The sequence below is a fragment of the Corallococcus sp. NCSPR001 genome, assembly GCF_017309135.1.
In the GTDB taxonomy this organism is placed as follows: Bacteria; Myxococcota; Myxococcia; order Myxococcales; family Myxococcaceae; genus Corallococcus.
On sequence record NZ_JAFIMS010000002.1, the window covers coordinates 2,555,937 to 2,611,583 of the forward strand.

The 55,647-nt window shown below is 70.9% G+C and carries 53 protein-coding genes (2 of these 53 running past the window's edge); 29 read left to right on the top strand and 24 right to left on the bottom strand.

Features of this window, described 5'->3' with window-relative positions; translation table 11 throughout:
- The 4 genes from JYJ93_RS12540 to JYJ93_RS12555 form a co-directional block, all read right to left on the bottom strand.
- Positions 1–834: the 5' portion of a DUF4401 domain-containing protein gene (locus JYJ93_RS12540; RefSeq protein ID WP_206790200.1), read on the bottom strand. Its footprint begins 276 nt before the window's first position; the window shows 834 of its 1,110 coding nt (coding positions 1–834); it begins with the start codon at positions 832–834; the stop codon falls past the left edge of the window.
- Positions 835–836: 2 nt separating this feature from the next.
- Entirely contained in the window at positions 837–1,847 is a 1,011-nt protein-coding gene (locus tag JYJ93_RS12545) for a DUF2157 domain-containing protein (protein WP_206790202.1), read from the bottom strand.
- A 72-nt stretch (positions 1,848–1,919) separates the two neighbouring features.
- Complete coding sequence (locus JYJ93_RS12550) at positions 1,920–3,092, bottom strand: hypothetical protein (RefSeq protein ID WP_206790211.1); 1,173 nt, start codon at positions 3,090–3,092, stop codon at positions 1,920–1,922.
- Between the two features lie 102 nt (positions 3,093–3,194).
- Positions 3,195–4,163, bottom strand: a complete 969-nt coding sequence (locus JYJ93_RS12555; RefSeq protein WP_242543779.1) for an alpha/beta fold hydrolase — start codon at positions 4,161–4,163, stop codon at positions 3,195–3,197.
- 115 nt (positions 4,164–4,278) lie between these two features.
- On the opposite strand from JYJ93_RS12555, the gene JYJ93_RS12560 reads away from it, so the two are divergent.
- The 9 genes from JYJ93_RS12560 (at position 4,279) to JYJ93_RS12600 (ending at position 13,354) form a co-directional block, all read left to right on the top strand.
- Positions 4,279–5,268 carry a MoxR family ATPase gene (locus JYJ93_RS12560; protein ID WP_242543780.1) on the top strand — a complete coding sequence of 330 codons (990 nt, stop codon included), beginning with the start codon at positions 4,279–4,281 and terminating at the stop codon, positions 5,266–5,268.
- A gap of 24 nt (positions 5,269–5,292) precedes the next feature.
- Positions 5,293–6,174 carry a DUF58 domain-containing protein gene (locus JYJ93_RS12565; RefSeq protein WP_206790213.1) on the top strand — a complete coding sequence of 294 codons (882 nt, stop codon included), beginning with the start codon at positions 5,293–5,295 and terminating at the stop codon, positions 6,172–6,174.
- Positions 6,171–7,160, top strand: coding sequence for a hypothetical protein (locus JYJ93_RS12570; protein WP_206790214.1), 990 nt, complete (start codon positions 6,171–6,173; stop codon positions 7,158–7,160). The genes JYJ93_RS12565 and JYJ93_RS12570 overlap by 4 nt, the downstream gene beginning before the upstream one ends.
- Entirely contained in the window at positions 7,135–8,145 is a 1,011-nt protein-coding gene (locus tag JYJ93_RS12575) for a VWA domain-containing protein (RefSeq protein ID WP_206800269.1), read from the top strand. The genes JYJ93_RS12570 and JYJ93_RS12575 overlap by 26 nt, the downstream gene beginning before the upstream one ends.
- A complete protein-coding gene (locus JYJ93_RS12580) occupies positions 8,145–9,200 on the top strand; it encodes a VWA domain-containing protein (RefSeq protein WP_206800270.1) in 1,056 nt (351 codons plus the stop codon). Before JYJ93_RS12575 ends, JYJ93_RS12580 begins: the two co-directional genes overlap by 1 nt.
- Positions 9,197–10,237 (top strand): tetratricopeptide repeat protein, encoded by a 1,041-nt coding sequence (locus JYJ93_RS12585; RefSeq protein ID WP_206790216.1) that lies wholly within the window; start codon positions 9,197–9,199, stop codon positions 10,235–10,237. Before JYJ93_RS12580 ends, JYJ93_RS12585 begins: the two co-directional genes overlap by 4 nt.
- Positions 10,221–12,098 (top strand): BatD family protein, encoded by a 1,878-nt coding sequence (locus JYJ93_RS12590; protein WP_206790219.1) that lies wholly within the window; start codon positions 10,221–10,223, stop codon positions 12,096–12,098. The genes JYJ93_RS12585 and JYJ93_RS12590 overlap by 17 nt, the downstream gene beginning before the upstream one ends.
- Positions 12,098–12,823, top strand: coding sequence for an SH3 domain-containing protein (locus tag JYJ93_RS12595; RefSeq protein ID WP_206790221.1), 726 nt, complete (start codon positions 12,098–12,100; stop codon positions 12,821–12,823). Before JYJ93_RS12590 ends, JYJ93_RS12595 begins: the two co-directional genes overlap by 1 nt.
- A gap of 129 nt (positions 12,824–12,952) precedes the next feature.
- On the top strand, positions 12,953–13,354 hold the full coding sequence (locus JYJ93_RS12600; protein WP_206790229.1) for a response regulator: 402 nt from the start codon (positions 12,953–12,955) through the stop codon (positions 13,352–13,354).
- Positions 13,355–13,372: 18 nt separating this feature from the next.
- Here the strand turns inward: JYJ93_RS12600 and JYJ93_RS12605 are convergent, their stop codons facing one another.
- Entirely contained in the window at positions 13,373–13,705 is a 333-nt protein-coding gene (locus JYJ93_RS12605) for a PilZ domain-containing protein (protein WP_014398934.1), read from the bottom strand.
- A gap of 216 nt (positions 13,706–13,921) precedes the next feature.
- On the opposite strand from JYJ93_RS12605, the gene JYJ93_RS12610 reads away from it, so the two are divergent.
- The 11 genes from JYJ93_RS12610 (at position 13,922) to JYJ93_RS12660 (ending at position 22,914) form a co-directional block, all read left to right on the top strand.
- On the top strand, positions 13,922–14,419 hold the full coding sequence (locus JYJ93_RS12610) for a hypothetical protein (RefSeq protein ID WP_206790232.1): 498 nt from the start codon (positions 13,922–13,924) through the stop codon (positions 14,417–14,419).
- 13 nt (positions 14,420–14,432) lie between these two features.
- Positions 14,433–14,921, top strand: coding sequence for an ATP-dependent helicase HrpB (locus JYJ93_RS12615; RefSeq protein WP_206790234.1), 489 nt, complete (start codon positions 14,433–14,435; stop codon positions 14,919–14,921).
- 15 nt (positions 14,922–14,936) lie between these two features.
- Positions 14,937–15,752, top strand: a complete 816-nt coding sequence (locus JYJ93_RS12620) for a flagellar M-ring protein FliF (RefSeq protein ID WP_206790236.1) — start codon at positions 14,937–14,939, stop codon at positions 15,750–15,752.
- Positions 15,753–15,759: 7 nt separating this feature from the next.
- Positions 15,760–16,239: a hypothetical protein gene (locus tag JYJ93_RS12625; protein WP_206790239.1), complete on the top strand. Its 480-nt coding sequence runs from the start codon at positions 15,760–15,762 to the stop codon at positions 16,237–16,239.
- 133 nt (positions 16,240–16,372) lie between these two features.
- Complete coding sequence (locus JYJ93_RS12630; protein WP_242543782.1) at positions 16,373–17,524, top strand: FliM/FliN family flagellar motor switch protein; 1,152 nt, start codon at positions 16,373–16,375, stop codon at positions 17,522–17,524.
- Entirely contained in the window at positions 17,521–18,009 is a 489-nt protein-coding gene (locus tag JYJ93_RS12635; protein ID WP_269012794.1) for a flagellar biosynthetic protein FliO, read from the top strand. Before JYJ93_RS12630 ends, JYJ93_RS12635 begins: the two co-directional genes overlap by 4 nt.
- Entirely contained in the window at positions 18,006–18,731 is a 726-nt protein-coding gene (gene sctR / locus JYJ93_RS12640) for a type III secretion system export apparatus subunit SctR (protein ID WP_206790263.1), read from the top strand. The genes JYJ93_RS12635 and sctR overlap by 4 nt, the downstream gene beginning before the upstream one ends.
- Positions 18,732–18,735: 4 nt before the next feature.
- Entirely contained in the window at positions 18,736–19,005 is a 270-nt protein-coding gene (locus tag JYJ93_RS12645) for a flagellar biosynthetic protein FliQ (RefSeq protein ID WP_014398926.1), read from the top strand.
- Positions 19,002–19,796 (top strand): flagellar biosynthetic protein FliR, encoded by a 795-nt coding sequence (locus tag JYJ93_RS12650; RefSeq protein WP_206790265.1) that lies wholly within the window; start codon positions 19,002–19,004, stop codon positions 19,794–19,796. Before JYJ93_RS12645 ends, JYJ93_RS12650 begins: the two co-directional genes overlap by 4 nt.
- Complete coding sequence (locus JYJ93_RS12655; RefSeq protein ID WP_206790267.1) at positions 19,793–20,839, top strand: EscU/YscU/HrcU family type III secretion system export apparatus switch protein; 1,047 nt, start codon at positions 19,793–19,795, stop codon at positions 20,837–20,839. The genes JYJ93_RS12650 and JYJ93_RS12655 overlap by 4 nt, the downstream gene beginning before the upstream one ends.
- Complete coding sequence (locus JYJ93_RS12660; RefSeq protein ID WP_206790269.1) at positions 20,839–22,914, top strand: flagellar biosynthesis protein FlhA; 2,076 nt, start codon at positions 20,839–20,841, stop codon at positions 22,912–22,914. The genes JYJ93_RS12655 and JYJ93_RS12660 overlap by 1 nt, the downstream gene beginning before the upstream one ends.
- A gap of 3 nt (positions 22,915–22,917) precedes the next feature.
- Here the strand turns inward: JYJ93_RS12660 and JYJ93_RS12665 are convergent, their stop codons facing one another.
- From JYJ93_RS12665 to ligA, 6 genes are all read right to left on the bottom strand, one after another.
- Positions 22,918–23,268, bottom strand: a complete 351-nt coding sequence (locus JYJ93_RS12665) for an HU family DNA-binding protein (protein ID WP_206790271.1) — start codon at positions 23,266–23,268, stop codon at positions 22,918–22,920.
- 125 nt (positions 23,269–23,393) lie between these two features.
- Positions 23,394–24,782: a YhjD/YihY/BrkB family envelope integrity protein gene (locus JYJ93_RS12670; protein ID WP_206800272.1), complete on the bottom strand. Its 1,389-nt coding sequence runs from the start codon at positions 24,780–24,782 to the stop codon at positions 23,394–23,396.
- Between the two features lie 366 nt (positions 24,783–25,148).
- Positions 25,149–27,845, bottom strand: coding sequence for an Rne/Rng family ribonuclease (locus tag JYJ93_RS12675; RefSeq protein WP_206790272.1), 2,697 nt, complete (start codon positions 27,843–27,845; stop codon positions 25,149–25,151).
- A 574-nt stretch (positions 27,846–28,419) separates the two neighbouring features.
- Complete coding sequence (locus JYJ93_RS12680) at positions 28,420–28,863, bottom strand: DUF3052 family protein (RefSeq protein WP_014398919.1); 444 nt, start codon at positions 28,861–28,863, stop codon at positions 28,420–28,422.
- A complete protein-coding gene (locus tag JYJ93_RS12685; RefSeq protein WP_206790274.1) occupies positions 28,860–29,147 on the bottom strand; it encodes an acylphosphatase in 288 nt (95 codons plus the stop codon). Before JYJ93_RS12685 ends, JYJ93_RS12680 begins: the two co-directional genes overlap by 4 nt.
- A 10-nt stretch (positions 29,148–29,157) precedes the next feature.
- Complete coding sequence (ligA, locus tag JYJ93_RS12690; RefSeq protein WP_206790276.1) at positions 29,158–31,182, bottom strand: NAD-dependent DNA ligase LigA; 2,025 nt, start codon at positions 31,180–31,182, stop codon at positions 29,158–29,160.
- Positions 31,183–31,677: 495 nt separating this feature from the next.
- Between ligA and rho the strand changes: the two genes are divergently transcribed.
- The gene (rho, locus tag JYJ93_RS12695; protein WP_128798748.1) at positions 31,678–33,291 is read left to right on the top strand and encodes a transcription termination factor Rho; all 1,614 of its coding nucleotides are present in this window, start codon (positions 31,678–31,680) and stop codon (positions 33,289–33,291) included.
- 25 nt (positions 33,292–33,316) lie between these two features.
- Positions 33,317–33,637, top strand: a complete 321-nt coding sequence (locus JYJ93_RS12700; RefSeq protein ID WP_206790278.1) for a hypothetical protein — start codon at positions 33,317–33,319, stop codon at positions 33,635–33,637.
- A gap of 10 nt (positions 33,638–33,647) precedes the next feature.
- Here the strand turns inward: JYJ93_RS12700 and JYJ93_RS12705 are convergent, their stop codons facing one another.
- From JYJ93_RS12705 to JYJ93_RS12725, 5 genes are all read right to left on the bottom strand, one after another.
- Entirely contained in the window at positions 33,648–36,215 is a 2,568-nt protein-coding gene (locus JYJ93_RS12705) for an ATP-binding protein (RefSeq protein WP_206790280.1), read from the bottom strand.
- Between the two features lie 140 nt (positions 36,216–36,355).
- Complete coding sequence (locus JYJ93_RS12710) at positions 36,356–37,573, bottom strand: AI-2E family transporter (RefSeq protein WP_206790282.1); 1,218 nt, start codon at positions 37,571–37,573, stop codon at positions 36,356–36,358.
- Positions 37,574–37,702: 129 nt separating this feature from the next.
- On the bottom strand, positions 37,703–38,164 hold the full coding sequence (locus tag JYJ93_RS12715; protein WP_206790284.1) for a hypothetical protein: 462 nt from the start codon (positions 38,162–38,164) through the stop codon (positions 37,703–37,705).
- Positions 38,165–38,167: 3 nt separating this feature from the next.
- Positions 38,168–39,004 carry an alpha/beta fold hydrolase gene (locus tag JYJ93_RS12720; RefSeq protein WP_206790286.1) on the bottom strand — a complete coding sequence of 279 codons (837 nt, stop codon included), beginning with the start codon at positions 39,002–39,004 and terminating at the stop codon, positions 38,168–38,170.
- A 78-nt stretch (positions 39,005–39,082) separates the two neighbouring features.
- Positions 39,083–39,841: a glutamine amidotransferase gene (locus JYJ93_RS12725; protein WP_206790292.1), complete on the bottom strand. Its 759-nt coding sequence runs from the start codon at positions 39,839–39,841 to the stop codon at positions 39,083–39,085.
- A gap of 88 nt (positions 39,842–39,929) precedes the next feature.
- Between JYJ93_RS12725 and JYJ93_RS12730 the strand changes: the two genes are divergently transcribed.
- The 4 genes from JYJ93_RS12730 (at position 39,930) to JYJ93_RS12745 (ending at position 44,710) form a co-directional block, all read left to right on the top strand.
- Complete coding sequence (locus JYJ93_RS12730) at positions 39,930–41,417, top strand: aldehyde dehydrogenase family protein (protein WP_206790293.1); 1,488 nt, start codon at positions 39,930–39,932, stop codon at positions 41,415–41,417.
- A 66-nt stretch (positions 41,418–41,483) separates the two neighbouring features.
- Positions 41,484–42,947, top strand: coding sequence for a glutamine synthetase family protein (locus tag JYJ93_RS12735; protein WP_206790294.1), 1,464 nt, complete (start codon positions 41,484–41,486; stop codon positions 42,945–42,947).
- Positions 42,948–42,965: 18 nt separating this feature from the next.
- Complete coding sequence (locus JYJ93_RS12740) at positions 42,966–44,150, top strand: iron-containing alcohol dehydrogenase (RefSeq protein ID WP_206790295.1); 1,185 nt, start codon at positions 42,966–42,968, stop codon at positions 44,148–44,150.
- A 158-nt stretch (positions 44,151–44,308) separates the two neighbouring features.
- Entirely contained in the window at positions 44,309–44,710 is a 402-nt protein-coding gene (locus JYJ93_RS12745) for an ATP-dependent DNA helicase (RefSeq protein WP_206790296.1), read from the top strand.
- Positions 44,711–44,789: 79 nt separating this feature from the next.
- Here JYJ93_RS12745 and JYJ93_RS12750 read toward each other — a convergent pair whose 3' ends face one another.
- Entirely contained in the window at positions 44,790–45,296 is a 507-nt protein-coding gene (locus JYJ93_RS12750) for a hypothetical protein (protein WP_206790297.1), read from the bottom strand.
- A 195-nt stretch (positions 45,297–45,491) separates the two neighbouring features.
- On the opposite strand from JYJ93_RS12750, the gene JYJ93_RS12755 reads away from it, so the two are divergent.
- Positions 45,492–45,857, top strand: coding sequence for an ATP-dependent DNA helicase (locus JYJ93_RS12755; protein ID WP_206790298.1), 366 nt, complete (start codon positions 45,492–45,494; stop codon positions 45,855–45,857).
- A gap of 80 nt (positions 45,858–45,937) precedes the next feature.
- On the opposite strand, the gene JYJ93_RS12760 is transcribed toward JYJ93_RS12755, so the two are convergent.
- The 7 genes from JYJ93_RS12760 to JYJ93_RS12790 all read right to left on the bottom strand — a co-directional run bounded on the left by JYJ93_RS12760 (position 45,938) and on the right by JYJ93_RS12790 (position 53,610).
- On the bottom strand, positions 45,938–46,504 hold the full coding sequence (locus JYJ93_RS12760) for a hypothetical protein (protein ID WP_206790300.1): 567 nt from the start codon (positions 46,502–46,504) through the stop codon (positions 45,938–45,940).
- Between the two features lie 148 nt (positions 46,505–46,652).
- Positions 46,653–48,503, bottom strand: coding sequence for a glycosyltransferase family 39 protein (locus JYJ93_RS12765; RefSeq protein ID WP_242543783.1), 1,851 nt, complete (start codon positions 48,501–48,503; stop codon positions 46,653–46,655).
- Positions 48,500–49,450, bottom strand: coding sequence for a hypothetical protein (locus JYJ93_RS12770; RefSeq protein ID WP_206790302.1), 951 nt, complete (start codon positions 49,448–49,450; stop codon positions 48,500–48,502). Before JYJ93_RS12770 ends, JYJ93_RS12765 begins: the two co-directional genes overlap by 4 nt.
- On the bottom strand, positions 49,437–49,949 hold the full coding sequence (locus tag JYJ93_RS12775; protein WP_121752279.1) for a hypothetical protein: 513 nt from the start codon (positions 49,947–49,949) through the stop codon (positions 49,437–49,439). The genes JYJ93_RS12770 and JYJ93_RS12775 overlap by 14 nt, the downstream gene beginning before the upstream one ends.
- Positions 49,950–50,036: 87 nt before the next feature.
- Positions 50,037–50,996, bottom strand: coding sequence for a CarD family transcriptional regulator (locus tag JYJ93_RS12780; RefSeq protein WP_206790304.1), 960 nt, complete (start codon positions 50,994–50,996; stop codon positions 50,037–50,039).
- Positions 50,997–51,074: 78 nt separating this feature from the next.
- Entirely contained in the window at positions 51,075–51,290 is a 216-nt protein-coding gene (locus JYJ93_RS12785; protein ID WP_206790306.1) for a hypothetical protein, read from the bottom strand.
- A gap of 97 nt (positions 51,291–51,387) precedes the next feature.
- Entirely contained in the window at positions 51,388–53,610 is a 2,223-nt protein-coding gene (locus JYJ93_RS12790) for a serine/threonine-protein kinase (protein ID WP_206790308.1), read from the bottom strand.
- Between the two features lie 223 nt (positions 53,611–53,833).
- On the opposite strand from JYJ93_RS12790, the gene JYJ93_RS12795 reads away from it, so the two are divergent.
- On the top strand, positions 53,834–54,556 hold the full coding sequence (locus tag JYJ93_RS12795) for a hypothetical protein (RefSeq protein WP_330166749.1): 723 nt from the start codon (positions 53,834–53,836) through the stop codon (positions 54,554–54,556).
- A 181-nt stretch (positions 54,557–54,737) separates the two neighbouring features.
- Positions 54,738–55,647: the 5' portion of an acyl-CoA dehydrogenase family protein gene (locus JYJ93_RS12800; protein WP_206790326.1), read on the top strand. The gene runs 899 nt beyond the window's last position; the window shows 910 of its 1,809 coding nt (coding positions 1–910); its start codon is at positions 54,738–54,740; its stop codon lies beyond the right edge, outside the window.

Genomic DNA, 55,647 nt, shown 5'->3' on the forward strand with positions numbered 1-55,647 from the left:
CGCGGGAATCCAGACGCGCTGCTCATGCGCCAGCCCCAGCTCGCGCAGCACCTGCCATCCCGTCCACACCACGAGGAGCGCCAGCGCGATGGCCATGTACGCGCTGGGGACGAACGCGCTCTCGAAGCGGAAGACGTAGTGGAAGCCCTCCTGCGAGTTCTCGTAGCTGCGGAACAAGAGCCAGCCGGGCGCGGCGCACGCGAGCGCGAAGGCGATGGGCCCCACGCGGGCGCCCAGTTGTCCGCGCCGCAGCCGGGGCTCGTACAGCAGCAGGCCGCAGAGCGCCGCCGTGCCCACGAGCATCCACACGTCCGCGCCCGCGCCCCCAAAGGCCTCGACGGCCAGCACGCCCACGGACACGCAGACCCCCACGGTCGCCAGGAAGTACAGGATGAGGTCCGGGAACACGGCCAGCAGCGCGAGCGACACCACCGCCCCCGCGAACGCGATGGTGACGGTGTTCTGGTCCAGCTGCGCCAGCCCCACGAGGAACGAACCCACGCCCGCCATGCACAGGGCCAGGGCGAGCTGCTCCATGAAGGGCCCCTGGGTGGCCCGACGCAGGAACACCGACGCCACCGTCAGCGCGAGCCCCAGGCCGGTAAGCGCTGCCTCCTCCTTCCAGAGGCCCACGCAGGCGAAGAAGCTGAGCAGGAAGGCGGCGGACAGCCACGCGCCTCCGCCGGCCAGCGCCTTCACGAACCAGGGCGAGGCCCCCAGCTTCTTGTGCCGGACCTCCAGCGCGGTGCGGGCGCGCGCGTCCACCTCCGCGTCCACGTGGCCCTCGGCCTTGAGCCCCGCCAGCACGTCTTGAATGGTCGGTCGCAGGGCCATGATCAGGTCTCCTCCGAAACGCCCGTGGCCTGCGACTCGTGGCGCAGCCAGTACACCGCCAGGCCCACCTCGCCCATGAGCACCAGGGGCAGGATGAAGAGGGTCAGCTCCTCCGCGTGCGTGACCTCCATGAGGAGCCAGCCCACCGCCGTGGTGACGAGCGTGATGGCGCTCAGCGCGCCCACCGTGAGCAGGAACAGCTCACCGTGCAGATGCCGGTGCAGGGCGTAGATGGCGGCCAGCGCCCCCAGCACCAGCGGCAGGGACAGTCCGGTCTCCAGCGAGCGGTCATGCCTGCTCACGATGAACAGGATGCCCAGCGTCACCAGCGGCGCCAGCGTCATGAGGGACAACACGCGGGGCATCCACCGCCCCTGGAGCCAGGAGACCTTCTGGTTGGCGAAGTGCTCGTATGTCGCCCAGGCGAACCCGTTGAGCAGCCCCAGCACCAGCGCGAGCCTCGCTTCGTAGAACTCGACGCGCGTCATGCGCTGGCCCCAGAAGAGGATGACGCCCGTGTTGACGAGCACGAGCTGGAGCATCCACAGCGGCGTGAAGCGCGCCAGCGCCACCCACGGCAGGATGAGCACGCCCCATCCGATGAACAGCTCATACGGATCCGCGCCCGTCTGGTACGCCTGTCCGTACACGGCGAGCAGCGGGCCCACCAGCACCGCGGCGGCGAGCAGCGCGAACTGGCCCGCGGGCCGGTCGCCCAGCCGCCACGCGCCCACCGCCGCGCCGGCCATGCCCAGGCAGATGAGGCCCAGCTTCGAGAAGCGCCCCAGCGCCGCCCAGTTGAAGGCGAAGAAGTACACCACGCCCGCCAGCACCAGCAGCGAGCCCAGGGCCATCAACGTCGTGGACAGGAACGCGCGCCACGCGGGCCGGGCCGGCGAGGCGACCGCCAGATGCAGCGCGCGCCCGTACGCGTCCGGTCTCAGGATTCCGGCGTCCGCCAGCGCGTGCAGCCGCTCCGGCGTCGCCTCCAAGTCGAGGAAGTCTTTCGGCACGGCCGGCGACTGTATCCTGTTTGCCGGAGGGGCTGGGACACTGCCATCCAGCCCCTCCAGACACAGTCGGTGCTACGGCGTGGCCTCGGTGACGTCGGTGATTTCGAAGCGGTGGCTCTGGGTTGCGATCCAGATGGTGCCGTCGCTGAAGCTGCGCTCGAGCGCGAGGAAATACCGGCCGCTCGTGGGGGCCGTGAACCGGGCCCCATCCCCGTAAGTGGCAAGCTTCGGGCCCTGCTGCGCGCCCTGGGCATCCGTCACCGTGGTGCCGCAATAGGGGGTGGCGGTGCCGCCCTTGGGAGTGGTGGCGGTGGCGTCCTTCAGGAGATACACGTGACCTTCGATCAGGTCCGTGGCCAGCACGTCGACGTCATTCCTGGAGCCGAAGACGACGTCCACCTGCGCGGGCACCGTCACAAGGGTGGCCTGCGCCGCGACGTCCCCATGGTCATCCAGGCCTGCATCGCTGACCCTGCACTCGTACCGGTGGGAGAAGGTCGAGGGCTGCCGCTGATAGGACTGGACGCGCAGGAGGATGTCTCCTCCTCCCACGTTCTTGACGGCGATGTAGGGGAGGGGCTCGCCGAAGGTGTAGTCGCCGTAGTTGTAGGTGCCGAGGGACGTCCCATCCGGGCGGAGGAGCTCGATGTCCGGGTTGCTGCCGGCCTCCGTCGTCCGGCAGACGGCGCGCAAGATGTGGTCCGTGGGCACGGAGAGCCGCCAGGCATCCACGTCGCCGGAGGTCTCCAGGGAGCCCTCGAACGTTGTCTCCGTCTGCGTGACCGGCTGGTTGACAGCCTCGTCCGTGGAGCCGCCCGCATCATCCGCGGCCTCCGTGAACTGGTAGCTGAACTGTCCTGCGAATCCTTCTTCCGTGAGGATGTTCGGCTGGAGCTCCATCAAGACAGGCCCGGTCGCGGACGCCGTCCAGAAGAGGCTGATCTCCCACTTGTTCTGCTGGATGTTGGTGGCCCGGGCCTCTCCCAGGGGCTCCAGCGACGTCGCGTCTCGCAATTGAAGCCGGCACCCCGTCAGGGTGGCGGGGCTGCAGACGAAGCGGTAGAGCTGGCCGGCTTTGACGGCGAGTTTCAGGCGGAGGGGCTCGGTGGGCATCGTGAAGTCCATCTCCCCCTGCGCCCCCGGCTGCAGGCCCGGGTCCTGGACCTCGTCCTTGCCGCAGGCACCCAGTGCCAACACCACGCCCAGCAGCGCCACGCGCTGGAAAGACTTCCATTCCCGATTCATGCGGATGCCCCTCTTCCCCCAAAGCGCTCGCGCGGCCCGAGCACCTTGCCCTCAATCAATAGCGCATGACCGGGTTCCACAGGAAGAGCTGACGGGTGATTGTCATTGCTCGCCGAGAAAGGCTTTCAGCTCCGGGAGCACGCGCTCGGGGTGCTCCAACTGGGGACTGTGTCCGCACTCCACGCGCAGCACCCGGGCCCGCGGCAGGTGGCGCGCGGCCTCGTCCGCCAGTGAGACGGGAAGGGTCTCATCGCGCTCACCCCAGACGAGCAGCACGGGGACCTTCACTTCGCCCAGCCGTTCACGGCGGTGGAACAGCGGCCCCGTCAGCGGCACCAGCGCGTTGAAGGCGTGCGCGGCTTCGGGCCTGCCGCCGGGCACGCTCAACAGCTCGTAACCCAGCTGGCCCAGCTTCTCTCCCAACGGCGTGGGAGGCGGCGGCAGCATCCGCGCCATCGCCCAGGGGCCCAGGTTGCGCGCCAGCCGCTCCGGCCCCGCGCGGAAGAACAGGCGTGAGGCGCGCGGCATCTCCGGACCCAGCCCCATCGCGTCCACCAGCACCAGCCGCTCCACCGGCACCGCGCCGCGCAGCGCCAACTCCAGCGCCACCAGCCCGCCCAGCGAGTGGCCGACCACCGACACCGGCCCCTGCGTGAGCATCCCCAGCGCCTCCTCCACCGGCGCCGTGAAAAAGCGCACCGCGTCCTCCGCGGACCCCACGTGCACGTCGGCCGGGGTGGACTGACCGAAACCGGGCAGGTCCAGGGCCAGCACCCGGTGATGCCGGGCCAGCGCCGTCAGGTACGGGAACCAGTGGGTCGCCGCGCTCCCACGCCCGTGGAGGAAGACGACCGTGGAATGGGCGCCTTCGGGCGGACCCCCTTCGAGGATCCGCACCGCGCCGCCCCCGGGCAGCCAGTGCACCTGGGGCACCACGGCCGGGGCCAACTGGGCCAACAGCCCCGTCTCCACCGGGCCCACGGGGGGCGTGGCGCCCGGGGCTCCGGGGCGGCCGGCGGCGTCCCAGCGAGGGGGGAGGGGAGAGCGGCGGGGCGGGGGTGGGCGGGACATGGGAGATGACCCTTTACGGCACGGGGCGGCTTGACGGAATGTCTGGCCCACAGCGGTGTTGAGCCGGACGCCCGGGAACCCTAGGCTGCCCGCCGCCCAGGCCGACAGAGGGGACATGAACACCGACATTCGCGCGCTCACCGAACGCGTGCAGCAGGAAAGCAGCTTCGTCGAGGTCCTCAACCAGGAGACCGGCAAGGTCATCGTCGGGCAGCGGTACATGCTCGAACGCATCCTGATTGGCCTCTTGTGCAACGGCCACGTCCTCCTGGAGGGCGTGCCCGGACTCGCCAAGACGCTGACCGTGCGCACCGTGGCGGACTCGCTCAGCGCCACCTTCATGCGCGTGCAGTTCACGCCCGACCTGCTGCCGGCGGACCTCGTCGGCACCATGATCTACAACCAGCAGACGGCCGCCTTCACCGTCCGCAAGGGGCCCATCTTCGCGAACATCGTCCTCGCGGACGAAATCAACCGCGCCCCCGCCAAGGTCCAGTCCGCCCTCCTGGAGGCCATGGCCGAGCGCCAGGTCACCATCGGCGACCAGACCTTCGGCCTGCCCTCGCCGTTCCTCGTGCTGGCCACGATGAACCCCATCGAGCAGGAGGGCACGTACCCCCTCCCCGAAGCGCAGGTGGACCGCTTCATGCTCAAGGTGAAGGTGGGCTACCCGACCCGTGATGAGGAGAAGGTCATCATGGACCGGATGTCCGGCGGCTCGTCGCCGAAGGTCCAGCGGGTCATCACGCTGGAGCACCTGGTGCGCGCGCGCGAGCTCGTCCACGCCATCTACATGGACGAGAAGGTGAAGGAGTACATCCTCAACGTGGTGTTCGCCACGCGCGAGCCCGCGCGCTACGGCCTCAAGGATCTGGCGGACTACATCCAGTTCGGGGCCTCGCCGCGCGCCACCATCGCGCTCGCCCAGGCGGCCCGCGCGCACGCGTTCCTGCGCCACCGCGGCTTCGTCACCCCGGAGGACGTGAAGGCCATCGCCTTCGACGTGCTCCGCCACCGCATCGCGATGACCTACGAGGCGGAGGCCGAGGAGCTCACCCAGGAGAAGATCATCCAGCGCGTCTTCGACCGCGTGGAAGTCCCCTGAGAAGGCCCCGGTAAGAGCGCGCCCGTGCTGCCCAAGGACCTCATCCGCCGCATCCGCAAGTTGGAGATCCGCACCCGCAAGGTGGTCTCCGACATGCTGGCCGGCCAGTACCACTCGGTGTTCAAGGGCCGCGGCATGGCCTTCTCCGAGGTGCGCCAGTACCAGCCCGGCGATGAGATCCGCTTCATCGACTGGAACGTCACCGCACGCATGAACGAGGCGTACATCAAGGTCTTCACCGAGGAGCGCGAGCTCACGGTGATGCTCCTGGTGGACGTGTCCGCTTCCAACGAGTTCGGCTCCAAGGACCGCACCAAGGCGGAGGTCGCCGCCGAAGTCGCCGCGCAGATCGCCTTCAGCGCCATCGCGAACAACGACCGCGTGGGGCTCATCCTCTTCTCGGACCGGGTGGAGAAGGTCGTCCCGCCGCGCAAGGGGCGCATGCACGTGCTGCGGCTGGTGAGCGACATCCTCACCTTCAAGCCCAAGGGCCACGGCACGGACCTGTCCGCGGGGCTCACGTACCTGACGCAGGTGGCCAAGCGGAAGGCCGTGACGTTCCTCGTGTCGGACTTCATGGCCACGGGCTACGAGAAGCCGCTGCGCCTCGTCGGCCGCCGCCATGACCTGGTGCCGGTGGTCATCGAGGATCCGCTGGAGCAGCGCTTCCCCGCCCACGGCCTGGTGGAGATGGAGGACCCGGAGACGGGCGAGCGCTTCGTCGTGGACACCAGCTCCACCGCCGTGCGCGGGAAGTTCATGCGCGCCATGCAGGCCCAGCGCGACGAGCGCCGCAAGCTGTTCAAGAAGCTGGAGCTGGACCACGTGGAGCTGCGCGCCGGGGATGATCACGGCAAGGCGCTGGCGAACTTCTTCCGCGCGCGGGCCCGGAGGATGGCGGCATGAGACACGCGCTCGTCCTCGCGGCCGTCCTCCTCGTCAGCGCTCCGGCCGCATGGGCCCAGGCTCCCGCCCCCAAGGCCCCCGTCGCCCTGGAGACGGTGGCGCCCACGGGCGCGTCCGCGCGGGTGGAGCCGGAGACGGTCCACATCGGCGAGCCCTTCACCTACCAGGTGACGCTCACGCACCCGAAGGACCAGCGCTACGAGCTGGTGGCGCCCACGGGTGAGAGCGCGGTGGAGCTGCTCCAGCAGACGCGCCAGCGCCAGGACAACGCGAACGACGCGACCACCACGTTCGGCCTGCGCTTCTCCGCGTTCGACCTGGGCGACGTGCGGCTGCCGGACCTCGCCTTCGACGTGGCGACGCCGGAGGGGCCGCGCCGCTTCGTGCTCAAGGGCAAGACGGTGGAGGTGACCTCCACGCTGCCGCCGGACGCGCAGGGGCAGGGCGCGGAGCTGTTCGACTACCAGCCCCCGCAGGAAGTGCCCATCCGCTCCTGGACGCTGCTCTACGCGCTGGCGGTGGCGCTGGCGGTGGCCGTGGCGGTCTGGGCGCTGGTGCGCTGGTGGCAGCGCCGGCCAAAGCGCGAGAAGGTCGTTCCCCTGCTGCCGCTGGACGTGCGAGTGCGCCAGTCCCTGGATGCGCTCAAGCGCGAGGACCTGCCCGGCCGCGGCCACGTGAAGGACTTCTACTTCCGCCTCTCCGAAATCGTGCGCGGCTACCTGGGCGAGCGCTACGGCTTCGAGGCCCTGGAGTGCACGTCGTCCGAATTGATGGCGTCCCTGCGCAGGCTGCCCACGCCGGGCCTGCCGGAGGACGCGCTGATGCGCTTCGTCTCCGAGTCGGACATGGTGAAGTACGCCCGCGCCGACGCCTCCCCCGAGTCCTGCAATCAGGCGCTGGCCTTCGGCTACGACCTGCTCGCCAGGACGTACGTTCCTCCCGCTCCCCCCAAGCCCGATGCTGCCCCCGGACCTCGCGTTCAATAACCCGGAGGCGCTCTGGGCCCTGCTGTTGGCGCCGCTACTGCTGGCGCTCGCGTTCTGGGAGCGCAAGCGCCGCGCCACGCTGCGCTTCTCCGCCGCGCACGTCTTCGCCAAGGGCGGCCGGGGCTTCCGCACGTACCTCCTGCCGCTGCTGCCCATCCTGCGCGTCGCGGCGGTGGTGGCGGCGGTGGTGGCCATCGCGCGGCCGCAGTCGCGCGACTCTCGCGTGCGCGACCTGTCGGTGGAGGGCATCGACATCGTGGTGGCGCTGGACCTGTCCACGTCCATGGAGGCCGGTGACTTCCGTCCGCAGAACCGCCTCAACGTGGCGAAGGAGGTGCTGACCGAGTTCATCTCCGGCCGCGTGAACGACCGCCTGGGCCTGGTGGTGTTCTCCGGCGCCGCGTACACGCAGTCCCCGCTGACGCTGGACTACGGCGTGCTGAAGGAGGTCCTCAAGCAGCTGCGCACCCGCGTGCTGGAGGACGGCACGGCCATTGGTGACGCCATCGCCACGTCGCTCAACCGCCTGCGCGACTCCGACGCGAAGAGCCGCGTGGTGGTCCTCATCACCGACGGTGACAACAACGCCGGCAAGATTTCCCCGCTGGACGCGGCGAACATGGCCGCGTCGCTCCACATCCCCATCTACACCATCCTGGTGGGCAAGGGCGGCAAGGTGCCCTTCCCGCAGGGCACGGACCTGTTCGGCAACACCGTGTGGCGCGAGACGGAGATCCCCATCAACCCGGAGCTGATGCAGGACATCGCGGACCGCACCGGCGGCGAGTACTACCGCGCCACCGACCCGGAGGGCCTCAAGCGGGGACTTCAAAAGGTGCTGGACGCGCTGGAGCGCTCGAAGCTGATGGAGGGCGGCGCCAGCGCCACGTACAAGGAGAACTTCCACCCGTTCCTGCTGGTGGCCTTCGGGCTCGCCGCGCTGGAGCTCTTGCTGCGCGCCACCGTCCTGCGGGTGTTCCCATGATGCCCACGTTGGACGCCTGGCGCTTCACGCTCCTGGGCTACCAGGTGGGCCTGGCGCAGCCGCTGTTCCTGGGGCTGTTCCTCGTGGGCCTGCTGCTGGGGCTGCTCGCGCTGCTCAAGGCGCTGGGCCGCAGGACGCGGCTGTCGGCGCTCATCGCGGAGCGCCACGTGGCCACGCTCGCGCCCGGCGTGTCCGTGTGGCGGCCGGCGGTGCAGGGCGGCCTGTACGGGCTGGGGCTGATGCTGTTCGGGCTCGCGCTCGCGCAGCCCCAGTGCGGCACGAAGAGCGAACTGACGAAGCGCCGGGGCATCGACGTGGTGGTGGCGCTGGATGCGTCCAAGTCCATGCTCGCCCGGGATGTGCAGCCCAGCCGGTTGGATCGCGCGCGGTTGGAGCTCAACACGCTGCTGGATGAATTGAAGGGCGACCGCGCGGGCCTGGTGGTGTTCGCGGGGGATGCGTTCGTGCAGTCGCCGCTCACGTCGGACTACTCGGCGGTGAAGCTGTTCCTGCGCGCGGTGGATCCGGACGCGATGCCCCAGGGCGGCACGAACGTGGGCGCGGCGCTGCGGCTGGCCAAGCAGGTGCTGGACAACGCGGACCGGGGCTCCAAGGAGCGCGTGGTGGTGCTGCTGTCGGACGGCGAGGACCTCACCGGCGACGTGAGCGAGGCCACGGAGGCGCTCAAGGACGCGCGCGTCCAGGTGCTCGCGGTGGGCGTGGGCTCGGACTCCGGTGAGCCCATCCCCGTCTATGACCGGCGCGGCGAGTTCGTGGACTACAAGAAGGACTCCAACGGCGACACGGTCATCACGCGCCTGGACCGCGCGGGGCTCACGGCCATCGCGGACGCGACGGGCGGCGCCTTCTTCTACCAGCCCAACGGCGTGGCGATGGGGCAGGTGGTGGAGCGCATCGACCAGTTGCAGAAGAGCGAGCTGGAGAGCCGCGTGACGGTCCGCTACGACGAGCGCTTCCAGTGGTTCGCCGTCCCCGGCCTGGTGTTGCTGGTGCTGGGCATGGCGCTCATCCCCTCGCGCCGGAGGGCCGCATGAGCACGCAACCGATGCGGCGGCGCGCGGCGCGAGCGATGGCGGTGGGCCTGGCGGGCCTCCTGGCCCTGCCGGGGCCCGCGTGGGCGGTGGGGCCGTTGGAGAAGGACCACCCGCTGGTGCAGCGCGGGCGCGAAGCCTACGCGGCCGGACGCTACGAGGACGCCCTGAAGGACTTCGAGGCCGCGAAGAAGGAGCGGCCCAATGATCCGACGGTGGAGTTCAACCGCGCGGACGCGCTGGCGAAGCTGGGCCGTTCAGCGGAGGCGCGCGAGGCCTTCAAGCAGGTGGCGGAGTCCTCCCGCCAGCCCGACCTGGCGCAGAAGAGCTGGTACAACCTGGGCAACCTCGCGGCCACGGCGGGTGACCGCTCGGAGGCGCTCAAGTCCTACCGCAAGGCGCTCACGCTGGACCCCACGGATCCGCAGGCCCGGCACAACTACGAGGTGGTGCTGCGCGACCTGCCTCCGCCCCAGAACGGCCCGGATGGCGGCACCGACGGAGGCCAGGACGGCGGCAACGACGGTGGGCGTCCGGACGCGGGCGAGGACGGCGGCCAGAAGGGTGACGGCGGCACGCCGCAGGACGGAGGCCAGGACGGCGGTTCGGATGGCGGCGCCGACGGAGGCCAGGATGGTGGCGCAGACGGAGGCCAGGACGGCGGTGGGCAGGATGGCGGTCAGGACGGCGGCGCGGATGGTGGCGGCGGTGACGCCGGGCCCGGTGACGGTGGTTCGGACGGCGGTCAGGACGGCGGCGGCGATGGCGGTCCCACCGACGGCGGCGGCGACGGGGGCCAGGGCGATGGGGGCCAGGACGAGGGCGAGGGCGACTCGCGCGATGGCGGCGCGGACGGCGGCAGCGAGGGCGAGGAGGACACGGAATCCAACCCGCGCGACGGCGGAAGTTCGCCGGGTGACGTCGACCGGCAGGAGGCCGAGCGCCTGCTGGATGCGATGAAGCAGAACGAGAAGAATCTCCAGCTCTGGCGTTTCCAGCAGAAGAAGAAGCAGAGGAAGCCCAATGAGAAGGACTGGTAGCGGGCGCACGGCGCTGCTCGCCGTGCTCGCCCTCCTGGCCACGGCGCCGGCGTGGGCGGCGGACATCGAGTTCTACCAGACGGTGGACCGCACCGAGGTGGGCACCGACGACACCTTCACTCTCACCGTGGTGGTGGTGGACGCGCCATCCAACGCCCAGGTGCGCCTGCCCGAGTCCAACGACTTCGAGGTCCTCTCCTCGTCGCGCGGCAGCCAGCGCTCCATCTCGCTGTCCGGTGGCGGCCCCGCCGTCATCCAGGACATCACCCGCCACGTGCTGCAGATGCGCCCGCTGCGCGCGGGCAGGCTCACCCTCCCGCCCGCCACGCTCACCGCGGGGGGCCGCACGTACCGCACGGACGCCGTGCAGTTGACCGTGCGCGAGGGCCGCGTGGGCAACCCGGGGCAGGCCCAGCAGGGCGGCCGGCCGCCGTTGCCGGATCCGTTCCGCAACTTCCGCAACATGCCGGACCCGTTCGGGGACGACGACTCCGACCTGCGGGACGACGAGCCGGTGATTCCGCGCGGGGACTCGGACCTGTTCCTGCGCGCGAGCCTGGACCGCGACGACCTCTACGTAGGCGAGCAGGCCACGCTGTCGCTCTACATCTACTCGCGCGTGGACCTGTCCAGCGTGGACGCGGTGACGATGCCCAAGCTGGAGGGCTTCTGGACCGAGGAGGTGGAGAGCCCCACGCAGCTCACGGGTGAGCAGAAGGTGGTGGACGGCATCCCGTACCGCGCCTACCTTTTGCGCCGCCGCGCGCTGTTCCCGGTGAAGTCCGGCACGCTGCTGATCACCCCGGCGGAGGCGGACATCACCACGGGCTTCCTCTTCGCGGGCCACCGCGTGCACCGCGTGTCCAACGGCCTGAAGGTGAAGGTGCGGCCGTTGCCGAACGGCGCGCCCCCGAACATGTCCAACGCGAACGTGGGCTCGTGGCGCCTGTCGCTGGACGTGTCGCAGACGCGCGTGGAGCTGGGGCAGCCCATCACGGTGAAGGTCATCCTGGAGGGGCAGGGCAACGTGAAGAACGTCACCCCGCCGAAGCTCACCGGCCCGGCCGCGCTGAAAATCTACGAGCCCACGACGACGGACCGGCTCACGCCCAACCGCAACCGCATCCAGGGCCGCCGCGTGGTGGAGTACCTGGTGATGCCGCAGCGCACGGGCACCTTCACGCTGCCGGAGCTGCGCTTCCCGTACTTCGACCCGTCGCGGCGCCAGTACGAGACGGCGCGCACGGACCCCGTGACCCTCACCGTGGAGGCGGGCGCGGGCGGCGTGTCCTCGCTGCCGTCGACGATGACGCCCGCGCAGGTGGCGGACGCGGCCAACGAGCAGAAGAACGTGCTCGCCACCGGAGGCCTGCGTCCGGTGCGCGCCCGGGCCCACTTCGTGGGGCCGTCGCAGCCCGTGTGGATGCGGCCCTTCTTCGTCGCGGGCGTGCTGGCGCCGCTGGGCCTGCTGGCGGGCGTGGCGCTCGTGGGAGGCATGCGCGGCAAGCTGGCCACGCGCTCGGAGGCGGGCCGGGGCCGTCAGCAGGCGAAGGCCGCGCGCAAGCGGCTGGCGGAGGCGGAGAAGCTCAAGGCGGGCACGGACGCGGGCGCGTTCTACGTGGAGGTGGAGCGGGCGATGGTGGGCTTCCTGGAGGCCCAACTGGGCTTCCCCGTGGGCGGGCTGACGCGCGAGGCGCTCGGGGAGAGGCTGGCGGCGGCGGGCGTGGACGCGGAGCGGCGCGCGCGCGTGCTCTTCGTGCTGGAGGCGTGCGACCTGGGCCGCTACGGCGGTGGGGTGGAGCCGGGTGAGCGGCGCAAGGTGCTGGCGACCGCGGCGGCGGTGATGGAGGGCTGGGCGTGATGAGCGACGCGGCGACGCAGGGCTACTACACCGCCGAGGAAGCGGAGGCCGTCTTCCAGCAGGCCAACGACGCGTATGGCCGCGAGGACTACGCCACCGCCCAGGCCGAGTACGAGAAGCTCATCGCCCACGGCTTCGGCGGACCGGACGTGCTCTACAACCTGGGCACCACGCACCTGGCCCGGGGCGACCTGGGCCGCGCGGTGCTGGCGCTGGAGCAGGCCCGGAAGCAGGGCGGACGCGCCGAGGACCTGGAGGCCAACCTGGCCCTGGCCCGGGCGCGGCAGGTGGACAAGGTCGTGGGCGCCACCGCCGACGAGGCCTTCCTCCCCCGGCTGGCGGCCGCGACGGACGGCGCGGCCGTGGCCTGGGTCTTCTTCGTCGCGTGGCTGGTGGGCTTCGCGCTGCTGCTCGTCCGGCGCGCATTCCCCTCGATGCGGCGCACGACGGTGGCGGTGGTGGCGGGCCTCTGCCTCACGGCGGCGGTGCCGGCGGCGCTGCTGTTGGGGGCGCACATCTGGGTGCACCAGAACGTGCACGAGGCCGTGGTGCTGGCGCCCACGCTGGTGGCGCGGGAGCTGCCTCGCTCGGAGGGGCGCTCGCTCTTCGAGGTGCACGCCGGCCTGAAGGTGCAGCTGCTGGATGAGACGGGGAAGTACGTCCGCATCCGCCTGCCCAACGGCCTGGAGGGCTGGGCCGAACGCGACGGCGTCGCCGAAATCTAGGCGGGGCCGGAGCGACCCCGCCGTCGGGGAAAACCGACAGGGGACCGCTTTCGTACAGAGGGGCTACCGGCAGGCGTCGCTTCGCTGGACGTCGCCAGGGCAATGGCCTACGAGGGGCCCCGAGGAAACATGGCTGGCAACGCGCAAGCGCCCTTCCACATCCTGCTCGTCGAGGACGAGCCCGTCATCCGCGAGCTGGTTCGCTCCATGTTGAGCGACGGCGCGGTGGACGTGGTCTGCGCGGCCAATGGCATCGAGGGCCTGAAGCTGGCCCGCGACCGCGACTTCCACCTCATCCTGATGGACGTGGTGCTGCCGCAACTGGACGGCGTCTCCGTGTGCCGCATCCTGAAGAGCGACCCGGCCACGGCGAAGGTGCCGCTCTACATGCTCACCGCGAAGGCGAAGAAGGCGGACGTGGCGAGCGCGACGCAGGCGGGCGCGGACGGCTACATCCACAAGCCCTTCCGCGGCGCGGAGCTGATGGACCTGGTGGAGCGGCTGCGCGCGGCCCGCTCGGCCGCGGACTGACGCTCCACCGGAAGGCCCTTACGGCAGGTGGGGGTGGAGGAAGCGGGCCAGGGCGATGAGGTCGTCCCAGTCCAGCTCGCCGAACTCCAGCGCCACGCCGTCCACTTCCCGGCGGCGGATGGTGCACATGGTGACGAGCTCCCGGTCGCCCGGCAGCGGCAGGGCGATGGTGAGCGCGCGCTGCGAGTCCGCCGGGTGGGCCTGGAGGAACAGGCCGTTCATGGAGATGTCGCGCGCCTGCGCCGTCACGGTGCGGCCCGACAGGAGCACCTTCACCTGGAGCCGGGCTTCGACGCGCGGGTGGTAGCGCTCGCGCTCGTTCGGACGGGGACCATTGGAGGGGTTCATCATCGGGGGGCTCACCTTCGGGTGCGACAGGACGCGACAACTGTGAAGCAGGTTGGCGCGGGGGCAAGTTTTCGGGTTTTCCTCCGCCGTCCCGCGCCGTGGACGTGGCGCCCGCGCACGGGAGACACCTGACGCGGCGTGCTCCTGTTGTTTCAAGGGGTTGGCCCCTGGCACGGACGGTGGAAGGCAGCCCCGGCGAATCCCTGCCGGAGGCACCCCTTGGAAGACCGTCGCATCCCGTCGTTGAGCATCGCCCCGTCCATCGCGCGTCAGACGCCGAAGACGGAGTTCGGCCCCACGCTGGCGCGAGCGGCGCGCGAGGTGGTGCGCACGGGTGCGGGGCTCGTGGGCGGCATGTTGCCGTCGGGCGCCATCTCCAGCGCTGTGGTGTCTTCCCTGGCCGGGACGGTGTCCGCGGCTGTTCCGACGGAAGCCGTGTCGTCGGTGCCGGCGGCGGGAGGTGCCACCGCGATGTCGGCGCGCGCGAGCACCGCGGGGACGACGGCTTCGACGGGCAGCGCGGCGACGGGGCAGGGGGACGCGTGGGACCTGCTGGAGGCGCAGAAGCTGATGGCCGCGGACGGCCAGAAGTTCAACGTGGCCTACCTGTCGCTCCAGAACGAGATGCAGAAGGAGAGCCGCGAGCACAACGCCATCTCCAACATCATGAAGGTCCGCCACGACTCGGCGAAGGCCGCCATCAACAACATCCGCTGAAGGCGCGCTCACGATGGCCATCGACAAGTTGGGAGCCGTGGGCGGCGCGGGCCCTTCGCCCGCGGTGGAGTCCGGCAGGGAGACGTTCGGCAAGGTGCTGGAGGGCGTGCGTACGCCCCCGTCGCGCCCCGTGCCGGTGACGACGGAGGGGCCGCCGAAGCCGGTGCGCACGCCCACCGAAGCCACCGCCGGCACGTCTCGGGCGGACGGCGTGGAGGGGGCGAAGGCGGGCTGCGCGGAGGTGAAGCCGGGGGCCCGCGTCGATTCGGTCCAGGCGGCGCGCGGTCAGCAGGCGGTGGAGGTGTTGGACCGCGTGGGGCAGGCGCAGCAGCGACTGGACCACATCCTGAAGCTCGCCGAGTCCGGCCGCACGTTCAGTCCCTCGGAGTTGCTCGCGCTCCAGGCCCACGTCTACCGCGCCAGTCAGGAGCTCGATCTCGCCGGCAAGGTCGTCGAGAAGGCCACCGGCGGCGTCAAGCAGGTCCTCCAGACCCAGGTGTGAGGAGTCCTTCGTTCCATGCGTTCCGCTCCCCTTCGTTGTCTCTGTTTCCTCCTGCTCCTGGGCGCTTCGGCGTGCCGGGAGCGCATCCAGCACGGCCTCGATGAACGTCAGGCCAATGAGCTTCAAACGGTGCTCGTCGAGCGGGGGCTCGACGCGCGCAAGGTGCCCGAGCCGGGCAAGAAACCCACGTGGGCCATTGAGGTGACGGACGCGCAGTCCTCGGACGCGGTGCGCATCCTGGCGGAGCTGGGGCTGCCCCGGCTCGCGGCGGAGACGGGCTGCGACGTGTTTGGCGGAAGCGGGCTCGTGCGCTCGCCACTTGAAGAGCAGGTCTGCCGCGTCCGGGGGATGGAGCGGGAGCTGGAGAAGACGCTCCAGACGGTGGACGGCGTGCTGCTGGCGCGAGTGCACCTGGTCGTCCCGCCGCCGCCGAGGCCGGGCCAGGCCCCCGCGCCTTCGAAGGCTTCGGCCATGTTGCGCACGGCACCCGGTGGCGCGACGCGCGTGCGCAAGTCGGCGGACACGCTGCGTGAGCTCATCGCGGGAGGCGTGGAGGGGCTGTCACCGGAGGCTGTCTCGCTGCTGGTGGACGAGGTGACGACGCACGTGGAGGCGCCATCCGCGAAGGGAGGTCCCGTCCCGCTGCGGCTGCGAGTGGTGCTCGCCCTGCTGGGCGTGCTGGTGACGGGCCTATCCGGAGCGCTCGTCTGGACGACGCTGCGCTGGAAGCACTACCGGGCCCTGGCGGAGCAGCCCCCCTCGGCGCCGCCTGCGCCGCCCACGCCCGCGCGGCCGGTGGTGACCCCGGGCTCCACGCGCAAGCTGGCCTGAGCACGCCATGGACGTCACACGCGTGGGTCGGGTGCTGCGCAAGGCCCGGAAGCTCCTGCCCTCGAGGCAGGAAGCGCCGCGGGCCGCGGTGGCGGAGGTCACGCTGCCCGCGTTGTCCCTGCCGTTGGAGCGCATCGCGCTGGTCGTCTGCGTGCTGGCGCGGGAGCGCGCCGCGGAGCTGCTGGGAGGGCTGGTGGATGCCGAAGCGGGCAGGGCGCTGCGCCACCTGGAGCGCTTCGCCGCCATGCCCTCCGCCCAGCGCCAGGCCAAGGTGGCGGTGGAGTTCGGCGAGCGGGCGGACGGAGAGACCCGGTTGGCCCTCTTCCTGGAGACGGCGCCCGAAGCCCTGCGCCAGGAAGCCTTTCGCGGCCTTCCTCGGTACCACCGCAGCCGGTTTCCCCAGTGGGAGGGGACCGAATCGCGAGCGGATGCCGCTCCGGCCCTGACCGCCCTGGCGGAGCGGCGCATCCGCGAAGCCCTGCGCTGAGCGTCCCCGGGTGTGGAGGGGCATCCCGAAGACGGACCTCCGCCTCCAGCCAACACCCTGATTCCACGTGCCGGCCCCCTGGCCATGGCCGTGCACAGGGGACGTGTGTCCCGTCGCCGTCCCGGAGCTCCGGATGCAAACGAATCCAGTCAGGTCTCCCAGCGCCTCGAAGAAGCCCACGCGTCCGTTCCGCCCGGGAGCGCGCCGGCTGACGCGCGCCCACCTGGTGTTGGGACAGCGGCCCCAGGTGGGGCGTTGGGGCGCGGAGCTCCTGCGCGACGTGGGCGCGGCGCTGTCGCGGGACCTGGGCGCGGCGGTCACGGTGGAGGGGCACCTGGTGCCGGCGGCGGTCCAGCCGGAGCGCGAGCTGGCGGTGGGAATGGTGTTCGCGCTGGTGGAGCTGTCGGCGGTGGGGGGCACCGCCATCGTGGAGCTGGAGGTGCCGCTGGTCTTCGCGGCGCTGGCGAGGCTGGCGGGGACGGGGCCGCGGCCCGCTCCCGTGGCGGAGCTGACCCGGCTGGAAGAGTCCACGCTGGTGTACCTGCTGCTGTCCGCCCTGGCCGCGACGCGTGGGCAGGGCGAATGGGTGCGAAGGCTGGGGCCTCGCTTGTCCGCGGTGTCGATGCGGCGCGGCGACGTGCTGACGCGAGTCGATGCGCGGCAGCCCTATGTGGCGGTGCTGCTGACGGCAACGGTGGACGGAGCGACGGTGGGCGGCCGGGTGCTCCTGCCCGCCCGTGCCGTGCAGACCGCGTTTCAAGAGCTGCCCATGGAGTCACCGGGCGCGGTGGCGCCCCAGGTGCTGGCGGCATCGGTTCCCGCGCGCTGCCTCATGGGGCGCAGTCCATTGCAGGCCGCGGCGGTGGATGCGCTGGCCGCGGGAGACGTCGTGCTCTTCGAGGGCGTGCGTCTCCGGGACGGCCGGGTGGAGGGCCAGGGACAGCTGATCACCCGGGGCTTCGCGCTCCGGGGCGAGTTTCTGACGGAAGGCTTTTCGACAGGGAGCGTGCACTCGCGCGCGGCCCGACAGGAGTCGGACATGGTGGCGACGAACAAGCGGAGCGAGGCGATGCCGCCGCTCCCGGTGGATGTGGAGATTGAACTGACGCGGTTGATGTTGCCCCTGGCGGAGCTGGCGGCGCTGAAGCCGGGCACGTTGCTGCCCCTGCACGTGAACGCGAGCAGCCCGGTGCTGCTGCGCGTGGGGGACCGCGTGGTCGCGCGCGCGGAGTTGGTGGAGATTGAAGGCGAAGTGGGCGCCCGCATCCTGGCGTTGCTGCCGTGAGCGCGCCCGTGAACACGCTGCTGTCCTCGTTCTCGCCACGCGGCAGGCTGCTGTTCGCGTTGGCCCTGCTCGTGGGGCTGGCGACGCTCGCGCCCCTAGAGGGACTGTCGCTGGTGGGCACCTCGCGCCTGGTGATTGGCGCGATGGCGCTGGCCGGTCTGGGCTGGGTGATGCTCCGCAAGGGAGGCATGGCCGGGAGTGCCGCCGCCGCTCCGGAGCCCCTGAGCATCGTCTCGCGGACAGGACTTTCCCAGCGTTGTGGTCTCGCGCTCGTGGAGGCGGATGGCCGGCGCTACCTCGTGGCCTACGGCGACACCTTCGCGGAGATTCATGAGACCCGCGCCGTGGCGGTCCTGCCCGGTGCCGCGCCCAGGCCGACGATGAAGTCCCGGTTCGACCTGGAACTGGAGCCGACGGTGCTCTTCCCTCGCGTGCGACAGACGAAGTCGGCTTGCGGCGCGCCGCGGAAGCGGGGTGGGGGATGAAGGCCCTCGGATTGGGATGCGGCGTGCTCCTTCCCGCGAGCGCGTTCGCCGCGGAGCAGTCCCTGTCGCAGGCCTCCTATGCCGGCAGTCCGCTGGCGATGATGGGGATGCTCGCGCTCCTGTCGCTGCTGCCGTTCGCGGTGCTGATGCTGACGAGCTTCTCGAAGATCGCCGTGGTGCTCTCGCTGGCCCGCTCGGCGATGGGCACGCAGCAGGCACCGCCGACGCTGGTGCTCACGGGGCTCGCGGTGGTGCTGACGGGGCACATCATGGCGCCGGTGATGGAGCGCATGTACGACGCGGGACAGGCGGCGTACGACGAGGTCCATTCCGGAGCGCAGGTCCTCTCCGCCGCGAAGCAGGTGACGGAGCCCCTGCGAGCATTCCTCATGAAGCATGGAGGCCCGGAGGAACGGGCCCGCTTCGTGGACCTGGCCCGCGAGCTGCGTCCTCCGGAGGAATCCGAGCAGGTGCAGGAGACGGACTTGTTCGTCGTCATCCCGGCCTTCGTCATCACCGAGCTGAAGGAGGCCTTCCAGATTGGCTTCATCGTCTTCCTGCCCTTCCTGGTGCTCGACATGGTCATCGCCAACGTGTTGCTCGCGTTGGGGATGCAGACGTTGTCACCGGGCCAGGTGAGCCTGCCCTTCAAGATCCTCCTCTTCGTCGCCGTGGATGGTTGGGCCCTGCTCGCGCGGGGACTCATCCTCGGCTACCGGTGACGCGATGACCCAGGACGTCCTGCTCACCCTGGGCCGTGAAGCCCTGCTGTTGATGGTGCTCGCCTCGCTGCCGCCCATTGGCGCGAGCCTGCTGGTGGGCTTCCTGATGAGCCTCTTCCAGGCAACGACCCAGTTGCAGGAGAGCACGCTGTCGGTGGTGCCCAAGCTGTGCGCGGCGGTGCTGTCCCTGGTGCTCGCGGGGCCGTGGATCGCCGGGCAGCTCACGCGCTTCACCCAGCAGCTCCTCATGCTCATCGCGGACGTGGCGCTGTGAACCCAGAGGAGTTGGGTGAACAGTTCCTCGCCCTGGGGCCGCACGTGGTCGCGGTGGCGCTGTGCGCGGCGAGGCTCGTGCCCATCGCGTTCCTCTGTCCATTGCTCGGGGGCCAGGCCGCGCCGACGACGGTCCGTCTGGGACTGGTGCTCGCGCTCTCGCTCTTCCTGCACGTCGAAGCAGGCGTGGAGTTCAACGGCGCGGTGGAGACGCCGGTGGTGATGGCGGCGCTCGTGGTGCGTGAGCTGGCCTACGGTGTCTCCGTGGGACTCGTGGCCGCGCTGCCCTTCGACGCTGCGAGGATGGGCGGCCGGTTCATCGACCTGTTCCGGGGAACCTCCGCGGAGGCGAGCCTCCCGCAGGCCGGGAGCCGCGAGTCGGCCACGGGAGACGCGCTGTACCACCTGCTGGTGGCGAGGGTGGTGTCGGGCGCGCTGTTCCCCGTCGTGCTCTCCGCCCTGCTGCGCGGCTTCGGAGTGGTCCAACTGGGGGCCTTCGTGCCCACGGAGGCTTCGGCCCTGCACGTGGTGGTGATGGTGGGCGGCGCCATGGCCACGGGGCTCGCGGTGGGCGCTCCAGTGGCGGCGGCATCGCTCGCGGTGGACTGCTTCCTGGGCATGGCGTCGAGGGCCGCGGCCCAGGTGAACCTCCAGGAGTTGGGGGCTCCGCTGCGCATCCTCGGGGGCGGAGCGCTGCTGTGGCTGGGCGTGGGCCTGCTGTGTGAGCGGCTGCTCGCGGGCGTGGCCTCGACGGAGGGCGCGCTGGCGCTGCTGGGCGAGGTCTCCCGATGAGTGGCGAGAAGACGGAGCAGCCCACCGCGAAACGGCTGCGGGAGGCCAGGCGCAAGGGCCAGCTTCCTCGCAGCCGGATGCTGACCTCCAGCGCGACGACGCTGGGCGGGCTGCTGGGCTTCATCGCGTTCGCGCCAGAGGGCTTTGACCGGCTGAAGGACTGGACCGCGCGGTTGATGCTGGAACAGACCGCCGCTGGCGCATGGGAAGAAGGGGCCTGGGTCGCCGCGCGGTTGTGCGGCCCTGCCCTGGGCGGAGCGCTCGCGGCCTCGCTGGCGGTCTCCGTGGCCACCGTGGGCTTCGAGCTGGATGCTCGCCACGCCGCGCCGAAGCTCGAGCGCATCAACCCCGCCGCGGGCCTCAAGCGCCTCTTCAGCGTCCGGCCGCTGCTCGAGCTGGGCAAGGCGCTGCTCGTGGCCGCGCTGCTGGGCCTCATCGTCTGGAACGAGGTGGAGTCCGTCGGTGCGGACGCCTTGCAGACCGCGTGGCTCGAGGGAACCCGGGGAATGGAGTTCCTGCTCGGCCGGCTGGCGGCGCTGGTGACGCGACTGGCGTGGGTGGTGCTCGGGTGCGGCGCCGTGGACTACGCGATCGCCCGCCGCAGGCACCGTCACGAGCTGATGATGACCCGCGAAGAGGTCAAACGGGAGCACAAGGAGAGCGAGGGCGACCCACGTCACAAGGGGCAGCGGCGCGCCCTGCATCGCCAGCTGGCGCAGGGCGGTCCGGCACGTGGAGTGCAGAAGGCCACCGCCGTGATCGTCAACCCCACGCACATCGCGGTCGCGCTCCGCTACGACGCGGGCGAATGTGACGCGCCCTACCTCGTGGCCAAGGGCCGCGAACAGGACGCGCTCGCGCTCAAGGAGGAGGCGCGCCAGCAGGGCATCCCCGTGGTCCGGGACGTGCCGCTGGCCCGCAGCCTCATCCACTTCGACGTCGGGGAGTCCATCCCCGAGGAGCTGTACCAGGCGGCGGCCGTCGTGTTGCGGACCGCGATGGAGCTTCGCGAGCCGGACGACCGTCCACGGAGACAGACGTGATGCCCCCATTCCTGAAGGTCTTGCTGAAGGCCCGTCAGTCGTCGGACGTCGTGCTCGCGGTGGCGATGGCGGCGGTGCTGGGGGCGCTCATCATTCCGCTGCCTGCGTGGCTCCTCGACATGGGGCTCGCGGTGAACCTGGCCGCGGCGGTGGCGCTGCTGGTCGCGGCGCTGAACGCGAAGGACGCGCTGCGGGTGACGTCGTTCCCCACGTTGCTGCTCTTCACCACGCTGTTCCGGCTGTCGCTCAACGTGTCGTCCACACGGCTGGCGCTCTCCGAGGGCCACGCGGGCGAGGTCATCCAGGCCTTTGGCGAGTTCGTGGTGCGAGGCGACTACGTGGTGGGCGCGGTGGTGTTCGCCATCCTCACGCTGGTGCAGTTGCTGGTGGTGACCAAGGGCGCCGAGCGGGTCGCGGAGGTGTCCGCCCGCTTCACCCTGGACGCCATGCCCGGCAAGCAGATGTCCATCGACGCGGACCTGCGCGCGGGCGCCATCGACCAGACCCAGGCCCGGCGCAGGCGGCGCGACCTGGAGCGCGAGTCCCAGATGTTCGGCGCCATGGACGGCGCGATGAAGTTCGTGAAGGGGGACGTCGTCGCGGGCCTCGTCATCGTCGCGGTGAACCTGCTGGGCGGCACCCTCATCGGCGTGTTGCAGAACGGCCAGTCCTTCTCCGAGGCCGCCGCCACCTTCGCCCTCATCGCCATTGGTGACGGGCTCGTGTCCCAGGTGCCCTCACTGTGCATCGCTGTGGCCGCGGGCCTCGTCGTCACACGGGTGGCGTCGGAGAAGGAAGAGGACTCGCTCGGGGCGGAGATCGGCTCCCAGTTCTTCGGTGACTTCCGCACGCTGACCACCGTCGCGGGCCTGTGCGTCGCGCTGGCCTTGATGCCGGGCATGCCGCACCTGACCTTCCTCGCGCTGGCCGCGGGCCTCGGCGGGCTCGGGTATGCGCTGCGGCGCAAGGGGCAGGCCCCGGAGAAGTCACCGTCGAAGGATGGAGCCTCCCAGGAAGCCGCGGTGCCCGCTGGAGCCGCGGGCAAGCCGCCGGAGAGCGCGAAGGCACCCGTCGGAGTGACGCCGCTCACGCTGGACCTGTCCGCGCAGCTGACGCCGCTCGCGGAGGCGGACGGCGGCGCCTTCGTGCACACCGTGCTGAACGCCGCGCGCGACGAGCTGTTCTTCGAACTGGGCGTGCGCGTCCCCGGCATCCGGGTGCGGACCCACGCCGCCTACCTGGGGCCGGGCGAGTACCGCATCCTCCTGGATGAAGTCCCCGCGGGTGGCGGCGTGGTGCAGCCCGGCGCCCTGTACGCGCTCGTTCCTCCCGGCGAGCTGGCCTTCCTGGAGGTCCAGGCGGAGGCGTCGGTCGAGCCCGCCAGCGGGCGGCCCATCAGCCGCGTGGCGGAGGGGGCCCGCTCCCGGCTGGAGCTGGCCCAGGTGCCGGTGCGCAAGCCCTCGGAGCTCATCGCGGACCACCTGCGGGCCGTGCTGCGCCTGCGCGCCGCCGCGCTGCTGGGACTCCAGGAGGTGCAGGGGCTGCTGGAGGGGCTGGAGGCCCAGTCGCCCGTGCTGGTGAAGGAGGCGCTGCAGAAGGTGCCGCTGCCGCTGCTGGTGGACGTGCTGCGGCGGCTCGTGCAGGAGCAGGTGAGCATCCGCGACCTGCGCGCCATCCTGGAGGCGCTCGTGGCGCCCACCACCGAAGGCGACGCCACGGCCCTGGCCGAGCGCTGCCGTCAGGCCCTGCACCGCTACCTGAGCCACCAGTTCGCGCCCACGGGCCCGCTGTACGCGTACCTCGTGGATCCCGAAGTGGAGGAGGTGCTGCGCGCCAGCGGTCCTAGAGGGCCCGCGCCCGAGCCGGAGCGCATCATGGAGATACTTGAAGGGGTGCGGGTCATCGCCAACGGGGGCCGGGCGGTGCTGCTCACGGCCCCGGACATCCGCCGTCCCCTGCGCAAGCTGTGCGAGGGCTCGTTCCCGGACGTGGCGGTGCTCACCTACGGCGAGCTGGATGGGGATCTGCAGATTCGCCCCATCGGCCGGCTGACGCCGGTCGCCGTGGGGCGGTGATGCCTAGAGGGTGCCGGTGCCGTTGCTGCCCTTGAACTCGGAGGAGGGCGGCAGGTCCGACTGGGCCTGCAGCGGCGCGGGGCGGTTGACCCGGTCGCGCAGCTCCTTGCCCGTGCGGAAGAGCAGGCCGCGCTTGGGCTTCACCGGGATGACCACGCCCGTCTTCGGGTTGCGGCCCTGGTAGCCCTGGTAGTTCTTCACGTGGAAGGCGCCCAGCCCGCGAATCTCGATGTTCTCCCCGCGGCAGAGGGCGTCCTTCATCGACTCGAAGATCGTCTCGATGGTCGCCTCCGCCTGCTTCTGGGTCACGCCTCGTTTGGCAACGAGGATGTTGATCAGATCGGACTTGAGCATCGGACGCTCCCGCAAACCCCGTGACCCCTTGGTGACAGGGCTCTCTGGCCCGTTGTCGAGTCCCGAATACATAACAGAACACCTCCTCCTTGCAAGCCGGGTGGGCTCCCAAACCTCTAAAAACGTTACGGATTTCCGCCGCTGACCGCTGCCTTGGGGGCCTCGGGAGCGGGCGGGGCGAGCAGCCCCGGGCGCAGCGGCGTCACCAGGTCCAGCCACCGGGTGCGGCGCAGCAGATCGACCCCGGCACAGTCGGCCGCCTGGAACAGGGGCTCGAATTGTTCGAAGCCCGGGGCCTTGGGGCCCGTCCAGGTCTCGGGGCCGCCGGTGATCATCACCCCGTGCACGGCGAGCGTGGTGTCCGCGAGCGTGATGTCCGCGGGGTCCCGCGTGGGGCGCAGGCCGCCCCGCCGGCCCCGTTCCAGCAGGCGGGCTTCCACCATGCGGTCCACCACCTCGTGCACCAGCGACTCCGGCACGCGCAGCCGCGTGGCCAGCTCCCGGGGCAGGGGCGGGGTGGCGCCATCCACCCAGCACAGGGTGACGTCCTGGGCGACGCGCGCGCCCACCAGCTCGTGCGCGCGCGGGTGGCTGCCGAAGGCGAAGAGCGAGTCTCGGAAGGAGACGTGCTCCACCGCGTATGACAGCCGGGCGCCGAACAGCATCACCAGCCAGCTCACGTACACCCAGGCGAGGAACAGGGGCAGGGCGCCCAGCGACGCGTAGAGGGGGTTGTAGAGGAAGCTGCGCGCGGCGAACTCGGCGTACACCTGCTTCGCCAGCGTCCATCCCAGGCCCGACACCAGCCCGCCCGCCAGCGCCGAGCGCACGCGCACGTGGGCATACGGCGTCCACAGGTACAGCAGCGTCAGGCTGCCCATGGCGATGAGCGTGGTGCCCACCCCGATGAAGAACGGCGCGGAGGGCGCGTACGTCTGCAAGAGCACGCGGACCCGGCCGGTGCCGGAGAAGGAGATGGCCATGAAGATGGGGCCCAGCAGCAGCAGGCCCGCGTAGATGGCCAGCCGCGTGAGCCACGGGCGCTGGCGGCGGATGCCCCACAGCTCGTTCACCGCGCCGTCGATGTGGCGCAGCAGCGAGCCCGCCGACAGCAGCACCGCGAGGAAGCCCACGCTGCCCACCGCGATGGAGTCGCCCGGGTGCAGGAACCGGTCGAGCAGGGCGGCGGACTCCTCGCTGACCCCCGGCGCCAGCACCTCGGAGATGACGAAGCGCAGCTTCCGCTGGAACTGCTCCTGGTGGAGCGTGCGCAAGAGCACGATGCCCACGGTCAAGAGCGGCACCAGCGAGAACATGCTGATGTACGTGAGCGCGGCGGCGCGCAGGCGCAGGTTCTCGCCCATGAAGCCGCGCGCCACGGTGCGCCCCGCGAGGAAGATGTCCGCCGCGAAGCGGCCCGCCGACGTGGCCCCGAGGGGCGCCCACACGCGGGCCGCGGTCTGGACCGCCCAGGCCCGTGCACGCACCAGCGACCGCCGCACGCCCCAGGACAGCTTCCGGAGCTTCACGACTCCCTCCCGGTGCGCTTCCCGCCCGGGGAGGCCAGGTCGCGGGAGTCCAGGTGCGTGCGAAGGCGCGGAGGCGAGCGGTTCATCCCAGGCGATTCAAAAGGGGCCGGGGACTCGACGACACCCCCGGCGTGGAAGTGCCACCGTAGCCAAACCCCACCCCGCTGAACCAGCCCTCCCACCCCGTCAGAGCGGACGTTGTCCGCACATGCACGGACCTCGGCCGCCTGGCTGTCCACCATGCGGGAGGCCGTGCTCCAGCCCCAATGCAGAAGGCCCGGCGGGATGTTCCCACCGGGCCTTCGCGGTCATTCACGGTCCGGGCTCAAGCGCCCGGTGTCGCTCGGGTGCTCAGCCTTCGCTGCCCCCGCCGGACGGCTCGGACGAGCCCCCGCCGGACGCCGCGGGAGGCGCGCCGCCACCATTGCCGCCGTTGTTCCCACCGCCGGAGCCGTTTGCGCGCTCGGCCCGCTCGCCGCGCTCACCGCCACGGTTCTCGCCGCCGCCACGCTCGCCGCGCTCACCGCCACGGCCCTCGCCACCGCCGCGACGCTCACGGTTGCGATCACCGCCGCGCTCGGGACGGCGGCCCTCGCGACGGTCACCGCCGCCGCGCTCGCCTCCGCGTTCTCCGCCGCGCTCGCCGCCACCACGGCCCTCGCCGCCGCCGCGGTTCTCAGCGCCGCCGCCGCGCTCACGGTCGCGGTCCCGGCCACCGCCGCGGCGTCCCTGGTCCTGACGGCCGCCGCCGTAATTGCTCTCCGGGCGGCGCTGCTGCATCGCCAGCTCGCCGTCGCCGGAGCCCGGCGACGAGGCCACCTTGTGCTCGGGGCCCGTGGCCGACCGGCCGTAGATGTCGTACTGCTCGCGGTGGTAGTTCTGCTGCGCCTTCACCTGGATGGACTTGTTGTAGCGGTCCATCAGGTGCCGCAGCTCGTTGCGCTCCTCGCCCTGCAGCAGCCGCGCGACCTCCGCGTTGCAGTTGATGACGAGCGTGGAGTCCTTGTAGCCCGGCGCCTCGCGGCGGATTTCGCGGAAGATTTCGTACGCGACCGTGGTCGCCGTCTTCACGAAGCCCTTGCCGTCGCAGTACGGGCAGTCCTCGTGCAGCACGCGGCCAATGGACTCGCGCACGCGCTTGCGCGTCATCTCCACCAGACCCAGCTCGGAGATGCGCAGCACGTTCGTCTTGGCCTTGTCCCGGCCCAGCGCCTCCTGCAGCGACTTGAAGACCTTGTCGCGGTTCTGCGCCTTCTCCATGTCGATGAAGTCGCAGATGATGATGCCGCCGATGTTGCGCAGCCGGAGCTGGTAGACGATCTCCTTGGCCGCCTCGACGTTGATCTTGGTGATGGTCTCCTCGAGGCTCTTCTTGCCGACGTAGCGGCCCGAGTTGACGTCGATGGCGGTGAGCGCCTCCGCCTGGTCGATGATGAGGTAGCCGCCGCTCTTCAGCCACACCTTGCGCTGGGTGGCGCGCTGCAGCTCCTGTTCAATCCCGTAGGCGTCGAAGACGGGCTCGTCCGTCTCGTGCAGCACCACGCGGTCGCGCAGGGCGGGGTCCTGCGCGGTGACGAAGCCCTGGATGCGCTCGTACTCCTCCGCGTCGTCCACGACGAGCTTCTCCACGTCGTGGGCGAACAGGTCGCGCGTGGCGCGCAGGATGAGGTCCAGGTCCGGGTGCAGCAGGCCCGGTCCGCCGCGCTTCTCGTTGCGGCGCACCACCTGGTTCCACACCTCGATGAGGAACCGGATGTCGCTCTCCAGCTTCTCCTGGGGAACGTTCTCCGCCACCGTGCGCACGATGAAGCCCGTGCCGGGCGGACGCAGCCGGTCCACGATTTCGCGCAGCCGGCGGCGCTCCTTCTCGTTGGAGATGCGGCGGCTGATGCCCACGTGGTCCACCGTGGGCATGAACACCAGGTGCCGGCCGGGGATGGAGATGTGCGAGGTGAGCCGCGCGCCCTTCGTGCCGATGGGGTCCTTGGAAATCTGGACCACCACCTCCTGGCCCACCTTCAGCAGGTCTTCAATCTTGTCCGTCTTGCGCTGCTTGGGCTTCTCCTTCTCCTCGTCGCGCTTCTCGCGGCGGGGCTGCTCCTGGCGGCGCTTGTCCTTGTCCTTGTCCTTCTCGCGGCCCTCCCGGTTGCGCGGCTCGCGGGCCTCGCGCGCCTCACGCGGGGTGCGGCGCTCGCCGGAGACCTCGGCGGGACGGGCGTCGGCGGCGGGGGAGGGGATGAGCTCACCCAGGGCGGCCGCGTGCGGCGGCGGCTCGGCGGCGCCGCCCTCCGTCGCGGGCGCCACGCCGGACTCGAGGGCGGCGGCGACGGTGGCGCTCTCCGCGGGCGTCTCCTGCACTGGCGCGGCGGCCTCCACCGGAGGCGTGCCGTTCTCCGTCAGCGGCACCGCCACCGCGGCGGTGGACACCTCGACCGGGGACTCCTCCCGCAGGGCGCTCTCGGCCGGGGTCTCCGCGATGACGTCCACGGCGGGCGCGACCGGCTCGGGAGCCGCCTGGGCCTCCACCGGGGCCGGGGCGGACTCGGGCGCCGGCTTCACGGCCTCGGGCGAGGCCTCCGGGGACGGCTCCACGGCAGGGGCGGCCTGGGCCTGGACGTCCAGCGCCAGCGCGCCGTCGTGCGCCAGCACCGGCTCCGGGACGGCCGCGGGGGCCTCCGTGCCGGCGGGCAGGGCGTGCGTGGCGTCCGGGACGCTGGCGGCCGCGAACTCCACGGCGTCGGCCTCGGATTCGGTGGGGACCTCCGGGGCGTCCTCGTGCTCGCCCTCGGTCAACTCGAACTGCGCGCGGGCGAAGTCCGGGTCGTAGACGACGTCGCTGACGTACAGGAAGGCGGCCTTCTCCAACCCGATGTCCACGAAGGCCGCCTGCATGCCCGGGAGCACCCGGACGACGCGACCCTTGTAGATGTTTCCGACGACGCCCTTGTCCTTCTTACGCTCGAGGTAGAACTCCGCGATATGGCCGCCCTCGACGAGCGCCACCCGGGTCTCCCGACCCGCGGCATTGATGACGAGCACACTGCTCATGGATGAATCCTGGAGGCGCGCACGGTAGGGGGGACCTCACCGGACGGGAGGCGGCGAGACGCCACACCTCCGAGCGCGCTGCGAAGGGAGAGGCGGCCAGGGGGCCTCCGGCGTGTGCACGCCTTCCGGAAGTCCCGGAGGGAGAACGCATCGCCTGGGTGGGGGCCGAGGACATCGCCGCCTGCTCCTCCGAGTCATGTCGCCCCGCATTGCGACCGGCACCGTACCGGGCGGGGCTGCTTCTCTTCACGCGCTCGAGGCTTCCTCCACGCCCGTGCCGTCCGCCCCCTCTTCCGCACCCGGTCGGTGCCCGTCATGTGGGCCACCTTGGGGGGGTGTCTGGGGGCCCCGGAGCAGCAGGGGCATCCGGAGGAAACCGGAAGCGCAACCCGTCGAAATTCCTGCCTGGGCGTGATGTCCCGCCAACGCGGGGCGTCACACAACCGCCCAGAAACACGGAGAGTTTTCCACGCCCCTCCAGGTGTGTAAAGGCCCGATGCGCCCGTTCATCCACTGTCGGGCAGATGGAGGGCGGGCCCGCCCGGCGGGTCCCCGGGCGCTCGGTGACGGACGTTCAGGCCTGGGCGGGGGCCTGCTTGCGCCCCTCGGGCTTGTCCAGCTTGCCGCGCGGACGGCGCACCAGCCTGAGGCCGGTCCAGGTCTCGTCGATGATGCAGATCTTGTTGTCCACGAGGCCGATGTCGAGCGCCGCCTGACGCACGAAGTCCTCCGACAGGCGCGTCTTCACGCCCTCGCCGGCGGGCCAGCAGACCCAGATGCCGCCGTTGAGGGTGGTGGCGCGCGACAGCGCGGGCAGCCGCTGCACCAGCTCCGTGGCGTCGGAGGTGAAGAAGAGGATGACGTCCAGCCCCGTCTGGGCCGTGACGAGGAACTCCACCCCGTCCGGCAGCGGGTTGAGCTTCTGCACGAAGCCCCGCGGGGGGTTGATGACGGAAACCTTGGTGCCGGACCGGATGCCCAGCATGGCCGGCAGGGAAGCCAGCGCGTAGGGCGTCATGATGTGCGCTCCACAATGAAGGTGCGGAATTCGCCAGAGGCCAGCCCGTCCGTGCGCGCCACGTCCGTGACGCGCGCCATGCGGGGACCCGTGTGACACCAGCGGATGAAGTCTTCCAGCGCGCCCGGTTCGCCTTCCACCGTGGCCTCCACGGAGCCGTCGCTCCGGTTGCGCACCCAGCCGGACAGGCCAAGGCGCAGCGCCTCCTGGCGGGCGCTCTCCCGGTAGGAGACGCCCTGGACCATGCCCTGGATGCGCAGGGTCGCCCGGCGCTGCGTGCTCATGCCTCTGGCCTCATGCTCTGACGTCCCCTTCTAGCAGCTTCAGGAACGCCTGCTCATCCAGGATTCTTACGCCCAATTCCTGCGCCTTCTTCAGCTTGCTGCCCGCGTCCTCGCCGGCCACGACGAAATCGGTCTTGCGCGAGACACTTCCGGAGACCTTACCGCCGCGCCGTTCGATTTCCTCCTTGGCCTGTTCGCGCGCGAGCCGCTCCATGGTGCCGGTGAGCACCACCGTCTTGCCCACGAAGGGGCCGCCCGTGGCGACCGCCGGGGGGGCCGGGTGGACGCCCGCGTCCAGCAGGGCCTGGATGGCGGCCTGGTTCTGGGGCTCCTGGAAGAAGGTGTGGATGACCTGCGCCATCACCGGGCCCACGTCCTTCACCCGGCTGATGTCCTCCAGGCTGGCCGTGAAGAGCGACTTCACGTCCGGGAAGGCCTCCGCCAGGGCGCGCGCCGTGGAGTCGCCCACGTGGCGGATGCCCAGCGCGTACAGGAAGCGGCGCTGGGTGGTGTCCTTGCTGCCCGCGATGGAGGCCAGCAGGTTGTCCGCGCTCTTCTCCCCCATGCGCTCCAGCTTGAGCAGCGAGTCCCGGGTGAGCGCGAACAGGTCCGCGAACGCCTTCACCTGACCGGACGCCACCAGCTGCGTGGCCAGCTTGTCCCCCAGGCCTTCGATGTCCAGGGCGAGGCGGCTGGCGAAGTGGCGCACCTTCTCCACCAGCTGCGCGGGGCAGGACGCGCCCGTGCAGCGGATGATGGCGCCGTCCTCGTCCTTGGCCGCCACCGCGCCGCACACCGGGCAGTGGGTGGGGAAGGTGAAGGGCTGGGAGTCCTCCGGGCGCTTGGACAGCACCACGGAGACGATCTCCGGAATCACGTCACCCGCGCGGCGCACGAAGACGGTGTCGCCCTTGCGCACGTTCTTGCGGCGCAATTCGTCCTCGTTGTGCAGCGTGGCGCGAGACACCGTCACGCCGCCCACCTTCACCGGCTTCAGGTGCGCCACCGGCGTGAGCGCGCCCGTGCGGCCCACCTGGATGCCGATGTCCTCCACCGTGGTGGACTCCTCCTCCGGCGGGAACTTGTAGGCCACCGCCCAGCGCGGGCTCTTGGACACCTGGCCCAGGCGGCGGCGCAGGTCCTCGTCGTCCACCTTCACCACCATGCCGTCCACTTCGAAGGGCAGGGCGTGGCGGCCCTTGAGCGACTCGTCGTAGCGCTGGCGCACGCCGTCCGCCCCGTCCGCGTGCTGGTAGCGGTTGATGGGCAGGCCCAGCGTCTTCAAGTACTCCAGCTTCTCCGTGTGCGTCTTGAAGGCGGGCACGCCGTCGCCGGGCACGCATTCGTACAGGTAGACGGACAGGGGCCGGGCGGCGGTCTCCCGGGGGTCCAGCTGGCGCAGGCTGCCCGCGGCCGCGTTGCGCGGGTTGGCGAAGAGCGACTCGCCCGCCTCCTCGCGCTTCTCGTTGAGCTTGCGGAAGTCCTCCTTGCGGATGAAGACCTCGCCGCGCACCTCCAGCCGCCGGGGCACCTTCACGCCGTCCTGGGGGAACAGCTCCAGGGGCAGGCTCTTGATGGTGCGCAGGTTGCCCGTGACGTCCTCGCCGGTGGTGCCGTCGCCGCGCGTGGCGCCCTGCACGAAGCGGCCGTTTTCGAACCTCAGGGAGATGGCCAGGCCGTCCAGCTTGGGCTCGCACACGTAGCCCACCTGCGTGAGGCCGGTCTGCTTGCGGATGCGCTCGTCGAACTCCGTGAGCCCGGCGTCATCGAAGATGTTCGCCAGGGACAGCATCTGCGTGGTGTGCACCACCTGCCCGAAGTCCTCCACCGCCGCGCCGCCCACGCGCTGGGTGGGCGAGTCCGGCGTCACCAACTGGGGGTACTGCTCCTCCAGCCCCTGGAGCTCACGCATCAGCGTGTCGTATTGGGCGTCGCTGATTTCCGGCGCGTCCAGCACGTAGTAGCGGTGGTTGTGGTGGGCCAGCTCCTGGCGGAGCGCTCGGGCGCGGGCTTCGGCTTTCGGGAAGGTGTCCACGGGGTGTGTCCTTACCCCAATTCAGGGACGCGGCCAGTCGCGCACGCCCCGCGTTGGAGGAAGGGCACTCTACCGGCACCACCTGACAGGGCCGCTCGCCGGCTCGGGAAGGGGAACCCGGGGACGCGTGTTCACGGCAAGAGAGCGCATTCGCCGCCCCATTAGGCCCGAATTTCAGCTACATAGCGGATTCCCTGTTCGCAATCCCCCCGCCCTCCAGTGCAACCCCCTGAAAAACGGGACAGAGCCAGGCACGGATGCCTTGACAGCTCTGGAGGCGGTCAATAGTTTCCAGCGCGGTTCCTGGCGCAGGGGTTCCCCCGGCGCCGTCTCTTCCCAACCACAGGCCCACGCGCCCTCCGGTCCGTTCCCAGGACTTGGGTGGTGCTGCCCCCTGGAAGGTGCTTCCGAGCGCCGCGCGGACGGATCGCCGTCCCGCGTACAGCCTGCCCGAGCCTTCGGGCGATTCCCCCCTACGTCCGTTCGCAGACCGTCATGGCCAAAGCCCGTTCCCCCCGAGAGAAGGTAGTCGAGCCCGCGTTCACCGAGGAGAAGCCCCGGCGCAAGCGCGCGGCGGCGAAGGAGGCTGAGAAGCCCGCTCCCCGGTCGCGCCGTGCGCCGGCGCGTCGTGAAGAGGCTCCCGCCGAGGAGGCCGAGGCCCCCGAGGTCGCCGCGGAAGCGCCCCGCCCGGTGCTCACGCCCATCTCCCGTCCCGTGCGCGACGACGAGCTCCAGGAGCTGCGCGGCACGGAGGAGGAGGCGCCCGCCGAGGAGGCCGCTCCGGCCGCCCCGCAGGAGTCCGCGGAGGGCCCCGCCATCACGGAGGTCGAGCGCGACGGCACCCCGATGCAGGTCATCAAGCTCAATGACCTGAAGCGGATGAAGATTGTCGACCTGGCGAAGATGGCCCACGACACGGGCATCGAGGGCTACCAGGGGCTGAAGAAGCAGGACCTCATCTTCGCGCTGCTGGGCGGCATCGCCGACAAGCGCTTCGAGGTCCACGCGGAAGGCGTGCTGGAGCTCTTGAGCGACGGCTTCGGCTTCCTGCGCAGCGCGGACAGCGACTACCAGCCGTCCCCGGACGACATCTACGTGTCGCCGTCGCAGGTGCGCCGCTTCAACCTGCGGCCCGGCGATACGGTGACGGGCCCCATCCGCCAGCCCCGCGAGGGCGAGCGCTTCTTCGCGCTGCAGAAGGTGGACAAGGTCAACTTCGCGGACCCCATGTCGGACGCGGCGCGCGAGCGCATCCTGTTCGACAACCTCACGCCGCTCTATCCGACGCGCAAGCTCAAGCTGGAGCACGAGTCGTCGGAGATGACCACGCGCATCATCGACATGTTCTGCCCCATCGGCCTGGGCCAGCGCTGCCTCATCGTGGCGCCTCCGAAGGCCGGCAAGACGGTGCTCCTGCAGAACATCGCGCACGCCATCAGCCGCAACCACCCGGACGTCTACCTCATCGTGCTGCTCGTGGACGAGCGCCCGGAGGAGGTGACGGACATGGAGCGCAGCGTGCGCGGCGAGGTGGTGTCCTCCACCTTCGATGAGCCCGCCACGCGCCACGTGCAGGTGGCGGAGATGGTCATCGACAAGGCCAAGCGCCTGGTCGAGCAGAAGTACGACGTCTGCATCCTGCTGGACTCCATCACCCGTCTGGCGCGCGCCTACAACACGGTGGTGCCCGCGTCCGGCAAGATCCTCTCCGGCGGCGTGGACGCCAACGCGCTGCACAAGCCCAAGCGCTTCTTCGGCGCGGCCCGCAACATCGAAGAGGGCGGCAGCCTCACCATCATCGGCACGGCGCTCATCGACACCGGCAGCCGCATGGATGAAGTGATTTTCGAGGAGTTCAAGGGCACGGGTAACTCCGAAATCGTCCTGGACCGGAAGTTGATGGAGAAGCGCATCTTCCCAACGCTCGACATCAACAAATCCGGCACCCGCAAGGAGGAGTTGCTCTTGTCTCAGGCGGACCTGGTGCGCATTACGGCGTTGCGCCAGGTGCTCCACCCGTTCACCCCCATCGACGCGATGGAGTTCGTGCTCAAGCACATGCGTCCGACGGCGGCGAACGCGGAGTTCCTGGGCTCGATGAACCGGTAGTTCCCTTCCGGCCCAAGGAGCCCCCATGCGTCGTGCCCGCCTGCCTCTTCTTGTCGCCCGCGCGGTCGCGGGCCTCACCCTGGGGTTGTTGGCGGGCTGCGACCTGGGGGTGGAGGACCTGCCCATTGGAGACACCCCGCCGGTGCTCTCCAGCCAGGTCTGCTACGACGACTCGGACTGCGTCGCGAACGCGTGCTGTGGTGAGGGCACCGCCATCACCCACCGCGACGAGGGGCCGGACTGCGGCAACGTGCGGTGCGACGGGACATGCACTCCCAACAGCGTGGACTGCGGCCGGTGCATCCCCACGTGCCGCAACGCGCGCTGCGCCGCCGCCTGCCAGTAGCGGCCAGCGTTCAGCTGGCCAGCCCGCTGGCCATGTCCACCGGCGGGTCCCTCAAGGGCAGCGTCACGCGGAAGGTGGTGCCGCCGCCCGGCGTGTCCTCCACGTCGATGCGGCCCTGGTGCGCCTCCACCACCTGGCGCGACACCCAGAGCCCCAGGCCCAGGCCGCCGTAGTGGTGCGTGGACACGGCGCGCTCGAAGCGCTCGAAGATGCGCTCGCGGTCCTCCGGCTTGATGCCGATGCCGTGGTCCACCACGCACAGCCGCACCACCTCACCGTCGGGCTGAAGCGACACGTCCACCGGGCGGCCCCGGCCGAACTTCAGCGCGTTGGCGACCAGGTTGTGCACCACCTGCGAGATGCGTGACGGGTCGAAGGTGCCCAGCACCGGGCCCTTCACGTCCACGGTGAGCGGCGTGCCGTCACGGCGCGCCTCCTCCTCCGCGAAGCGCGTCACCTCCACCAGCAGGTCGCCCAGGTCCACGTCCGTGCGGGTGAGCTTCATCCGGCCGCTGGTGATTTGCGACACGTCCATCAGCACGTCCACGAGCATCGCCAGGCGCCGGATGAAGGACCGGGCCTGCTTCAGCCGCTCCAGCGCCTTGGGCGGCGCGTCCCGGCCCAGGCCGCGCTCCACCAGCTCCAGGTGCAGCTGGAAGGCCGCCAGCGGCGTGCGCAGCTCGTGCGCCGCCACGGAGAGGAAGTCGTCCCGGGCGCGCAGCGCTTCGGCCAGCCCTTCCGCGCGGGCGCGCTCGTCGGCCATCTCACCGCGCATCCTCGCGAGCTTCAGGTTGGACGCGATGCGCGCGAGCAGCTCGCCCGCGGAGAAGGGCTTCACCAGGTAGTCGTCCGCGCCGGACGCCAGGCCCTGCACCGTGGCCTCTTCACCGGCCTTCGCGGACAGGAGCAGGATGGGCAGCTCGCGCGTGGTGGGCGCGGCGCGCAGGGCCCTCAAGAGGCCCATGCCGTCCAGCTTCGGCATCATCACGTCCGACAGCACCAGGTCCGGCGGCCGGGCCAGCGCGGCCTCCAGGCCCTTCTGGCCGTCCGTGGCCACCTCCACGTCGTACTCGGAGGAGAGCACGCGCTGGATGTAGTCGCGCATGTCCCGGTTGTCGTCCACCAGCAGGATGCGCGCGCGGGGCGCCGGGGCCACCCCGTGGCCGTTCGAGGACACCGGGTGCTGGTGGTGCGAGGACTGCGTGCGGTCCTTGGGCTTCGCGCTGCCCCACAGCAGCGCCTCCTCGACGTAGGCGGACGTGGCCTCGCGCGCCGCGGAGCGCGGCCGGGCGGTGGTGCGGATGCGCTCCTGGGGCAGGTGCGCATGCCCCAGGGGCAGCTCCACGGTGAAGACGCTGCCCTCGCCCTCGGTGCTGCGCGCGGACACGGCGCCGCCGTGCAGCCTGGCGAACTCCTGCACCAGCGCGAGCCCGATGCCGCTGCCCTCCACCGTGCGCGACGGCGAGCCCGTCACGCGGTGGAAGCGCTCGAAGAGGCGGGGCAGCTCATGCGCGGGGATGCCCGAGCCGGTGTCCTCCACCTCCAGCCTCACCCGCTGCCCGTGCTCGCGCAGGCGCAGCGTGACGCCGCCCTGGAGCGTGAACTTGAACGCGTTGGAGACCAGGTTGAGGACGATCTGCTCCCACAGGTCCGGAGCCACGTAGACGGGCTGGGACAAGGGCGGGCAGTCCACCGTGAGCTTGAGGCCCGCGCGCTCCATGGCGGAGCGGAAGCTGGACGCCGCGTCCTTCGTCAGCGCGGCCAGGTCCGTGGGCGCGAAGCGCTCCTCCTTGGGGCCCGCCTCCAGCTTCGACAGGTCCAGGAGCGCGTTCACCAGCTTGAGCAGGCGCCCGGCGTTGCGGTGCACCCGCTCCATCTCCTTGCGGACCTCGTCCGACAGGGGGCCCGCGCGCCCGGCGAGCAGGTCCTCCGTGGGGCCCAGCATCAGCGTCAGCGGCGTGCGGAACTCGTGGCTGACGTTGGCGAAGAACTCCGACTTGAGCCGGTCCAGTTCGCCCAGCTGCTCGTTCGCCACGCGCAGCTGTTGGTTGGCCTCTTGAATCTGCTGGGCGCGCCGGAAGATTTCGCCCTCCATCTCGTCCGCGCGGGCGCGCAGCTCGGCGTGCTGGCGGCTCTGCTCCTCGTCCAGGTGCTTCAGGCGGATGAAGTCGGTGACGTCCTCCACGCGGTGGATGACGTGGCGCACCTCGCCGTCCTCGCCAAACACCGGGGTGTTCAGCGGGCTCCAGTAGCGCGGCTCGAACCCGCCGCCGGCCTCCGCGGGCCGGGGGAGGTCATACTTCTGGACCGCCATCGCGTCCGGGGCGCGCGTCTTCACCGCGCGCTCCAGGGACGCGCGCAGGTTGGCCACTCCGGTGGCCAGCGGGTCCTCGGGGTTGCCCGGGAAGACGTCGAAGATGTCGCGGCCCAGGATGTCCTCGCGCCGCGTCCGCGTGACACGCAGGTACGCGTCCGTCACCGCGACGATGACGAACTCCGGCGTCAGCACCAGGTACGGGTTGGGCGCGGCTTCGAACAGGCTCCGGTAGTCCGGGGCCGGTGAGGGGCTGGGGGGCATCACACGTCCTCAGAGGCGGAGGCGTGTAGGGAGTTAGTCACTCACCCCCGGGATGACCAGGGGTGAAAGGAGGACCCGGCCCCCGGTTTTCCAACGGTGGACGCTTGGGGTGGACGGGCTTCCCGCCACGGTGGAGAAGTTCAGGCGGCGGGGGCGGCGTCCGTGGAGGCGACCGTCTGCTGGGCCGTCGCGGCCACCAGCGGGGGCGGCTGCGCCTTGAGGCGCGCATAGTCGAAGCAGGCCACCGCGATGGAGGCCACCGGCACCGCGAACAGCGCGCCCCAGAGGCCGAAGAGCTTCTCGCCCGCGATGAGGGAGAAGGCCACCACCACGGGGTGGATGCGCGCGGCCTCGCCCATGATCTTCGGGTTGAGGAAGTACGCCTCCAGCGCGTGGATGCCGATGATCCACAACAGGAGCGCGACGCCCTTCTGGAAGCCGTCCGCCAGCGCGATGAGGACGATGGGGACCGAGCTGATGATGGTGCCGAAGATGGGGATGAGGCTGAAGAGCGTGGCGATGGTGGCCAGCAGGAAGGCGAACTTCACGCCGAACAGCAGCAGGCCCACCAGCGTGAGGCCGCCGTTCACCAGGCAGATGGTGACCTGTCCGCGCACCACGCCGGACAGCGACTTGTCGATGCGCGCCACCAGCGTCTTCGCGTCCGGCAGGAACTCCGCGGGGATGAGCGTGCCGAAGTAGCGGCGGATGGCCTGCGCGTCGATGGAGAAGAACGCGGCGACCATCAGGATGAAGAACAGCATGAAGACGCCGGTGAGCACCTCCGTGACGATGCGGCGCGACACGTTGACGATGTCCGCCAGGTTCTCCTTCACGAGCGACGTCACGCGGGCTACCGCGTCCGTGAGCATCTGCTCCAGGTCCAGCGCCAGGCTGAAGCCGCCGGACGTGCCCGCCGCGCCCTCCATGGCCCGGTCCGACAGGGCCACGGGGATGCCGTACGTGTTGAGCCACTCCTCCGAGCGCTGCGCGAGCCCCTGCACGTGCTCCGGCGTGAGCGCGCTGGCGAAGGCGGCCATCTCCCGGCTGATGCGCGCCACCTCGCGGTAGAGCTGCGGCACCAGCGCGACGAAGAAGAGGTACACCGCCAGGAAGAACCCCGCGTAGATGAGCAGGATGGCCACCCAGCGCGGCACGGAGCGGCCGGCTACCTTCAGCCGGGTGATGCGCGCCACCAGCGGCTGCACCAGGTACGCGATGAGCGCCGCGCCCGCGAAGGGCATCACCACCGAGCGCAGGGCGAAGAGCGTCACCGCGATGGCCACCCACAACCCGGCGAGGAGGAGCAGGCGCTTGCGGCGTTCGTCGGGGGCGGTGGCTTCCACGGGCGGCGACATGCACCGGGCTTAAGGCAGCGGCCTCCCTCCTGACAAGCTCCTGGCGGAAAGCTTCCGGCGGGCCCCGGCTCCTATGCCCCCCAAGGGTCTGGAGCCCCTCGGCTGGAGGCAGACGGCCGGCCGGGGGCTTCAGGCCTGGGGCAGCCGGGACCGGTCGCCCAGCCGGGCCTCCACGCGGTCCAGACACTCGCGCATCAGGGGGCGCTTGATGCGGCCCTGGGTGGCCTCGCCCAGGCCCAGCATCTGTTCGGTGAGCCAGCGGGTGAGGAAGAGCAGGGGGACGCGGTCCTCGGGGGCCAGGCCCCGCTCCAGGTAGCGCTTGTTGCGCACGTAGTCGTCGAAGGCGTCGAACTCGCGGGCCAGGTCCCACCGCGCCAGCCTCAGGGCCTCCGTGTAGACGGCCGGGGCGGGGCGCCGGGTGGCCTCCTGGAACAGCGGGGCGAACTCGCCCAGGGTCGCGGGGTCCAGGTCCTGCACGGGCGGAGGCCAGGACTCCAGGTCCTTGGCGAGCAGCCGCGCCACCTCGTCCAGCAGGTGGTCCACGAGGGTGACGGGCTTGAGGTCGAAGAGGTGGTCCCAGCGCGAGGGCATGTGTCAGGGGCTGGCGGCGGCGGCGGTGGGCAGGGCCACCGGAAGGGGAGGGGATGCAAGCGCGGCGACGGGTGTGGCCACGGGGCCGTCAACATAGCCCAGGGCCAGCTCGCGCTGGATGACCTCCCACACGGCCCGGCGCGTGAGCAGCTCGCCGTGGGGCACCACGCCGGGCAGCTCCACGTTGAAGACGTTGGGCTGGCCCTCCACGTCCAGCACGGACGAGGGGTAGCGCGCGATGACGTCCTCACGCGAGTAGATGGACACGAGCCGCACGTGGCGCGGGAAGGCGCCCACGCTCAATTCCTTGATGAAGCGCGACGTCGGCGTGAGCTGCCACATGCTGCGGCTGAACCAGCCCAGCGTCGCGCAGCCCAGGTAGGCCATGCGCGTGCCCTTGTGCGGCGTGCCCAGGGTGATGAGGCTTTTGACGCGCGTGTCCCCGCCCAGCCGCTTCACGTAGTACGTGCCGATGAGGCCGCCCTTGGAGTGGCCGATGATGGTGAGCGGCCCCATGCCCGGGTGGCGCTCGTAGAGCCGGTCCACCTTGCCCTGGACCTTGCGCGCCAGCTCGTCGATGCGGTGCGTGTTGAAGCGGTCCATGGTGCCACCCAGGTGGATGGACCAGACGCAGTAGCCCTCGCGGCGCAGGCGGTGCTCCAGCACCTCCAGGACGCGGCGCGTGCTGAAGAAGCCGTGCAACAGGAGCACCGGCTTCTGGCAGTGCTTGAAGTCCGTGCGGCGCACGACCTGGTTGCCGCGTGGATCCAGATCCACGTAGCTGGCCAGGTACTTCAACTGGCACTTCAGCTTCCGGTACTGCATCACGAACGGATTCATCCCAACGCCCCCGTCCCTCCTGCACGGGAGAAAGCTAGGGAGCGCGTCCGCGCGCGGCCTGGATCAGCGCCCGTCCGGTCAGGTGAAGTGTTGGAGAAAGTTCACCAGCACCCGGTGCGCGTGCGGCGTCGGCGTGATGCCGGACAGGAGCCGGGGGACGTACTCGCCCTCGGGGACGCCCTTCTCCCGTGCGAGCGCGTCCAGCTTCTCCTCGCGGGCGAGGATGACCGCGCGCATGGCGTCCGTGGGCATCTCCGGGTGGAACTGCACGCCGCGCACGTTGTTCCGGAACGCGAGCGCCTGGTTCGCGGTGTTGGCGTTGCCCGCGAGCACCGTCGCGCCTTCAGGCAGGCGGGAGACGATGTCCTCGTGGGTCTGCTGCACGGCGAAGCGCTCCGGCAGGCCGGTGAACAGCTTGTCCGCGCGGCCCTCGGGTGAGAGCGCCACCTCCACGGTGCCCGTCTCGCGGCCGTTGGGGTTGCGCGTCACCTTGCCGCCGTAGGCCTCGGCGAGGAGTTGTTGGCCAAAGCACACGCCGAGCACGGGGATGCCCTGCTCGCCCGCCTCCACCATGAAGGCGCCCGCGCGCTCCATCCACGGCTCGCGCTGCGTCACCGACAGGGGCGAGCCCGTCATCATCACCGCGTCGTACCCCTTCGCGTCCTTCGGCAGGGGCGCGCCCTTGTGCACGGGGAGGATGTCGAAGCGCCGGCCGGACAGTCCGATGGTTTGCAGAAACCACCGCTCATAGTCGCCCACGGAGAGCTGGACGGAGGTCGCCGCGTCGCCGGCTTTCAGCAGGAGGACGTTCTTCATGGGGGCAGCTTGCCGCGTCATGTCTCCATTCCTACCGTGTCCAGCCGTCCGTGTCCGGTGCCCGCCACTTCCAGGTTGCTCGCGCGCCGTGCTCACCCGAGGCCTCGTCATGACCGACGCTCGTTCGCTCACTCCCAAGCTCCCCGTGCTCAAGCTCGTCATCGACGGGCAGCAGGTGGACCCCATCGAAGGCGGCACCTTCGCGGTGGTGAATCCCGCTACCGGCCAGAAGATCGCGGACGTGCCCGCGGGCACCGCCGCGGACGTGGACCGCGCGGTGAAGGCCGCGCGCCGCGCCTTCGAATCCGGGCCGTGGGGGAAGATGACCGGCCGCGAGCGCGGCAAGCTCATCCGCAAGCTGGCGGACCTGCTCTACGAGCGCCGCGAGGAGTTCGCGCTCGTCGAGTCGCTGAACAACGGCAAGACCTTCAAGGACGCCATCCGGGGGGACGTGGCGCCGGCCGCCGCGACGCTCGCGAACTTCGCGGACATGGCCAGCACCATCACGGGCGAGGTGCTGCCCGTGGACGGCCCCTTCCACACCTACGCGCTCAAGGAGCCGGTGGGCGTGGTGGGCGCCATCGTGCCGTGGAACTACCCCACGTGCATGCTGGGCTGGAAGCTGGGGCCCGCGCTGGCCGCCGGCTGCACGGTGGTGGTGAAGCCGTCGGAATACACGCCGCTCACCGCGCTGAAGCTGGGCGCGCTGGCGCTGGAGGCGGGCTTCCCGCCCGGCGTCATCAACGTCGTCACCGGCCTGGGCGACCCCGCGGGTGAGGCCATCGCCCGGCACCCGGACGTGGACAAGATTTCGTTCACCGGCTCTGGCCGCACCGCGCGCCGGCTGCTCCAGGCGTCCGCCGCGAGCAACCTGAAGAAGCTGACGCTGGAGCTGGGCGGCAAGAGCCCGCAGATCATCTTCCCGGACGCGGACTTCGACCGCGCGGTGGAGGCGTGCTTCTGGGGCATCTTCGGCAACAAGGGTGAGACCTGCAACGCGGGCAGCCGCGTGCTGGTGCATGAGAAGGCCTACGACGCCTTCGTCGCGAAGCTCGCGGAGAAGGCGCGCACGATGAAGGTGGGCGACCCGCTGGACGCGACCACGGAGATGGGCGCGCTGGTGAGCCAGAAGCAGATGGACGTGGTGCTGGGCTACATCGAGAGCGGCAAGCAGCAGGGCGCGAAGCTGCTCGCGGGCGGTGGCCGCGACACCGAAGGGCTCAAGGCGAAGGGCTGCTTCGTGAAGCCCACCATCTTCGGCGACGTGAAGCCGGACATGAAGATCGCCCAGGAGGAGATCTTCGGCCCGGTGCTCAGCTGCCTGCGCTTCCGCGACGACGCGGAGGCCATCGCGATGGCGAACAGCACGCAGTACGGCCTGGCCGCGTCCATCTGGACCGGCGACGTCGCGAAGGCCCACGCGCTGGCGAAGCAGGTGAAGAGCGGCGTCGTGTGGATCAACTGCTTCAACGAGTTCGACGACGCGGCGCCCTTCGGTGGCTACAAGGAATCCGGTTGGGGCAAGGACCTGGGCCACCACGCGCTGGATGGCTATCTCCAGACGAAGGCCGTGTGGACGAAGCTGCCGTCTCCCTGACGCACCCGCGCGCTCCATTCCATTCCACCGCTTCACCGCCGCATGACGAAGAAAAGGAAGGTCCGCATGGCGTCGCGTCCCAAGGCCAAGGTGCTCACCCATCCGGCGATGGCCCGCCGGGCTCGCGCGAAGGAGCGCGGCGAGGCAGGGCCGCGTGCGGCGGCCGGACAGCAGGGGGACATGGACTCCCTGCGCCGGTGGATGGACGAGAAGGGCGTCCGCAAGGTGAAGCTGGGCGCCATCGACGTGGATGGCGTCTTCCGAGGCAAGTACGTCTCGCTGGAGAAGTTCTACAGCGCCGCGAAGAGCGGCCTGGGCTTCTGCGACGTCGTCTTCGGCTGGGACCTGGGCGACGAGCTCTTGGACAACACGAAGGTGACGGGCTGGCACACGGGCTACCCGGACACGCCCGCGAAGGTGGACCTGTCCACCGCGCGCATCATCCCGTGGGAGCCGGACACCGCGGCGTTCCTGCTGGACTTCGTGAACCCGGACGGCACGCCCTTCGAGGCGAGTCCGCGCCAACTGCTCCAGAAGATGGGCCAGCGCGCGCGCAAGCTGGGCTTCCTGCCCAAGTTCGGCGCGGAGTACGAGTTCTTCCTCTTCAAGGAGGGCCCGCAGAGCCTGCATGAGAAGGGCTTCAAGGACCTCACGCCGCTGACGCCGGGCATGTTCGGCTACTCGTGGCTGCGCACCTCCATGAACGCGCCGCTGGTGCACGCGCTCATCGACGGGTGCAACGCGTACGGGCTCAACATCGAGGGCTTCCACACGGAGACGGGCCCCGGCGTCTTCGAGGCCGCCATCCGCTACGACACGCTGGAGTTGGCGGCGGACCGCGCGGCGCTCTTCAAGACGGTGGTGAAGGAGATCTGCGCGAAGCACGGCGTGTCCGCGTGCTTCATGGCGAAGGTGGACCCGAAGCTGCCGGGCTGCTCCGGCCACGTGCACCAGTCGCTGTGGAACCTGAAGGACGAGGAGAACCTCTTCCACGACCCGTCGCAGAAGCACGGGATGAGCAAGCTGATGCGGCACTACATCGGCGGGCAGGTGGCGCTGATGCCGGAGCTGACGGCGCTCTACTGGCCCACCATCAACAGCTACAAGCGCAGCGTGGAGAACACCTGGGCGCCCACCACCGCGACGTGGGGCCTGGAGAACCGCACCTGCGCCATCCGCGTCATCGGCGACAGCGGCAAGTCCATGCGCATCGAGTACCGCCAGTTGGGCGCGGACATGAACGCGTACATCGGCATGGCGGTGAGCCTGGCCGCGGGCCTGTGGGGCATCGAGAACGAAATCGAGCCGCCCGCGCCCGTGCTGTCCAACGCGTACGAGGCGAAGAACACCAAGCCGCTGCCCCGCAACCTGAAGGACGCGGTGGCGCTGCTCAAGAACAGCGAGCGCGCCCGCGAAATCCTGGGCGACGGCTTCGTGGACCATTTCGTGCGCACCCGCGAATGGGAGGTGCGCCAGTACGAGCGGGCGGTCACCTCCTGGGAGCTGGAGCGCTACCTGGAACTCATCTGATTCGTAGGAGGACCGTTCATGAAACCTTTCGACATTCCCACGGAGCCGCGGGTCACGGAGATGGCCTGGCCCACGCGCATCGTGTTTGGCGCGGGCGCGCTCCAGAAGCTGCCCGCGCACGCGGCGCGGTTGAACATGAAGCGCCCGCTGCTGGTGACGGACGCGGGCGTGGTGAAGGCGGGGCTCGCCGCGCGCGTCGCGGACGTGCTCAAGGGCGCGGGGATGGAGTGCGCGGTGTTCGACCGCGTGGAGCCCAACCCCACGGAGAAGGATGTGTTCGCGGGCCTGGAGGCCTACCGCGCGCACAAGGCGGACGGCATCGTCGCCCTGGGCGGCGGCAGCGCGCTGGACGCGGGCAAGCTGGTGCAACTGCTCACCACGCATGAGCCGCCGCTCAGCCGCTACGACGACGCGAAGGGCGGCGACCAGTACGTGCGCGACGACCTGCCTCCGCTCATCGCCATTCCGACGACGGCGGGCACGGGCTCTGAAGTGGGGCGCTCGGGCGTGGTGACGCTGGCGGACACGGGCCGCAAGACGGTCATCTTCAGCCCGCACCTGCTGCCGAAGGCGGCGGTCATCGACCCGGAGCTGACGCTGGGCCTGCCCCCGTCCGTCACGGCGGCCACGGGCATGGACGCGCTCACCCACTGCATCGAGGCGTATGTCGCCAATGGCTTCCATCCGCTCGCGGACGCGGTGGCCATCGACGGCGTGATGCGCGTGGGGCGCTCGCTGGTGACGGCGGTGAAGGAGGGCCGCGACCTGGCGGCGCGCACGGACATGATGGTGGCCGCGATGGAGGGCGCCATGGCCTTCCAGAAGGGCCTGGGCGCGAGCCACGCGCTGGCGCACGCGCTCACGCCCATCTCCAACGTGCCGCACGGCCTGGCGAACGCCATCGTCCTGCCCGCGGTGATGGAGTTCAACCGCGCGTCCTGCACGGCGCGGCTGGCGCGCATCGCCACGGCGCTGGGGGACACGACCAACGCGCGCGAGGAGGTGCTCGCGGCCAACGCCATCGACCGCGTGCGCAAGCTGGCGGCGGCCGTGGGGATTCCCACGCGGCTGCGCGACGCGGGCGTGCAGGAGAAGGACCTGGAGCACATCGCGCAGAAGGCCTTCCAGGACGCGTCCCACCAGGGGAACCCGCGCGCCGTGACGGAGGCGGACCTGCTGGCCATGGCCCGCGAGGCGTACTGAGAAGCGGCTTCACTCCAACTTGATTTCAGAGTGTTTCAGCGGGGCCTCTTCCGAGGGAAACGGGAGGGGCCTCGTGCATTTGGCGCGCATGAATCAAGCAGCGCCTCCTCCGTCAGAAGGTTCAGAACGCAGCACAACGCGGTTCACGGAGGCAGGTCATGAAGGCGATGCTCAAGAAGATGGTGGTGGCCGTGGCGCTGGTCGCGAGCTCCCCGGTGATGGCGGCGGACTTCCACGGCGCCTCCCCCCTCGTGAGCCGTCAGGACCAGGCTCGCATGGAGCGCGAGCGGCACGAGCGGGAGCGGCTGGCGCGGCTGGAGCGGGAACGGCAGGAGCGGGCGCGGATGGAGCGCGAGCGTCAGGCCCGGCTGGAGCGCGAGCGGCAGGAGCGGGAGCGTCAGGCGCGCATCGAGCGCGAGCGTCGGGAGCGCGAGCGTCAGGCCCGCATCGAGCGTGAGCGTCGGGAGCGCGAGCGTCTGGCGCGGCTGGAGCGCGAGCGGCAGGAGCGGGAGCGGCTGGCGCGGCGCGACTCGCACTACCGGGGCGGCTGGGTGAACTAAGCAGCGATGGGGTCACAGCCTGAAGCAGTACGGAGGCCCGGGGGCGGACAACCACCCTCGGGCTTCTTCGCGTCTGGGGTCAGCGGGCGCCGGAGTCCGCGGCCATCGCGCGGGTGCCTGCATCCACGCCGCTGCTTGTCTCCGGTGTGAACTCCAGCGTCTCCACGAAGATGCGCCCCGGCAGCCGCAGGTCCATGGCGGTGATGCGCTCGCGGTCGCGCAGCTCGTAGAGCTGCCGTGCCACCCAGTTGGCCTGCACGGGCTCGTCGGAGAAGAAGACGTAGACGCGCACCTTCCCCTCCTGCACCGGCACGCGGAAGTGGGTGTTGGCGACGGGCCGGTTCGCCTCGCAGCGGATGGAGCGGTTCTCGCGCGTGAGCGTGAGCTGACGGATGACGCCCTTCTCGGACGTCGTGAAGAGCATGCAGTAGGGGAGCTGTCCCTCGACGGGGATGATCTCCATCGTCGCCGGGCCCGTGCGCTTCACCAGGGCACGCACCACCTTCGCGGGCGGCTTCGCGTCGTCGCAGCCCACGACACCCGCGCCCAGCGCCATCACCGTCAACCAGCCCGTCCAGCGCGTCACGTGTTCTTCCCAGGGAAGGTGGAATGCCGACGCCGCGAGCCTACCCTTCCTGTCCGCGCGCGAAGCGGCTTCACCCCGGCTTCATTTCAGAGTGTTTCAACAGGGCCATCTTCCGATGGCGCGGTTGAATCAAGCAGGGCCTCCCCCGTCAGTAGGTTCAGAACGCAGCAACAACGCGGCTCACGGAGGCAGGTCATGAAGGCGATGCTCAAGAAGATGGTGGTGGCTGTGGCGCTCGTCGCGAGCTCCCCGGTGATGGCGGCGGACTTCCACGCCGCCTCCCCCCTCGTGAGCCGCCAGGACCAGGCCCGCCTGGAGCGCGAGCGGCAGGAGCGGGAACGGCAGGAGCGCGAGCGGCAGGCGCGGCTGGAGCGCGAGCGTCAGGAGCGCGAGCGGCAGGCGCGGCTGGAGCGGGAACGGCAGGAGCGCGAGCGGCAGGCGCGGCTGGAGCGGGAACGGCAGGAGCGCGAGCGGCAGGCGCGGTTGGAGCGGGAACGGCAGGAGCGGGAGCGCCTGGCGCGGCTGGAGCGCAGCCGTTACGGCGGTGGCTGGCTGAACTAAGCAGCGATGGGGTCACAGCGTGAAGCAGCACGGAGGCCCGGGGGCGGACAACCACCCTCGGGCCTCTTCGCGTCTGGAGGTCAGTTGGCCAGCGGCTCCACGGTCAGCGCGCGGGTGCCTGCGTCCGAGGCCGTGCCTCCGTCCGACGTCACCACGCCGCCCGCGCCCACGACGCCGCCCGTGGCTTCCGGCTCGCCCGTCTCCGGCGTGAACTCCAGCGTCTCCACGAAGATGCGCCCCGGCAGCCGCAGGTCCATGGCGGTGACGCGCTCGCGGTCGCGCAGGTCGTAGAGCTGCTGCGCCACGGAGCCCGCGGGCACGCGCTCGTCGGAGAAGAAGATGTAGACGCGCACCTTCCCCTCCTGCACCGGCACGCGGAAGCTGGTGTTGGCGACCGGGCGGCCCGGGTCGCAGCGGATGGAGCGGTTCTCGCGCGTGAGCGTGAGCTGCCGGATGACGCCCTTCTCGGACATCGTGAAGAGCATGCAGTAGGGGAGCTGCCCCTCGACGGGGATGATCTCCATCGTCGCGGGTCCCGTGCGCTTCACCTGCGCGCGCGTCACCTTGGCTGGCGGTTTCGCGTCGTCGCAACCCACGAAGCCCGCGCCCAGCACCATCACCGTCAACAAGCCCGTCCAGCGCGTCATGTGTTCCTCCCCGGGAAGGTGGAATGGCCGACACCCCGAGCCTACCCTGGCGCCACGCCTTTCCGTCCTGTCGGCTTTCCTTGGACGCCCGCGAGGCCGCCGAGTGCACGGTCGTGCACATGGCTTCCTGCGTCATCCGGGCCCGGACCTACTCCGGGCGTTGGTAGACGATGACCTGCGGCGTTTCGTCCAGGTACAGCCCGGTGACGGGCGTGCGCGTGCCGAAGGCCTGCCACGTGAGGAACTCGTGCTCGCGGAACTCCTGGTGGTACTGGTACGCGACGATGTCCGCGTCGAACGGGCTGTTCACCGCCCGGACGTCCGGACGCAGCATGCCGTTGCGCTGGTAGTCGCGGAACGAGAAGCCGTTGACCTCGTGCAGGTAGATGCGCGCGCCCGGCTTCGCGTGTTCGTTGATCCACGGCAGCACGCCGGTGACGTGGCTGGACCAGAACTGCCGCTGCATCCCCAGCGTCGCCGCACCCGGCAGCCCGCCCGCCAGCTCCGAGTACGCCGCCGTGCCGTACGGGAACACCCGCACCAGCCCCAGCAGCGCGGGCGCCAGCAGCAGCGCGAACACCGGCACCGTCACCCCCAGCGGTGACATGGAGGGACGCCGCGCCTTCAGCACCTCCCACAGCGCGTAGCACCCGCGCGCCACCGCCGCGCCCGCGAGGATGCCCAGGAAGGGCATGGACGGGAACCAGTGCTTCACGCCTCCGAAGTGCGGAACTTGAGGATGGCTGATGATGAGGATGGACGTCACCGCGTTGACGCCCACCAGCGCCTCCGACGCGGTGGGCATCCGCACCTGGTCACGCGTGCGGGCACTGAGGCTCAAGAGCGCGCGGCCCACGAGCGCCACGAAGCCCGTCACCATGGGCGCGAAGAGGCTGGAGGGCACCGTCAGCGCCGTCTTCACCACCACGTAGCTGAGCGGGAAGGGCGGCCCGCGCATCAGCGTGCCCAGGTAGAACCAGGCGTAGTGGTTGTGCGTCGCGTGGAAGGCCAGGTACCAGGCCGTGCGGTCCACCGGCGCGTGCCAGAGGTAGGGCCAGTGCAGGTAGAAGATGACGGGGCCCAGCACCGCCATGGCCGCCAGCGGCACCAGCGCCCGCGTCACCGGCAGGCTGACGCGCCGCGAATCCCTCAGCAGCACCCCGCAGCCCACCGCGAGCCCCACGAAGAACAGCGTGTGCGGGCTGAGCAGCAGGAACTTCTTCTGGAACGCGGCGGGTCCGCCCAGGAACACCACCAGCAGGCCGTACAGCACCGCCACCGCGACGAAGAGCCCCACGAAGCGGAAGAGCCGCACGCGGGCCTCGGGGTTGCCTTCGCTGGCCCGCCACGCGCGCCACAGTGCGAACGGCGACAGCACGAACGGCAGGAAGAGCGCGTTGTGCTTCGTGGCGATGGCCAGGCCGAACGCCACGCCGCACGCGACGCCCCAGCGGGTGCTCTCCAGCGCGCGCCAGAAGCAGTACACGACGAGCAGCCACATCGCGGCCACCGGCATGTCGAAACACGCCAGCTCCGCGTTGAAGTACTGGCGCGGCACCAGCAGGAAGGAGAGGGCGGCGAACCACCCCGCGGTGCGGCCGTACAGCGCGCTGCCCAGCAGGAAGCACAGCGCGGGAACCAGCGCCGCCATCGCGAACGCGGGCAGCCGGTAGGCCGTCGCGTCGCGCATCACGCCCAGCGTGTCGTGGAAGAGCAGGTGGCTCAACCCGAACAGCGTCTTCATCAGCGCCGGGTGCTCGTGGTTGTAGTCCCACAAGCGCACGATGGCGCTGTCCGTGAACGCCTGCGCGGGCGAGCGCAACAGCAGCCGGAACCACTGCGAATAGCCCTCCGCCGCGGCGAAGTAGACGCTCTCGTCGCGCGTGAAGCCCACGGCGGCTTCCGTGCTCCACAGCGCCGCGAAGGCCAGCACCCACAGCGCCAGCGCCGTGAGCTTCTCCTCGCGCGTGGCGGGGCGCCCGGTTCCCAGCGCGGTCATGGCTTCACCCCCACCGCGGGCTCCAGCGCCATCACGTCCAGGCACACCTGCCGCGACTCCGCGTTGTCCGCCTGCGTCCAGACCTTCACCGTGCGCGGCGGCCCGGGCGGCAGCACCACCTCCGCCTTCTGCACGCCCTCGCGGCCCGGGGGAATGGGCACGTACATCAGCCGCTCGCCCGTGACCGCGTCATCCACGCCCACGTACGCCGTGGACAGGCGCGGGTCCTTGGGGTGCGCGAACTCGAAGATGATGCCGCCCTCCATCCGCAGCCCCATGCCGGAAGGCACGTTGGCGAACTCCGCCACCAGCCGCTGCGCGCCTCCGGGCGCGTGCATCCACAGGCAGTGCCGGGGCTCGTAGAGGATTTCATGCCACTCCGGCGCCACGTACAGGTGCGGCGGGCCGGGGCAGCGGTGCACGCGTCCGTCGAAGGGGCAGTCCTTGCGCGAGCCGTCCGGTTGCTCCAGGTACACGCGCGCCGCGCTCGCGGACTCGCTCGCCACCCAGTGACGCGGGCGGTAGCGGCCGTTCTCGTAGAGGCGCAGCGACAGCGGGCCCATGCGCGACTCGGGGCCCAGCGCCTTGCGGCCGGGGAGGAAGGCCGCGTCGAACGCGCCCACGTCGGAGCGGGGCAGCTCCGGCTGGCCCAGCACCCAGATGCGCGGGTGCGCGCTCAGGTCCGCGCGGTCCGACTCCAGCCACCCGTACACGGGCACGGAGGGCGGCACGAAGAGGCGGGCGCGCTCGGTCCACCAGGGGAACAGCAGCACCGCGTCCCCGGGGCGTGCGTCGCGGGCCAGCATGTCCGCCACGGCGCGCTCGTCCGCGTCCGTGGGCAGCCGGCCCGGAAGCCTCAGCTGGAAGACGAGGCACAGAAGCGCGACGAGCAACAGGGCCCCCAGCTCCGCCAGGGGCAGGGCGCGCAGGGCCTTAGGACTTGGCAAGACGGATCTTCTGCTCGCTCTTTTCGCGGCAGAAGGTGCAGAAGATGTGGTCGCCCTGGTTGAAGGACGGCGTCCAGGGCGGGTACATCGAGCAGCGCGGATCCAGGCAGTGGTGCAGCTCCCAGAGCGTGCCCAGCTGGTGCAGCGCGTGCCGCGCGATGGGCTTGAAGTCCTTCTCCAGGTCCTTGAACGGCGCGATGGAGAGGATTGCCCGGTCCTTGCCGTAGCGCGCGAAGCCGGACGTGGGCGCCTTGCCGCTGGGCAGGTCCCGGTCCTTCAGCTTGCGCGAGGTGAGCAGCAGCACCTTGTCGTCCTTGTAGGCCCGGATGCCCTTCACCTCATCGAGCAGCTTCTCCGCGTCCAGGGGCTCGGACATGCCCGCGGGGACTTCCGCGGAGCCGCTGTGCTCGCTGCCCACGCCGAAGGCCGTGTAGAGCGTGCGGTTGAACTTGGCGAGCTGCTTGTCGTCGAAGGGGTCCAGCGTCACGACGCGAATCACGGGGCGTCACCTCGGCGGGAAGGCCCTCGCGGCGTGCCCGGCGCGCGCTTGAACGCGCGACGCGGGCGGCCGGGAGGGCCGTGGGGTTCACTCGTCCTCGGGCGGCTTCGCCTTGGGAGGACGGCCACGCTTCTTGGGCGCGGCGGGCTCCGCGGGCGCGGCGCCTTCGGGCGGCTTGGCCTTGGGCGGACGGCCGCGCTTCTTCGGGGCGGCGGGCTCGGCACCCTCCACCACCTCCGGCTTCGGCTTGGGCGGACGGCCGCGCTTCTTCGGGGCGGCGGGCTCGGCGCCCTCGGCCGGCTTGGCCTTGGGCGGACGGCCGCGCTTCTTGGGAGCGTCCTCGGCCCCCTCCTCGCCGCCTTCCTCCTCGCCGCCCTCCTCGTCGGAGGACTCCTCCTCGGACTCGGACTGCGGCTCCTCGTCCGAGGGCAGGTCCAGCTCCCCGCCCTCCAGACCCATGAGGTCGCCGTCCAGGTCCATGTCGTCCTCGTCGCCACCGGGCCGCGCGAACTCCGCGGCGGTGCGCTTGGGACGCTCCTTCCCGGGCGGGAAGAGGACGATGTCGATGGAGTCCTCGGCGTTGGCCTCGGCGGTGCCCAGCGCGGCGGCGACCTCCGACACCAGCAGGTGCCGGGCGTTGTCGTAGAGCTCGCGCTCCTTGGTGGGCAGCGGCCGCAGCTCACTGAGGACCTGGAGGCCCTTGACGACCTCCGCCAGCCCCAGGATTCCGCCCTGGGTCATGCGGTCCAGGTTGGTGCGCGCGCGTTGCTTCCAGTCCAGGTCCGCCTTGTCACTGTCCGAGCGGAGGAACGCGTAGATCTCCTCCACGTCGGCGGGACTGGCCACCTTGCGCACGCCGATGGAGAGGATCTTTCCTTGCGGCACCATCACGACCGCGCCGTCTTCCTCCCGGCGCATGGTGACGAAGGTGAGGCTCTGGCCCGCAACCTCCTTCACGTCGATGGCGGCGACGCGGCAGACCCCCTGGTTGGGGTAGACGACCCGGTCTCCAACCTGGAGCTGGAGTGCAGCGGACCCTTCTGGCATGGCCCCCTCGTGGGCGGGTGTGATGAGCACCGAAGCGAGCGCCGGTCGTAGCACCGTGCCTCGCCGGATGCCACGAGATTACCGGGGAAGCATTGTCATCCGGTTGGCACTGCGCTGCGCTTCCAACAGCTTGGCCATGACCTCGTGCGCCTGCGAGTCCAGGACCGCGTCGATTTGGGCGTCGGTCGGCCCCTCGTCCGCCGTGCTTCCGGGCCGTGCGTCCACGCGGGTGGAAAGTCCCACCGTCGCCATCACCACGATCCCCAGGGCCAGCACCGCCAAGAGCTTCTTCATGAGCGTCCTCCGTGGCGGCCCAGGGTAGGGGCGGCGCCCGGATGATCAATTTTTCGGCTACAGGCTGGCGGTGTCCTGTAGCGGCCCGTCGCGCGCGCTACTGGTGCAGCGGCGCCACCGGCGTCACCTCCAGGGTGAGGCCGCCGGAGTTGTCGTGGACGTCGTCATCCGGGAACGCGAGCCGCAGCCAGCTCGCGCCGCGCATCACCGTGGGCTGGTTGACCTCCAGGACCTCCAGCGTGCCCGGGGCCACGGCCGGAGAGGGCCCCGCGCCGTGCAGCGCGAGCACGCCGTTCACCTCGCCGCCGCCGAAGCCGCGCGTGCGCGCCGGCTCCCCGGCCGAACGCACCACGACGCGGTACGTGGTGGACGGATCCAGCTCCCGGAGCGTGAAGCCGTCGTGGGGGGACAGCGACACGGCGTGCCGGCGCGCGTCCAGGAGCAAGGTGGTGATGGCGCCGCTCGCCTGTTCGCGCACGTGCACCTGGAGCGCGCCGCGGTTGTCGTCCGGGCGGTCGTCCCAGAGGAACACGTAGAGGACGGAGGCGTCGCGCACCAGCACCTCGTCCGCGCCCACCAGGCCGAAGCTGTCGCGCGCGGCCAGCGCCGTGCCGCCCTCCAGGAAGTACACGGCCTGGGCCACCGGCAGCGGTCCGCCCACCGACACGCGGCCCTCCACGCGCAGGCCGTAGGTGCGGGAGGGATCCAACCGCATGCGCGCCGCCTGGGACGAGGGCACGCGCAGCGCATGGGAGACCGCGCTGAGCGCGAACGGGCCTCCGGAGGAATAGCGGGCGATGGACGCGGGCGCGCTGTCCGGACCCGGGCGGGGCAGGGCGCGAGCCGCGACGGCTTGCTTCGGCGCGAGCCGCGCGTGGACCGCCAGCGTGGTGCCGCGCTCGGCGTGCACGCGCTGGCTGAAGGGCACCATGCCCGGCAGCAGCACCTCCAGCACGTGGTCGCGGTCCGACGGCAGCTGGGTGATGAGCGTGGGCGTCGTCTCCGCCAGCGTCCGGCCGTTCACGCGGATGGTGGCGCCCGGAGGCGAGGAGCTGAGCTCCACCGCGAACGTGTTGGAGCCGCCCATGACCAGGACCAGCCACGTGGCCACGAGCGCCGCCACCACCACCGGCGCGCCGCGCACCGCCCAGCCGCGCAGGGAGCGGTGCCACGCGGGCGGCGGCTCCGGAGGCATCGCCTGCGGGGGCAGGGGCTGGGTCGTCAAATCACCTCGGGGCTCGCCGGGCTCACCCCGGGGCTCGGAGGCGTGGCGGGGCACCTCCGGCGGCGTGGCGATGGGGGGCGGTTCAGCGACGCCGCTCCAGCGGCCCACGCGCGCGACGAACTCGCGCGGCAGCTGCACCGGGCGGCCGGACTCCACGAGCTCCGGCTCATAGAGGTAGCCCATGAAGTGGCCCAGGTCGCTGGCGGACACGTCCGGCGCGGTCACGTGGAGCTGGCGCGCCAGCGCCTCCGCGAAGGCCTGCGCCGTGGGGTAGCGCTGCTCCGGGCTCGTGGCCATCGCGGTGAGCAGGATGCGCTCCAGCGCGGCCGGGATGTTCGGCGTCCACTCGCGCGGGCGGGGGAAGTCGCCCTGGGAGATCTTGCGCAGCACGTCCTGGAGCGAGCCCTCGAAGGGGCGCCGCCCGCAGAGCATCTCGTAGAGGACCGTGCCCGCGGCGAACACGTCCGTGCGCGCGTCCAGCGCCTCGCCGCGCGCCTGCTCCGGCGCGAAGTAGACGTACTTGCCCTTCGCGGGATCCACCTTGGTGTCGGAGCGTCCGGCGAGCCGCGCACGCGCGATGCCGAAGTCCACCAGCTTCACCTGCCCCTCGAAGGAGAGGAGCACGTTCTGCGGGCTCACGTCCCGGTGGACGATGTGCAGCGGGCGGCCGTTGTCATCCAGCCGCGTGTGCGCGTACGCCAGCCCCCGCAGCATGTCGATGGCCACCAGCACCGCCAAGGGCGGCGGCAGCGCGGGCAGCCCCTTCTCCCGCGCCCGGCGCATCACGTGCGAGAGCGGATGGCCGTCCACCCACTCCATCGCGAGGAAGTACTCGCCCTCCACCTCGCCGAAGTCGAAGATCTGCGCGATGTTGCCGTGCGACAGCCCCAGCGCGATGCGCGCCTCGTTGATGAACATGGACACGAACGCGCTGTCGTCCGCGTAGCCCGGGAGGATCTTCTTGATGACCACCGGCTTCGTCACGCCCGCCACCGCCGTCATCCGGGCGCGGTAGATCTCCGCCATGCCGCCCGTCGCGATGCGCTCGAGCAGCTTGTACTTGCCGAACTGGAAGCCGGCGGAGGGCGGCGGCACGTTCGAATCGGCTCCGATGGAGGGGAGTCCTTCGCAAAAACCGCGAGAAGCTATCATGAGGCCATTCAGACGCTCCGGGTGGAATATTCCGCTACGCTCGCCAGCCCGTTCCCGTAACCCTGCATTCTTCCTCCTGGTGTGGTGCGGCCTCACATGGGGTGGCTGTCGGGAGTCTCCGCCCGGTGAACCGGCACGCGCGGTCCCTCCGGAGCCAGCACTGAGCGTGGAGCGTGGCGCTCCCGCCACCGCTCCCAGGGACGCGGGCAACTGGGCGGACGCGACCCTCGAGCCCGTGTCCGCGCCCGCCTGGGGTGAGCCGCTTCCGGAGGACGTCCTCCGGCTGGAGCTGTCGGGAGAACAGGTGCGCCTGGGCACGGAGACCTTCACCCCGGCCCGGGCCCCGGACGCGGCCAGGCTCGCGGAGCGGGTGCGGGGCAGGGACGTGCTCGTCGCCGTGGAGGACGCGGACACGTTCCTCGCGCAGGTGTCGGACGCGCTGACCGTCTTGCGCGCGCGGGCGGCGGAGGTGTGGCTCCAGCACCCGGACGCGCCGGTGGCCTACCCGTTGGTGCTGCGTGACGAGCAGGGCTTCCGGACGTGGCTGGACGAGGTGGCGCCCGGCAAGCTGCGCATCATCCAGCGCGCGGACGGCTTCGAGCTGAGCACCAGCGTGGGCAAGCTGCCGGGGCCGGACCGCAATGGCCCGTCCGTTCCGGTGCGCGGCGGGCGCCAGGACATCGCGACGCTGCGGCGGGAGCTGGCGCGGCTGAAGACGCGCTTCACCACGTCGGACGACCTGTGCCTCGTGCCCTCGTTCGGCACGGAGGTGGTGCAGGTGGCGCGGGCGCTCGGCGGCACGTACGTCGCGCCGGAGGAGGGGCTCTTCGACACGCTCTGCCTCGTGTACCCCACGCCGCGGTCCGCATCGGACGCGGGGGCACCGTAGGTCCAGGGGCCAGGAAGTCTCCTGCCCGGCGGGCGTGCACGCACCCCGGGTGCAGTCCCACGTCGCATTGAGGCGGTGGGGGCGCGCCGCTACTACCCCCAGAGGTTCGCGCGCCCTAATGTGCCGCGCGCCTTTTACCTGAAGGCTTCGGAGGGCAATGCTCCCTCCCCGGAGGTCGTCGATGGTCGCCGCAACCGAGCCCGCTTCCCGTCCCCAGGATGTTCTCGCCGGGGGCACCTTCCTCTTCCAGGAGGTGGGCTCCACCCGCATCCTCACGCCGGAGGGGTTCTCCGAGGAGCAGCGGCTCTTCTTCAAGACGGCGCTCCAGTTCTGCCGGGAGCAGGTGCTGCCCCAGGCCACGCGCATCGAGGGCAAGGACAACGCGCTCCTGCGCGACCTCCTGCGCCGCGCGGGCGACCTGGGCCTCTTGAGCGTGGACATCGCGGAGACCTACGGCGGCACGGGCCTGGACAAGACGACGTCGCTCCTGCTCGCGGAGGCCATGAGCCTCTTGGGCTCCTGGTCGGTGACGTCCAGCGCGCACACCGGCATCGGGTCGCTGCCCATCGTGTGGTTCGGCAACGAGGCGCAGAAGGCGAAGTACCTGCCCAAGCTGGCCACGGGCGAGTGGGTGGCGGCGTACGCGCTGACGGAGCAGGGCAGCGGCAGCGACGCGCGCGGGGCGAAGACGAAGGCGGTGAAGTCCCAGGACGGCAAGCACTACGTCCTCAACGGCTCCAAGCTCTACATCACCAACGCGGCCTTCGCGGACGTGTTCGTCGTCTTCGCGCAGGTGGACGGCGACAAGTTCACCGGCTTCATCGTGGAGAAGGACACCCCGGGCCTCACCGTGGGCCCGGAGGAGCACAAGATGGGCATCCGCGGCTCGTCCACGTGCCCGCTCTACTTCGAGGACGCGCAGGTTCCCGTGGAGAACCTGCTGGGCGAGCTGGGCAAGGGCCACCGCATCGCCTTCAACATCCTCAACTACGGCCGCCTGAAGCTGGGCGCGGGCGTCATCGGGAGCATGAAGCTCCAACTGCAGAGCGCGCTGAAGTTCGCGCAGGAGCGCAAGCAGTTCAAGGCGCCCA

What these genes read in the sequence shown, in the direction of transcription:
- rho (WP_128798748.1), top strand. Translation starts at nt 31,678, where the DNA reads ATGGCCAAAGCCCGTTCCCCCCGAGAGAAGGTAGTCGAGCCCGCGTTC.
- JYJ93_RS12595 (WP_206790221.1), top strand. Translation starts at nt 12,098, where the DNA reads ATGAGCGACGCGGCGACGCAGGGCTACTACACCGCCGAGGAAGCGGAG.
- JYJ93_RS12760 (WP_206790300.1), bottom strand. Translation starts at nt 46,504, where the DNA reads ATGACGCGCTGGACGGGCTTGTTGACGGTGATGGTGCTGGGCGCGGGC.
- JYJ93_RS12605 (WP_014398934.1), bottom strand. Translation starts at nt 13,705, where the DNA reads ATGATGAACCCCTCCAATGGTCCCCGTCCGAACGAGCGCGAGCGCTAC.
- JYJ93_RS12720 (WP_206790286.1), bottom strand. Translation starts at nt 39,004, where the DNA reads ATGAATCCGTTCGTGATGCAGTACCGGAAGCTGAAGTGCCAGTTGAAG.
- JYJ93_RS12580 (WP_206800270.1), top strand. Translation starts at nt 8,145, where the DNA reads ATGCCCACGTTGGACGCCTGGCGCTTCACGCTCCTGGGCTACCAGGTG.
- JYJ93_RS12755 (WP_206790298.1), top strand. Translation starts at nt 45,492, where the DNA reads ATGAAGGCGATGCTCAAGAAGATGGTGGTGGCTGTGGCGCTCGTCGCG.
- JYJ93_RS12725 (WP_206790292.1), bottom strand. Translation starts at nt 39,841, where the DNA reads ATGACGCGGCAAGCTGCCCCCATGAAGAACGTCCTCCTGCTGAAAGCC.
- JYJ93_RS12715 (WP_206790284.1), bottom strand. Translation starts at nt 38,164, where the DNA reads ATGCCCTCGCGCTGGGACCACCTCTTCGACCTCAAGCCCGTCACCCTC.
- JYJ93_RS12765 (WP_242543783.1), bottom strand. Translation starts at nt 48,503, where the DNA reads ATGACCGCGCTGGGAACCGGGCGCCCCGCCACGCGCGAGGAGAAGCTC.
- JYJ93_RS12685 (WP_206790274.1), bottom strand. Translation starts at nt 29,147, where the DNA reads ATGAGCACGCAGCGCCGGGCGACCCTGCGCATCCAGGGCATGGTCCAG.
- JYJ93_RS12730 (WP_206790293.1), top strand. Translation starts at nt 39,930, where the DNA reads ATGACCGACGCTCGTTCGCTCACTCCCAAGCTCCCCGTGCTCAAGCTC.
- JYJ93_RS12550 (WP_206790211.1), bottom strand. Translation starts at nt 3,092, where the DNA reads ATGAATCGGGAATGGAAGTCTTTCCAGCGCGTGGCGCTGCTGGGCGTG.
- JYJ93_RS12710 (WP_206790282.1), bottom strand. Translation starts at nt 37,573, where the DNA reads ATGTCGCCGCCCGTGGAAGCCACCGCCCCCGACGAACGCCGCAAGCGC.
- JYJ93_RS12645 (WP_014398926.1), top strand. Translation starts at nt 18,736, where the DNA reads ATGACCCAGGACGTCCTGCTCACCCTGGGCCGTGAAGCCCTGCTGTTG.
- JYJ93_RS12560 (WP_242543780.1), top strand. Translation starts at nt 4,279, where the DNA reads ATGAACACCGACATTCGCGCGCTCACCGAACGCGTGCAGCAGGAAAGC.
- JYJ93_RS12625 (WP_206790239.1), top strand. Translation starts at nt 15,760, where the DNA reads ATGGACGTCACACGCGTGGGTCGGGTGCTGCGCAAGGCCCGGAAGCTC.
- JYJ93_RS12735 (WP_206790294.1), top strand. Translation starts at nt 41,484, where the DNA reads ATGGCGTCGCGTCCCAAGGCCAAGGTGCTCACCCATCCGGCGATGGCC.
- JYJ93_RS12745 (WP_206790296.1), top strand. Translation starts at nt 44,309, where the DNA reads ATGAAGGCGATGCTCAAGAAGATGGTGGTGGCCGTGGCGCTGGTCGCG.
- JYJ93_RS12620 (WP_206790236.1), top strand. Translation starts at nt 14,937, where the DNA reads ATGCGTTCCGCTCCCCTTCGTTGTCTCTGTTTCCTCCTGCTCCTGGGC.
- JYJ93_RS12740 (WP_206790295.1), top strand. Translation starts at nt 42,966, where the DNA reads ATGAAACCTTTCGACATTCCCACGGAGCCGCGGGTCACGGAGATGGCC.
- JYJ93_RS12615 (WP_206790234.1), top strand. Translation starts at nt 14,433, where the DNA reads ATGGCCATCGACAAGTTGGGAGCCGTGGGCGGCGCGGGCCCTTCGCCC.
- JYJ93_RS12785 (WP_206790306.1), bottom strand. Translation starts at nt 51,290, where the DNA reads ATGAAGAAGCTCTTGGCGGTGCTGGCCCTGGGGATCGTGGTGATGGCG.
- JYJ93_RS12590 (WP_206790219.1), top strand. Translation starts at nt 10,221, where the DNA reads ATGAGAAGGACTGGTAGCGGGCGCACGGCGCTGCTCGCCGTGCTCGCC.
- JYJ93_RS12700 (WP_206790278.1), top strand. Translation starts at nt 33,317, where the DNA reads ATGCGTCGTGCCCGCCTGCCTCTTCTTGTCGCCCGCGCGGTCGCGGGC.
- JYJ93_RS12585 (WP_206790216.1), top strand. Translation starts at nt 9,197, where the DNA reads ATGAGCACGCAACCGATGCGGCGGCGCGCGGCGCGAGCGATGGCGGTG.
- JYJ93_RS12600 (WP_206790229.1), top strand. Translation starts at nt 12,953, where the DNA reads ATGGCTGGCAACGCGCAAGCGCCCTTCCACATCCTGCTCGTCGAGGAC.
- JYJ93_RS12705 (WP_206790280.1), bottom strand. Translation starts at nt 36,215, where the DNA reads ATGCCCCCCAGCCCCTCACCGGCCCCGGACTACCGGAGCCTGTTCGAA.
- JYJ93_RS12680 (WP_014398919.1), bottom strand. Translation starts at nt 28,863, where the DNA reads ATGACGCCCTACGCGCTGGCTTCCCTGCCGGCCATGCTGGGCATCCGG.
- JYJ93_RS12780 (WP_206790304.1), bottom strand. Translation starts at nt 50,996, where the DNA reads ATGCCAGAAGGGTCCGCTGCACTCCAGCTCCAGGTTGGAGACCGGGTC.
- JYJ93_RS12665 (WP_206790271.1), bottom strand. Translation starts at nt 23,268, where the DNA reads ATGCTCAAGTCCGATCTGATCAACATCCTCGTTGCCAAACGAGGCGTG.
- JYJ93_RS12570 (WP_206790214.1), top strand. Translation starts at nt 6,171, where the DNA reads ATGAGACACGCGCTCGTCCTCGCGGCCGTCCTCCTCGTCAGCGCTCCG.
- JYJ93_RS12655 (WP_206790267.1), top strand. Translation starts at nt 19,793, where the DNA reads ATGAGTGGCGAGAAGACGGAGCAGCCCACCGCGAAACGGCTGCGGGAG.
- JYJ93_RS12675 (WP_206790272.1), bottom strand. Translation starts at nt 27,845, where the DNA reads ATGAGCAGTGTGCTCGTCATCAATGCCGCGGGTCGGGAGACCCGGGTG.
- JYJ93_RS12630 (WP_242543782.1), top strand. Translation starts at nt 16,373, where the DNA reads ATGCAAACGAATCCAGTCAGGTCTCCCAGCGCCTCGAAGAAGCCCACG.
- JYJ93_RS12555 (WP_242543779.1), bottom strand. Translation starts at nt 4,163, where the DNA reads ATGTCCCGCCCACCCCCGCCCCGCCGCTCTCCCCTCCCCCCTCGCTGG.
- sctR (WP_206790263.1), top strand. Translation starts at nt 18,006, where the DNA reads ATGAAGGCCCTCGGATTGGGATGCGGCGTGCTCCTTCCCGCGAGCGCG.
- JYJ93_RS12660 (WP_206790269.1), top strand. Translation starts at nt 20,839, where the DNA reads ATGCCCCCATTCCTGAAGGTCTTGCTGAAGGCCCGTCAGTCGTCGGAC.